The following is a 55,059-nucleotide window of genomic DNA, read 5'->3' as shown; positions in this document are numbered from 1 at the left end:
CGGTTCAGTCGAATCGGGCCGCTGAAAATTTCCGGGTTCAGAATATTGGTGGGCTGTCCATTGACAAAGTTCACCACGTTCTCAAAAGCCGCGCGGAAATACAGCTCATAGCTGTCCTGCTCCACATAACCAATGTGGGGCGTGCAAATGCAGTTCTCCAGTCGCAGCAAAGCATGGCCCTGCAAAATGGGTTCGCTCTCGAACACGTCAATTGCAGCAAGACCGGGGCGGCCACGGTTCAGCGCGCAAAGCAGGGCCTCTGGCTCGACCAGTTCAGCGCGCGAGGTGTTGACGAACAAGGCCGTGGGCTTCATGCGAGCCAGGTCTTGCGAAGTCACCGCACTGCGCGTGGCCTCATGAAGACGAAGGTGAAGCGAAATCACATCGCATTGCTCAAAAAATGCTTCCTTGCTTGGGGCCGACAGAAAGCCATCGGCTTCGGCTTTTTTGCGCGAAGCCTCGCTACCCCAGACGCAAACCTGCATGCCAAAAGCCTTGCCATAGCCAGCCACCAGCTGGCCAATACGGCCATAGCCCCAGAGACCCAGCATGCGCCCGCGCAGAACGCTGCCCAGCCCAAAATTAGGCGGCATGGATGCGGCCTTGAGGCCGGACTGTTGCCATGCACCGTGCTTAAGGTTGGCGACGTACTGTGGCAGGCGGCGCATGGACGCCATGATCAAAGCCCAAGTCAGCTCTGCCGGGGCGACCGGGGAGCCGACCCCTTCGGCAATCGCCACGCCGCGGTCGGTGCAGGCTTGCACATCGATATGCGCGCCGGCCTTGCCTGTTTGGGCAATCAGCTTCAGGCGTGGCAGCTTTTCGAGCAATTGGCGGGAGATATGGGTGCGTTCACGAATCAGGACGATCACATCGGCATCGCGCAGGCGCACCGAAAGCTGGCCCACGCCCTTGATCGTGTTGGTGTAGACCTTGGCGTTGAAGGTGTCCAGCAACCTAGCGCAATCGAGCTTGCGGACTGCATCTTGGTAATCGTCCAGAATAACTATATTCACCACTGGAATCCTTTAGTAAGTGGCTGAATTGATTGAAGAATTTCCAATGTTATCAACGCTTTACGCATAAATTTTCAACAGTCTACGCCAGTTCTTACGCCAGCTCATAACCACCATATACCCTATACACTCCAGCATCTAGCGTAGGTTTTGGCGTAGGTTTTAAAAGCTACGCCGTCAAAGGAGTGTGCATGTATTTTGATGCCCGTGCTGCCAAAGCATTGCCGGCGGGTTCCTCTATTGTTATTCAAGGATGCCCCGGTTTGCGTCTAGAGGCAACGGCGTCAGGGAAAAATTGGGTTTACAGATTCAAGTCACCCCTTGATGAGAGGATGCGGCAAGTGAAATTTGCTAGTTGGCCTGCCACAGACTTTGTGGACGCGACTAGGCTCTGGAAGGACCTGCGACAGATCCGCGAGGAGGGGAGAGATCCATCCTTGGAGCGGAAGCAAGCGCGACTCACTAAAAATTCGGCGACTCAAGCGGCAAATGATGGCATCTACACCGTCGGGAAGCTGGTCGAGGACTATCTGAGCAGCTATATCGACAAGCAGCGTGATCCGTCCAATGCCAGAGCATTGCGTTCTCGCATGACAAGGGGGGTGGAGTCGATTGCTCATCTTGAGCCGTCCAGCATAACTCGCAGCGTAGCTTTTGAAACCATTCAGGCGTTGTCCGACACTCCGACGGTGGCCACCAGCGTGAGGCGAGAGTTGGGTGGAGCGTGGGAATATGCCTATGACTCAGGAGTCTTGGCAGACGATGTTCCTAACTGGTGGACCCAGGTGCTCAGGGGGAAGCTGAAAAGCAAGGGTGCTTTGAGGGATGGAGAGCACAAGGGAACCGATAAGCGCGTTCTAACGGATGGGGAGATTGGGCGACTGTTTACAGTCGACTTTCGGCGTTTCTCGCCTGCCATTCAGGACGTCTTGACCCTGTATATGTGGACTGGTGCCCGAGGCGGCGAGATCTGCGCATTGCACGCAAGCCATATTGAAGAAGATGAGGGCGTCTTGTGGTCGACCCTGCCAAAAAGTCAGACGAAGAACAAGAAGCGGGATAGGGCAACCGACTTTCGCATTCCCCTCGTGGGTCGAGCGGCCGAAGTTGTGCGGCGTCGACTTCATGAGAATCCCAAGGGGTATCTATTCCCTGGAAAGCATGCTTCTGGGCATATCCAACAGACCAATGTGCAGACACAGGTTCATTCCAAACAGCCTTACAGCAGGACTCGCCCAGACTGGGAGCGTGAGCGCTTAACAGTGACTCACTGGTCGCCGCACGACCTGCGCCGCACTGCGCGAACACTTTTGGCCCGCCTGGGTTGCCCGGAGGATGTGGGCGAGGCCGTGCTTGGACATGTGATTCCAGGCGTTGCAGGCGTCTACAACCGGCACAAATATGATTCTGAGAAGCTGCAATGGCTCCAGACTCTGGCAGAGAGACTGGAGACCATTGTTCAGCCTGCCGAGGCATGAGGCCGGCGCGGCTTTTTTGCGCCAGTGTTTTCCGGGGGAAGAATCTGAGACGGGGGCCTTTTAAGAGCCCATTCGTCTAGCTCGACCACCAACCAAGCCACGCGTCCGGCGCTTATCTGGCGTGGCTTGGGAATGTCACCTTGTTGCACCAGGCGCTCAAAGGTTTTCACGGACAGACTCAGTACTTGGGCTGCAATTTCTTTGGCAACGAGTCGGGGGGTGATGGCTACTGTGGTCATTTAGCTCTCCAGAAATGAAGAGCCCGCTCTATGGCGGGGCTCGTGAATAGCGTTTTGCATGTCAATAATCCATATAGATCATTGGCTTACAGTTAATGTGAATAAATCTATGAATAGATTTGTGAATATGGTGAATCGCCAAAATCTGGGGTAGACGCTCGCTTGCTCATGTCGTCCTGCCTTTATTGATTTGAGCTCCAATGATCTGGCCTGCTTGATACACGCATTCGCGGGCTTCGTCAGGAACGGGGTAGAGGGTGACACCCTTGTCGGGGTTGCTCTGATACGCCGAGAGCATGCTGACGAAGATCTGCGCAGATTCGGGAGCGATAGGAGCTAGGCACAGGCGGCCATCGAATTCCACGAAAACACTGATGGCCGTGATGCGGGGCTGCTGGTCAGTCGGCATTGGTGGCTCCTAGTTCGTGGGTCAGTTCCTTTCCGTCGCCAAGCCACATCGGTACATGAAGGCAGTTGTCGCAGCGGTGGAAGTCGTTGTATCCATTACCGTCTGCGCGGTATGTGCCTGTCTTGCAATGAGAGCACTTCAAGCCAATGCGAGAGCGGTACAGCTCATCTTTGGCCGCGATGAGGCTTTCTTGGGCTGCAATGATTTCGCCATCCGTCAGAGGCTTGCGCGTCTGCGCTCGGCCCTCGTCAAGTCCTGCGAGCCATGCAGATTGCTCAGCGGCTGTGATTTGTGTCTTCTCTTGCATATTGGCTCCCAGAATGAAAAAGCCCGCTCAGTGGCGGGCAGGATCAGTGATGTTTGCGGAAAGCCTTGTTGAGGTGAAGTCCCTCAACGGCATGACCGCGTTTGAGTAACGCTCTGCAAATAAGCGCCTGCTCGTTGTGGCTTGCGCTGGCTTGTCGCACCAGGCCGAGATAGCTGTTTCCGCTGGCGTAGACCTCATCGGCAGGCATGACCTCAATGCGGGATAAGGCTTGCTGCAGGGTTCGTGGGCGGGTAGTGCGGTGCCATGGATAGATCGTTTGCCCCACATAATCAATGCCGCGGCTGATTGGTTGCAGCACGGTCTTGCTCGGATTCAACTGCAGGCCAAGGCTTGGCAGGAATGCATTGATGCAGGCCAGCGCGCCATTCAGCCACTGCGGTGACTCGTGCAGCAGCACCATGTCATCGACATAGCGGGTGTAGTGCCTGGCCTTGATGCTGTGCTTGATGTGCTGGTCTACCTCGTTAAGTAGAACGTTTGCAAAGAACTGGCTGCTCAAATTGCCGATGGGCAGGCCGCAGTAAGGCTTCGCATTGGCAAGGCGCTTGTGCACTGGCACGGCGGCAAGAGTCTCGACGCTGCCGCGCTGCTCAAAGTCAATGCGCGGGTCGTTGAAAAGAATGACCTTGGCCAAGCCCCGCCACCAGCGCTCCGGGATCTGCTTGATCAGCAGAGGCCAGACGATGCGCTTGTCGATGGAGACAAAGAAATTGGCCAGATCGATCTTCAGGTAATGCCCGGGCACTGACCAGTTCTGTGTCTGGCTTCGCACCTTGGTTTCGAGACGCTTGGCCGCATAAAGGGTGCCGCGCCCAGGGATGCCTGCGCAGGAGTCCGCGATAAATCGGCGATGAAACCGATCGGCAATCTGGTTGTAGAGCAGATGGTGCACGATGCGGTCTCGGAGTTGGGCGGCCCAGACTTCGCGCGGCCGTGGTCGGCTGATCGCAAAGCAGATGGATGGACCGGGCCGGTAGCTGCCATCCTGCAGCTCTTCATGCAACTGCATGAGGTTGTGTTCCAGCGCCTGCTCGAAAAGCAGGGCGCTGGCCGTGGTGCGTTTGTGCTGGCGGCAGTCAAAATAGGCCTGCACCAGCTTCTCGAGCGAATAGCCAGTATCCATAGAGTTACTCGGTGGAATATGCGGACGGGACGAACACGGAACTCGTTGTTCCGGTTGTTGTTGTTCGTGTTTCCGTTCTCAAAATCGACGGCCCAGGTGTGCCGAGCTGATCACGTCGGCCCGCCGAAACTTCAGCGGGCAAACTGCGCGGGATCACTGCAGATGCGTCTGCCGATATCCTTGCTGCGCTTTTCGGTGGGCTTGTGGCCCAGCGGCTCGACCAGATTCCAAGGCGCTTTGGCCGGTCTGCCTTGACAAACCGGCAGCGTGCGCGCGTTCCGAGTACTTTTGCCAGCCGGTGGCTTGCTTGCCGATGCTGTCCGTGATGGCGATGGCACGGCTGTACTGATTGATCGAAATCAGCCGCAGATCCACAGCCAGGCGCAGAGAGAGATTGACAGTCTCAATCTCCATGCGCATGCGCTGCAGAACTGCGGTTCTATCCTCACTGGTGTTGGCCTCGTAGGTGCGCATGACCAGCGCCATGCACCGGCGCCGCAACTCGGCGCCAAAGTCGGCCTTAAAGTTCCTGGGCATGTTGGCCACCAGTTGGGTGACCAGCTTGCTCAGGTCGTAGGTGGATTTATAGATTTCGGTATCAGTGTGGAGTGCCATGCCGTGGCGGGCTACGCCCGCAAAGTGTTAAATCGCTGAAGCGGGAAAGCTGCGGACGGGACGAACACGGAACTCGTTGTCCCGGTAGCTGTAGTACGTGTCTCCGTACTCAAAAACGACGGCCCAGGCCCAGTTTCCACCTTCTGGGGTGCGCGACCAGTACCAACCGTCCGTATCGAAGTGCTCGCGGGCATTGATATAGGCCAGCATCAGGTCTTCTTTGTCAGGCGCGCGCCAGTCGCTGAAGCCGTTCAGTTCATCGCCTTCGGCCACCACCAGCTCCACCCGGCTGAATGGGATGTCGGCGTGGTCGAAGTCAGTGCCGCCGGGGATGATGATGTGGTGCACCTGGCCGTCGATGAGGCGACTGCCGATATAGATGCCGCCTTGCTCTGGCCAGTGCTGGTTGATTGCGGGTGTGGTGCTCATTGGGTGCTCCGTGGTGGGGTTGAGAAGAAAGGGGTGAAGGGATCAGTAGATGAATCTGCGGACGGGACGAACACGGAACCCGATGCTCCGGTAGTCGTTGAACGTGATCCCGCGCTCAAAATCGACGGCCCAGGCGGTGCTCTGCCCGTAGTGAGTGCTGCTCCAGTACCAGTTCTCGCTGCCGAACAGGTGTGGAACCGTGGCGCAGGCCAGCTGCAGCTCGCGTCGGGCGGGAAGGTAGAAATCCTTGTGCTCGTCAGCGGCGTGGCTGGTGGCCAGCTTTGCGGCTGGACATTCATTGACCAGGCGGCGGGTGTTGTCCTGGCCATCCCACTGAGACAGGTCTCGCTCGCCATCCAGACCCCACTTGGCGCGGCCGGCGTCCTTGGCGTCGCCACAGTCGGCAACGATCAGGCCGTAGACCGTGTCGTCATCGCCGCGCATGTCGCCAGCGTAGAAACCGCCCTGGCTGGGCCAGTAGTCGCCGATATGGGGTTTGCCGTCGGGTTGACCAGCAACTGCAGGCGTTTCGGCGCGGCCAATGCTTTGCATCAGGCGCTCCATGCCGGTAAGTGCATCAGCGGATGCGTTGGGCGGCAGGATGATGACGTTCTGGGTATGGATCTGCACAGGGGTTCTCCTTGGGGCGAAAAAAAGCCCGCTCAGTGGCGGGCTTTGGTGAAGTAGATGGTGTTAGCGGTCAGGTTTTCGCAGCGCCTTCGGAATGGATAGATCTGGCGCATAGACCTCGACGGTCGTGAAATGACAGCCGCATGCCGTGGATAGGCACTTGCGCACACGGTGGTAATAGATGGGGTTGCCGTCGCCTGCGCGGGTTTCTTGCACCTTGGTGGAGGACCCGCACTCTGGGCACTTGGGTTTGCTGCTCATGGCCCATTATTCATTGGCAGAGGACAAGGTGCTGTTGCCATTGGCGATTTGGATGGCAGCGGGATACACAGGTTGTAGTGAGCCAGCCAGTGCAGGCCACAAGTGCTGTGAAATGGGTAGGGGCACGCATCGTTAGGCTTGAGCCCTGCAGCGTAAGCCTCGCGTGCCTCGCGCTCGACGGTGGACTTCAACAGGGTGAACTTCCCCTTCACCGATTCGCAGTGATCCTTGTCAAGCACGGGCAGCTTCCTTGCTGCGCGGCGGCACCATGGCGCAGCTGACGATGCTGGCATGCACTTCACTGCGCGGCGGTCTGCAGTTGAGGGTGTGCACGCGAGCGCGCTCCAGCTCGATGACCATGGCGGCGCCTGGCACCAGAGCCTGCTGATACTCCGTCCAGAAGCGCTTGGCGCTGTGGCCGCTCCATGTCACTCGCCATGGCTCAGTGTGATGGCTGCCGATACGGTCATAAACCAGTAACTGCAGCTGGAATGCGCCGCAAGCGGCTGGGCTGGCCTGTGGTGGTGTGCGACTGAGAAAAACGGTACCGGTGTGGCGCATGATGGCCTCCTTTCATCTGGCAAGCACCCGCCTGGCAGGTGCTTGGCGGATGCCCCTCAATTGAGGGGCGGCTGGTCAGTGGAATGGATAGCCGGGTGGCTCGTAGCGCAGGCGGCGCAAGGCTTCATCGATATGCAAGGCGCGGCGAGTGTCCTCGGGTGCAAAGATTGTCAGAACGAGTGCGCCGGTTGCCGGCGTCTTGCGTACCTGATGGGGCGCATCGGCCTCAATCACCGTCTGCAGCTGGAAGTGCTTGCGCAGTGCCTCGGCATGGAGAGTCTTGCCAGACCCTTGCGGGCCGTAGACAACGACTGAGTTCTTGTCGTTGCCCATGCTTACTTCTTCCCGTAGGTGCCAATCAACACGGGCACCGTGTTTTCAACGGCTGCGCGAATGTCATTGGCAAATTCGGTGGCCATTTCCTCGATCACAGACTCCCAAGCCATAGGGCGCAGCACCAGCATGGGCTTGCCATCGGTCAGCACGCTCAGGCGCAGCACGAATTCGCGCTCTTTGAGGTCGGGGTAGGGCTTGCACGTGAAGAGGAAGTGGCTGGGCAGCGTTTCTTCGCTGCTGGCCTTCACGCTCTCGAAGGCCGAGCGGGTTGCGCTAAGCGATTGCTCTTCATGGTGGATTTTGTTGAGGCCTTCAATCGTGATGCTGCGCACGGCCTGAATGGCTTTGCGAATATCAATTTCTTGGCCATCTGCCTGGGCCTTGAGGATGGGGGCCCAGTCTTCCAGCCATTCAGCAGTGTCCTTCTGGTTGCGCTGGCGCTCGATCACCGACTTGAGCGAGGCAAATGCCGCCGTGGCCTTGGGGGCCAGCGCGGCGGTATTGGCGCAGTGGCCGGGTGCCGTTGGGGTGCCAAGGTCCAGCACTGCCAGGCCCCGCATCTGATCGGCGTCGACAAAGATGGTGCAGCCATCCTGCTTGTGCTGCTCGACATAGGCGACGAAGTCGTTGATGAAAGGTGTAGTCATCAGGCCTGCAGCGCGGCGGCGCGTAGGCATGAACTGCTCCAGATCTTCGACCTTGAAGTCATGAGGGATGGCGGCAGCAGTGACGTACTCGCCATCCATAGGGCGCGCCAGTTGCAATGCAGTGTTGACCTGTTCAATGCGGGTGTCGCGTTGATCGTTGATGTACTGGGGCGGAGCGAAGGGTAGGGCTTCAATGCCGCTCAAAACGTGAGTTGTTTCAGAAGCTTGCTGCTCGGCTGTGGACTGTTCGGTGTTGTTCATTGCTGGTTTCAGTTGAGGTCAAAAGAAAGCCCGCGAGGCGTCATGCCTGGCGGGCTGGTGTGGTTGCGAAGGTGCGCTCAGGCCTTGACTGGAACGCCGGGGATATTCATCTGGTTGGCGGGCATCAGCGACATCACGCCGTTCTTGCCCACGTGCATGACGGTTTTGCGCGTGGCTTCTTCGCCGCGCTTGCCGTCAGAGGTCGGGCGCTGGAATTTCAGCGTGTGCTCCACCGTCACCTGGCTGGTACCGGGGATGCGCTTGATGTTGAACTTCAGCGCGACTTCGCCCACCTTGTCGTTGTCGACCACGCCCGCGGCGACTTCGCCCAGAGCCACGGACAGCATGCGGTCAAACTGGCCGCCGTCCAGGTCGGTGATGAACTCGCTCACATCGGTCTGTGCAGCGCTCGTGTTGGGGACTTGATGCATGGCTTCTCTCTCCAGTGTTGTGGCTTGCGCCGGGTTGAAATCGTTTAGGCGGTTGCTCGCTGTGCTGCGGCCGCTGCGTGAAGGAGCTGAAATGCCTCATCCAGCTTCTGGATGGCGCGGCTCAGTTGTGCTGCTTCGTGCTTTGCGTCGTGCAGCGCGTGGTGCTTGATGCCCTCAAAGGGCAGCATCTTGAGGACTGGCATCAGGCCGGTGACTGTGCGCATATCGCGGTCGTTCCAGAAGCTCCAGGGCCGCTCGCGGTGCCAGTCGTCATACAGGCTTGCCAAGATCACGTTGTCAAAGCTGCAGCCATTGCCCCAGACCAGCACCTGCTTGGGGTCGGTGATGGATTCAACCCAGTCGCTGAACCCATCTAAGGCGTCTTCGACAAAGGATGTGCACACCGTGGGCTTGTATGCAGCCTGCTGTGCTTCAGTTGACTGCTGCTCCCACCAGGCCACGGTGCTCTGAGAAATGTGGCGCACAGCGCCTTGCTCATCCTGCTTGAGCACCACGTAGAAATTGCCACCCTCGACCGGCGTGCCAGAGCTCGTCAGCGCCACAGCGCCAATGCTCAGCACCAGGGCGTTGGGTTGAGTGCTTAGAGTTTCGAGGTCAACCACGATGTGCGCGGCTTGCTCAGTAGGCAGATTAGGAAAATGTTGGGGCAGCATTTGCTCTCCTGTTGATGGCGCGCACCGCACGCTGTTTCTCGGTTTGAAAGTAGTTCTCTATGGAAAGCATCGATTCGCTTGCGCTAGATGCTTTGCTTTCCATAGCGCGCAGCAACTGGCTGCGCTGGCGGTCGTGGCGCTGCAGCTGATGCAGCACGGTGTCTATCGAATGCATCGGCAGCTGATCCCATGACCAAGGTGGCCCAGCTCGTTGATGCCGTGGTCGATTGCTTCAGCGGCTGTTTCTGCGCGGTGCTCGATGGAGAGGGGGCCGCAGGTCAGGATGAAGGTGCGCATGGCGATGCTCCTAAAACAGTGGCAGGGTCAGGTGGTTGGTCGTGCCGGCGCGCACGCGGCGAATCTGCATCAGGGCCGGGCGCTTGCGCTGGGGCTTGGGTGTGGCGGCTTCCTGTGCGGCCTGCGCTGCGATGCGCTCACGGGCTTTGGCAAAGGTGTCTGCCAGATTGGTGCTGTATGAGGCGCGGTACTCAAAGGCCGGGCTGGTGCACGGCACGCTGGGCAGGGTGATACGGGCTGCTTGCATGGTGTTCTCCGGTAGTGATCCATGAAAAAGCCCGCACTGCGCATTTGCAGGGCGGGCTTAATGCCTTGTCACAATTGCTACCGCAGCTATTGGCTGCAGACATACAACTCAATAAGGGAAGCAAATGCTTGACGTAACGATGGTGAACGGTAAAGCCGGTGATCAGGCTGCCGACTGGATGCTGGCGGCGGTGCGTGAATTGGATGAGCGTTTTCGTGAAGGCTATGCGGAGCGCAACCCCTCACTGGTAGCTGCCATGGTGCAGGCTGCATCAGCGGATCAGCACTTCCAAGGGATCAATGTCCTTGCCTTGGCAGTTCAGGACTTGGCCGAGGCGATGCGCTCGACAAAGTGAATGCCGGACGGCCCGCAGTTATTGCCGTGGTTAGCAAAGCGCTCGTTCTTGCACGATGTACCGATGATCTGTCCGTTAATGGGATTGATGGGGTTTTCAGGGCGATAGCAGCGGTCTGCAAATCTGTTGGTGCCGTCATCTTGATGGTTCTGGCAATTGATGCAGAGATTGGTTGTTGCAGCTTTGGGATGCATTAGGTTCATGGACGTCTCCGGAGATGCCAAGAAAAAGCCCACGCAGCTGTCACTGGGTGGGCTTTAGGGAAGGTAGATGGCACAGCTTTTTTGCCTGATGAGGGTCAAGCAAAAAATGCGCACTTGGGTTAATAAAAGGTGCTGCGCCATCTGGTGTGACCACTTTCGCCAACGACGCGGAGGCCGCGCCGAAGACCATGAATCGCCGCTTGCTCTGGCTAATTCCAAAGATCAAACGACCTCGCTAGAGTGGTCACACCGGATGGCCCCGCTAAAGCCCTGCGGGGGTAGGCTCAAGATCAAGGCTCCTGTCGGCCGTTCATCGCATTTCAAAGCTCCCGAAGGTCTGCTATTCAGAGAGGCTCACTCAGCGATAGCTGCGTGAGCTTGGGGGTGTTGAATTACGCGGCTACGAGTTCCAGTTGGTCTTCGCACCACCACTGCTCGGTTGCCTCGCCTTGGGCCGTTTTGTAATGCACCAGATATTGATTCGCGCGCTCAACGCCATCGCCTCGGGCGCGCACCTGGCCTTGTTCTCCGCTGATGCTGATCTGAACCAGTTGACCGAGATTGAACTTGAAAGTGGGTTGCTTGATGGGCACTGCTAACTCCTTTTTTTCTAGAGAGACGGCGCTCCAGATTCGCCATGAAAAAAGCCCACTCAGCGCTTGCTGATGGGCTTGGGGTGAAAAGTGCCGATGCCTTGCGGCGTGCCGGGGGAAGTTAATAGAAGGAGGGCGGAGACGCTCCCCGGCGCGGCGGAAACGAAAAAGCCCGCGAGACGCTGTCTGGCGGGCTGTGGTGGATTAGTTTTTAAAGCTCTTTGGGAGCTTTTATTCGTTCACCATCTTCAAAAATTACTTCAGATGGAGTGAATGAGGTTTTGTATTTTCCCTCTTCTGCTTCCCAGAGCATGCGATGTTCTCGCATGAATTGGTTGTAGTCGCGTACTCCAGTCCATGTGTAAGTCTGGCCGGGCATGATTTTTTCAGCGACAGAAAAACTCACATCACCAATCTGCTTATCGAAGATATCGGTGAAAACTACGCGGCCTGATATGCCCGCCATGTTTTTCTGTGAGTTGTTTTGGATGGCGACAATGAAGACCTGCTGATCGCTGTATCGACGTGCGTTGTAGTCTTTTGGTCGTTGATCCAGCTTCACAAGTGCAACAGTAGCTGCAGATGCGATCTTCTTGTGCGCTTCTAAAGCTTCCTTGTGAATCTTTTCCTTCAAGGCAAGCTCTTCAGCAGCTTTGATTTTTTGCTCTTCTTCCCATTTCTTTTGACTGGTAATTGCATCACCGATGGTCATACCTAGCGGGATGGCGTTGCCTTTGCTGAAAATTTCAGACATTTTGGCGCGCATTACAAAAGAGGTAAAAGCTTGGCGATCTTCCTCAGAGAGTTTTTTGACAGAAGGGGCCAGCTCTTTATCCCATTGACTCATGTCAGTAGGAATGATGGTTTCTTGAGGCTTTGAACAGCCAGAAAGTGCGACGACGACAGCTAATGCAATAAATGTGGTTTTAAACATGCTTTCTCCTCCAATGGATAAGCATAACCAACTATTAGCTTGGGCAATTTGGTAATTTCTTGATCGTATTTCTCTGAATAGTTGCACAAGGTGCTATCAGCCCGATAGCACCTTGCACTCCAACCGTTACCGCGCCACGGTTGGTGATAGGCGCTGCACCGAAGTGCAGACCACCGCTGTGAGCCTCAGCACACGCCGTTCAGGGCATGCCCAGCGTGCTCAGCTCAGGGAGCAGTGATTTACCCGTCTTTGCGCAAGCGCCTGCAGCGGGTGGGAGCAGATTTCCGATGGCATCGCGGCGCTTCTCAGCGGGGCGAGCTGGACACATTTATCCGGCAGGGCGAGAGTGGTGATTGCTGAAGGCTGATCAGATGGGGCATTCAGCGATGACAGCCCCGGTGGGTGAGTATTTGATGCGCATGATCCAGCCGCTTCCCAGTCTGTTTTCCAGTAGCTGTTTTCTGATCTGGCTGGCTTGTGCTTGGCAGATTGCATCAATGTTCGTGGGCAGCAGGTGCGTCGAAACACTGACGCTGTTGCCCTTGAATAATGAAACATCAATCTTGCAGCGGTGGTCTGGTAGCTTCAAGACATTGCAAGCCTCGTAGATGACGCGCTCGCTGCGTTTCTGTTTAGCGGCCTCGTGCTGCGCTTTGAGTTGCTTGTTTTGCTCGTCCCACTGCTTCAGGCGCGCTGAGATTTCGGCATCTTCCTTGGCGTTTCGCTGGAGGGCTGCTTCTTCCTTAGAGGCCTGTATCTGCGCAGTTGCAGCCTGGCCTTCCTTGGTGTCCTTGGGATTGCCAAGTGGTTTGCCATCCAGCGTGTATGCCGCCTTTGCGTCATGCGGGCAGTTACCAAGCTGTTTGATGATGCTCACGCCATTCGGCATGACGCACTTGACTTGAGCTTGCGCGCCAATGGGTATGGCCGCTGCGGCGGCTGCTAGTAGGTATCTCCTCATCCTGCTGATCTTAGCGGACAAGGAGATTTGAGTTGCGGCTTGGGTAGCCTGCAGTAATCACCACTCTCTTTTTAAAGACCGGGCTGGTTCCCGGTCTATACCGTGCGGCCCATTGCAATTCGTTTGCAATGGATGCATTACACCAATTAGTGTATTCAATGTCAACACCGTTTGGTGTATTTTTAAAAATCTTCGCCTTTCCACACTTTGACCACTCGCGCAAAAACTTCTAGGTCCATGCCCTCAACGATGTCGAAGGGGTCGTAAAGAGGGTTGTAGCTTTTGGCTCGAATGATGAGTCCATGCACGCTAGGTATGCGTTGCAGCTGCTTGACAAAGCCTTCATCCCCAACGCGAAAGAAGTAAATCCCGTCTTGATCAATTGTGTTAATTCCTCTGTCGACAAGAAGTGGGTCGCCCGGGTTGAAAAGTGGCTGCATGGATGGGCCAAAACCAGTGACTATTGCTAGGTTGGATGGGCTGGTGATCCGATGAACGTTCAAATGCAGCCAGCGCTCCGATACGCGCCATTCCTTGATGACGCCCGGTTGGTCTGCCAGAAAGATGCCTTTGCCCATGCTTCCGCCAGTTTCGTACTGAGGAATGGTGAAGTCTGACATTGAGTACATGGCGCGAGGTTCCGCAGCAATTGGGCTGGTGACAGTCTCTGACGTTCCGTCTAGTGGATGATCAAGCCACCCGGCAGTGCGGTACGGGTCGAACGCCTGTTCCATGCGGCGAGCAACCTTCTCCCCAAAGGACTTCCGCCCAGCAAGCATGTCAAGCAGCTGTCGTGGGGGCATGCTGAATCGATTGGCAGCAACTGTAAGGGTCAACTCGTCAACGATACGTTGGGCAACAAGGCGGCGAATGTCTGCAATTTCCATATTTTGATTTGACCAGCTTGTAACCGTTTGGTGAATTCCCCGAATGGTGATTGAGTGAATACACTGTCTGGTGTATATTTCTCGACCATGAGGACCCTTAAGGAATACCTGTCTGGCTTAAATGTTTCGGAGCGAGAAGCTTTTGCTGTCCGCTGCGGTACCACTTATGGCCATCTGCGCAACGTCACCTATGGGCAAAAGCCCGCAGGCGAGAAGCTGTGCATCCTGATCGAACGCGAAAGTGGCGGTGAAGTCCGCTGCGAATCGTTGCGCAGTGACGTCCCTTGGGATGTTCTGCGTCAGTCACATGCAGTGGCTGTGCAAGTAGGTTTGTCTGGTGAGGCGTCATGAGAGCAAGTGTCTCTGTATCCCTCCAAGAAAAACACGGCGAATTCGAAGCCGACGGCAACACCCCCTCTGAAACAGACGTCATCGACGCAGCCTTCCTGATCGCGAATCACCACAAGGGTGGCGTGCGCGACTTGGCTGCTCGCATGGGGGTGAGCGCCAATGTTCTGCAGCACAAGCTCAACCCCAACAACACCACCCATCACCTGACCCTGCGCGAGTCCATCGCGCTGCAGGTGATGGCGAACAACCCCGCCATCCTGCACGCCATGGCTGCCCAGCTGGGCTACACCTGCACGCCTGCTATTCCCGATCAGTCCGGTGGTGACCCGGTGGAGGCTTTCATGGCCATGCAGCGTGAGCAAGGCGAATTCACCGCTGCTGCAGCCGATGCACTGCATGGCGCAGCCCAGCCCAACCGCAATGAGCTGAGGCGCGTCAAGCACCAGGCCAATGAGCTGATGGCTGCCGTTGGTCATCTGGTCGCCACGGTCGCGGCCCGCACACCCAAGGGCTGAGTTTGTTTTCAACGCACACCACCTATCAACACCAGCGTTGCCGGGCACTGTCAGCCCGCGTGGCCTGTGGGGTTGACTCCTCACTGTTTCGCTCTGGTGGTGGTGTGCGTTCTTTCCTTGCCACGGCATTGACAGTCAGCACATCCGGGGGTGACAGCCTGGGTGCAAGCACTACAAAAGGCATAGCAATGATTCACCATACAACGGGCCGCGTCGCGTCGCGCCGTGCCTCCCCGTTCCCCGCCCCCCTTCACGGCAAAAAAGGGAAACACAAGCGGTCAGTTAGCGAGCGCTCCTCTCAAAGTGAAAATGTAGGACAAGTCCTACAGCCAGACAGCGGGTCCTCCCCCTGTTCCCTCAAAGCGGGTAATTCGCACCTCGTCAAGTGTGTAGTCAGTGAGGCTGGGAGTTACTGACATGGCCTCGAACTATGACGACGTTCTGGGGCAACTGCAGGTCTTCGGCCTGGATGTTGACTCTCTGGAGATTGGCCGGTTGCGTCGCTGCCGCACCGAAGAGGGCGGGCGGGAGAAGCGCGGCTGGTATCTGCTGCATGAAATCCGCCTGGATAACGGCAACGACCTGATCGTGGGCAGCTTCGGCATCTGGCGCGGTGCTGAGAACAATGCCCAGAAGGTAGAGATTCGCAAGAGCGATGTCAGCCGCGAGCAGATTGAGGCTTTGCGCAAGCGTCTGGCTGATGACAAGCGCCGTGCTGAAGCCGAGCGCAAGGCCGAGGCCGAGCGAGCAGCTGCAAAAGCGAGTGCCACATGGAAAAAGTGCAAGCCCACGGGCGATAGCGAATACCTGCAGCGCAAAGGCGTTGCGGGCTACGGCGTGCGCTACTCGCCCAGCGGTGCCATGGTCATTCCGCTGCTGGACACCTCGGGCAACATCCACGGTCTGCAGATCATTCGTGGCAAGAACCGCAAGCCCGGCACGCAGGAAAAGGAATACTGGCCTGTTGGCTTGATCAAGAAGGGCCGCTTTCATCTGATCGGCATGCCCCAGGCGGGCGGCGTGCTGCTGGTGGCCGAGGGCTATGCCACTGCGGCCAGCATTCACGCAGCAACCGGCCTGCCGGTGGCCGTGGCTTTTGATGCCAACAATCTGGTGCCGGTGGCCGAAGCCCTGCGTGCTCGCTACAAAGGCGTGCGCATTTTGGCCTGCGCCGATGACGACAATACGCAGAAGTGCCATGCCGAAAACAAGGCAGAGACAGAGCGCACCGGTAAGCGCGTGGAGTGCAAGAGCCGCGTCTGGGTGGCTGATGGCCCCAAGTGCCCCGCCTGTGGCGAAGACCACAAGGCAGGTAACGCCGGCATCAGCATGGCCAGCACTTGCGCGATGCAGGTGGGCGGCTCATGGCTGGCGCCAGCCTTTGCTGATCCTGCGGCCGTGCGCAATGCATGGCTGACCAAGGGCGAGAAGGCCAACGACTTCAACGACCTGCACCTGGCCGAAGGCCTGCATGTGGTGCGCTCTCAGATCGAGACCCGCCTGCTGGAATTGAACTGGCGCTCGCGCAGCGCGGCCAAGGCCTTGCCCAGCACACAGGGGGGCGGGGTGGCCGGCACGCTGGCACCTCTCAGGCCGATTGATAGCCTGGATGAGCTGCTCGAGCGTTACGCGCTGGTGTACGGCCAGGGTGGCGCGGTGTTTGACCACGATGAGCACCGCCTGATCACGCTGACTGATATGGGTCATATCTGCCTGAGTCGTGACTTGTTCCGCACCTGGGGCGAGCACCCAGAGCGCCAGATCGTACGCCCTGAGCAGGTGGGCTTTGATCCTGCTGAAACCGACAAGAGCATCACCTGCAATCTGTGGGATGGCTGGCCCACCAAGCCCAAAGCAGGCAGCTGCGAAAAGCTAATGGACCTGCTGTGGCACATGTGCTCTGCTGAGTCCGAGAAAGATGACCTGTTCATGTGGGTGCTCAGATGGCTTGCCTACCCGCTGCAGCATCCCGGCGCCAAGATGAAATCGACCATCGTCATGCACGGCCCACAGGGCACGGGCAAGAACATGTTCTTCGAGGCGTACATGGACATCTTCGGCAAATACGGCTGGACGATCGACCAAAGCGCTATCGAGGACAAGTTCAACGACTGGGCCAGCCGCAAGCTGTTCCTGATTGCCGACGAAGTGGTGGCGCGCTCTGACCTGTATCACGTCAAGAACAAGCTCAAGGCCTTCATCACCGGGGACAAGATTCGCATCAATCCCAAGAACATGGCGGCCTACTACGAGGCCAACCACGTGAACATGGTCTTCCTCTCAAACGAGGCCCTGCCCGTGGTGCTGGAAGAGGATGACCGTCGCCATGCCGTGATCTGGACACCCGAGAAGCTCACGCCAGAGTTTTACAAAGCGGTCAAGGCTGAGATTGACGCCGGTGGCGCTGCAGCGCTGTATGACTTCCTGCTGCAGCTGGATCTTGGCGACTTCAGCAACGCCACGAATCCGCCCATGACTGATGCCAAGCGCGAGCTGATTGACCTCAGCCTCGACAGCCCCAGCAAGTTTGCGAAAGCGTTTGAGAGTGGTGATCTGCCGGGCTTCCCTGCCAAGGCTGCACCAGCCTTGCTGACGCCATGCCTGATGTCGGACATGTACGAGCTCTACAAGTGCTGGTGCGCCAGCACGAACGAGCGAGCTCTGACCTTGCCACGCTTTTCCAACGCCATGACGCGCAAGCACAAGGGCGAGGTGCTGCGCAAGCGCTACCGCCTGGACGTTCACCAGGTCAGGGGGCCTGTCAGCGTTTGCTATCTGCCCGGTGGTCATGAGTTGCCAGCTGGTCAAGCCGAGGTGGATTGGTTGGGCGACCGCATCGACATCTTCAAGCGCGCGCTGCGAGACCTGAAGGGCGGTGTTGCATGAGCGCCGTGACCATTCGCCCCGATCTGTGCGCTATGTGCGGCAACGTGTGCGGCATGGTGTGCGCTATTAAGTCATTGATTTTAAAGGGTTGTGTGCTATGTGTGCCATCCACCTATACGGGGGTGCAGGCGGGCGCATGCACACACATGCATGCAGGCGTGTGCATGTGTGTGCGTTTGCATGGCGCACATAGCGCACATGGCGCACACCTCATACACATCAAGCACTTACGTGAATGTCACGGCGCACACATTGCCGCACACCATGGCGCACACCACTCCACCACCCCATTTTTGAAAGAAGAAGAGATGGATGAAGAAAAGAAGAGGGTGATTGGCTGCACGCCTGAGAACGCTGCGCAGATTAAGCGCGTAGTGCAAGGCTGGCCCCAGCTGCATGGCCTGGTGAAGCAGCTGCAGGCTGCTGAGTTGTTCCCTGGCATGCGCGCCCTGCAAATCACGCTCACAGGCAGCGCAGAGTTTGTGGGGCAGGGGTTGGATGCACTGGACCCTGAAAAGCGCGCTCAGGCCGTTTTGGCAAATCAGCAGGAGGTGGGTAATGGAAATTAAGCTCAGTGCGCAGGTGATTGGTCAGGCTGAATTGCTGGCCCAGTTGCATGGACTCACCGGTGCGAAGGCGGCGGCGTCCTATGCGAAAGCACTCAATGACACGGCATTTGAGGTGCGCCGCGCCATGCAGGATGAAATGCGGGCAGTCTTTGATCGTCCTACGGACTACATCCTGCGCAGCCCCAAGTTTGTACAAGCCACGCCTAGCAATCTGTCGATCTACATTGCACCAACCAATGGCCGTGCGGATCGCTTGTCGTCGACCGGTGGCAAGTCAGGGATTGATCCACAAAGAATTCTGGATGCGCAGGCTTGGGGTGGGCGCCGCGCTGACAAGCGTATTGAGTCAGCGCTGCGTCGGGCAGGCATTCTGCCGAATGGATACCAGACCGCGATCCCGGCCCAGCCCTTCCCTGGTTCGGATGATGGCAAGGGCAACCTCAAGGGCAGCTTTGTGGGGCAGCTGGTGAGCTACCTGCAGGCGTCTTCCGAGCAGGGTTACCGGGCCAATATGACGGACAAGCGCAAGGCTGCAGTGCAAAAAGGCAGCAAGCGTGCGGCCGGTCGCCGCTACTTTGTCGCCTACGGCAAGCTGCGTAGCGGGGCGCGCACTACCGTAAAGGGTGACTTTGATGGGCGCACTTCGCACCTGGCCCCGGGCATCTGGGCGGCCAGCGGTACCGGAGGCGTTGATGTCCGTCCGGTGGTGATGTTTGTGAAGGCTGGCCGATACCAGCCGCGCTTTGATATGGATAAGGTGGCCAAGCGAGCAGATGTCGAGAACTACCTGGCTCGGCGCATTCGCTATCGCATTCGGGAGGCCGCAGGCGTATGAGCGAAAAAACCATTCCAGAGATCATGTCCCTGAGTCAGTTCAACAAGCACATGGGTTTCAAGGGGCGCTACGTGTACCAGTTGCGCGATGAGGGACGGCTGGTGCTGGCCACTGATGGTAAGTCGGTGCTGGTGGCCGAGTCACTTGCCCGCATTCAGGAAACCAAGGACCCCAGCCGTGCGGCGGTTGCTGATCGCCATGCGAAGGCTCGCGGCTATGAAATTGGGGCTTCTGAAGAAGCAGAAAAAATTGACTCTAGCGCTGATGAGACAAGCGCTTCTAGCTATGATTTTCAAGGCGGAAAAGCCAAGAAAGAGCACTATGCTGCCCTGCGTGAAGAGGCTGCATATCACAAGGAAATTGGCAACCTGATGGATGCTGACGAGGCCATGGGCGCATTTGCTGATGCAGGTGCCAAGGTGGCTGCGGTGCTGGATGCGGTGCCTGCCACGGTGGGCCCGATGCTGGCCGGGCTAGATCAGGAAAAGGTCATTCTTGCGCTGACAGAGCAAATGGACATTGCCCGCTCAGAGTTGTCGGGCGCCATGAACAAGCTGGCAGAAGAAATTGCCAAGCGCCGGGTGGGAGGCGCTGAGCAATGAGAGCCATCAGCAACAAGCTGGCCAAGCCGGAGAGGGCGCTGCACGCCATGGCCCGTGCACTGGCACCGCGCAAGCGCCGCACAGTTAGCCATTGGGCTGACAACAATCGTGACTTGTCCACCAAGGGAAGCAGCATCACCGGGCGCTGGCGCACCAGTCGTAACCCGCCGCTGCAGGAACCTATGGACGTTTGCAGTGCAAAGACTGGCGTGCGTGAAGTGACGCTGATGTTCCCCATCCAATTCGGCAAGACCGAAGTGGAGGTGAATGTCCTTGGCTATGTGATGACTGAGAACCCGGGCCCAGTGATGGTCTGCTTGCCGGGTGAGGTCAGCATGGACAAGTGGGTCAACCAGAAGCTCAACCCTCTGATTGAAGAGACGGAGTCTGTGCGCAAGGCTCTGCGTAGTGTCAGCAGCCGAGATGCCAGCAACACCAAGACTTTCAAGGATTTTGTGGGCGGCCAGCTCTATATCGAGCATGCGGGCAGCCCGTCGCGCCTGAAGTCCACCACCGTGCGCTTTCTGCTGGTGGACGAGCTGGATGAGTTCGCTGGCAACCTCAAGGGTGGCGATGACCCGTTGGCCATGCTGGAAGGTCGCACCAGTGCCTTCCCCGCCACCAGCCTGCGCGTTTATATCAGCAGCCCCCAGATTAAAGGGCAAAGCCGTATTGAGGAAAAGTTTCTCGCGGGTGATCAGCGCCGCTTCCATGTCCCTTGCCCGCATTGCGAACACATGCAGCATCTGCAGTGGTCTGGCCTGCAGTGGTCGCCAGACTTAAGCCGGGCCTGGTATGTGTGCCAGGACTGTGGCAGCCACATCGATGAGCACCACAAGACGGCCATGATTACGGCTGGGCGTTGGGTGGCGGGCAATCCCAATGCGCTGCCGGGCCTGCGCAGCTACACCATCAACTGCCTGTATTACCAGTTTGGTCTGGGCCCGACCTGGGCAGAGCTGGCGCGCATGTGGGTTGAGGCGCAGAACGATCCTGCCAAGCTCAAGACGTTCATCAACGATCGCTTGGCCGAGTCATGGGAAGACGCCAGCATGCGCGCTGTGCGGCACAACGCCATTCAGGAAAGATCAGAGCCGTACCTGTTGCGTACTGCGCCACGGGGGGTGCTGTGGGTTACGGCTGGGGTGGATAGTCAGGATGACCGACTTGCTGTGCACCTGACGGGCTGGGGGCGCGGCATGTCTTTCTGGGCGCTGGACTATGTGGAGCTACCAGGGGACCCCGCTGCTGGCGCGGTGTTTGTGGCGCTGTCGGAGTTGCTGAACAAGCCCATCCAGTCAGAGGCGGGCTACAGCCTTTCCATTGAGGCTGCCGCCATTGACATGGGCGGACACCGTGGTGAAGAGGTCAAGCACTGGGTGCGCCAGGCGCTGGTGCGCCGGCCCATGGTTATTCAGGGTGCGATCCCCAACAACGCGCCAGTGCTGGGCAAGCCCCGCCTGCTGGATGTGACTAATGGTGGCCGCACCGACCGTAAGGGGGTACGTGCCTACTACGTTGGCACGGTGGCAGCCAAAAACTGGCTGTTCGGTCGCCTGAGCGTGGATGCGGAGCGCGATTCTGAAGAGCGCCAGACCCACTTCAGCAGCGAGCTTGATGCCTTCTACTTCAAGGGGCTGGTCAGCGAAACCTACAACCCGGCCAAAAACCGCTACGAAAAGCGGCGCGGCACTCGCAATGAGCCGCTTGACACATGGGTCTACAGTTTTGCAGCTGCGCACCACCCCGAGCTGCGACTGCACCGCAAGCGCTCGGTCGACTATGAAATGCGTGAGCAGTACCTGAAATCGCTGATCGGTGAGGTCAGCGTGGCCGATGTAGAGCCCAAGCAGACGGTCATCGTCCCAGTGCGGGCGCGGCCGCAAGTGAATACACCCAACCCTTTTGCCTCTGATGATTGGAGTACCCGCCTATGAATAACAACACGATGACAGCTGGTCAGGCGGAAGATTCTGTGCTGCAGCTGCAGTACGACTTGGTTGAGATTGCCACAGCAGAGCTGGGCATGCATGAGGTTGATGCATCACGGGTGGCTGTGGCTTTGGTGGCCGGCTTGCGCAAGCGATACGGCGGTGAGCGGCTGGGGCGCCGTGGCCTCTACATTCCTGCTCCCAGCAAGCAAGAGCGTAACGAAGCTATTCGACGGGACTTCGACGGCACCAATGCGGAGGCGGTGATGAGGCTCTACGGAATTCGGCGCAGTACGTTCTACAGGGTGATTGGCAAGGCCCGCGGCATTGGCGTCTGTAGCCCGGCAGCCCCGAAATAGTCCCATCTCTTCCCATGACTTGGGACGCGAAGCCCCTTAGCTTCGCTTCATTCTTTGCTGAGGACCCCATGGCTCTGACCCAACAAGACCTTGAAGCGCTGGACGAAACTATCGCCAGTGGCACGCTGACCTGTACCTTCAATGGGCGCATGGTCACCTATCAGACAACTGCTGCGTTACTTCAGGCGCGTGCCCATGTGGCCAGTGTGCTAAAGGCGCAGAAGGGAAGTCGGACACCGACCTTCGGCGGCACTTCTTATGCGCTTGCTGACTTCAGCACGGATTGAGAGGTTGTCATGTTCAATCCCATCGACAGCATTACCGCCTGGATCAACCCCGTTGCGGCAGTGAAGCGTGCGCAGGCTCGCCAGACCTTGGCCCACTATGAGGCTGCCAAACCCGGGCGCTTGCGCAAGGATCGCAACAAGAACCCCGCCCCCAACCAGCTGGTGGAGCGCAGTGCGGTGGCCTTGCGCAACCATGCGCGCTACCTTGAACGAAACCACGACATTACCCGTGGAGTGCTGCGCACTCTGGTCAACAACGTGGTGGGACCAAGTGGCATTGGCATTGAGCCGCAGCCGCGCCGTGCCGATGGAAGCATTCACACCGAATATGCGACTGCTTTGCGCGCCCTGCACCGCAAGTGGTGCCGTCGACCCGAGGTGACCGGCAAGATGCATTGGGCCCAGGCCGAGCGCATGTTGGCTTACACCTGGCTGCGTGACGGCGAAGGTTTTGCGCAGCAGGTGGTGGGGCCGGTGGCAGGGCTGCAGCACGCCACGGCAGTTCCCTTCAGCCTGGAGTTGCTGGAGCCGGATTTCATTCCCATGAATTTTTCCGACCTCAGTCGCAACATTCGCCAAGGCGTGCAGCTCAATGCCTGGGGGCGCGCTACGGCATATCACTGCTTTAAGCGTGACCCGCGCGAGGCCGGTGCTTGGGTTACCCCATCAGACCTCAAGATTGTGCCGGCCGCCAATATGCTGCATGTCTCCACCATGGACCGCTTGCACCAGGTGCGGGGCATCAGTGAATTCGCCAGCGTGCTTACACGCGTCGAGGATCTCAAGGACTACGAAGAAAGCGAGCGCATTGCGGCCAAGGTGGCAGCCAGCATGGGTGCGTACGTCAAGCGAATCCCAGGGCCAGATGGGTATGAGCCGCCTGATGGAAAGGCACAGGAAGAGCGCCATTTGCGCATGCAGCCGGGCATGATCTTTGATGGGCTGAAGGTGGGTGAAGAGATCGGCATGATCGATACCAACCGCCCCAATCCCAATCTGGTGGCATGGCGCAGTGGGCAACTGCGTGCTTACGCGGCGGGTGTGGGTGCAAGTTTCAGCAGCATTAGCCGCGACTACAACGGCACCTACAGCGCCTTGCGGCAGGAGCTCGTGGAGCAGTGGGTGCACTATGCCGTGCTGACCGATGACTTCGCAGGTCAATTCAGCCTGCCGGTCTACGAGACGCTGGTGCGAGTAGCCCATCTGTCTGGTGTGCTGCCCATTCCCAAGGATGTGCAGGCGGGAACCGAGACCGAATGCTTGCTGGTCGGCCAGCAGATGCCCTGGATTGATCCGCTTAAGGAAGCCACTGCATACGAAAAATTGACTCAGTCTGGCTTTACCAGCGAGGTGGAAGTCATTCGTCGCCGTGGTGGCAATCCACGAGAGGTCATGGATCAAATTGCTGAATGGCGCAGGCTGGCAGGTGAGCTGGGGCTTCGATTCACCAGTGATGGTGCCAATGCCAGTGGGGCACCACCGGACCAGATCGATCCTGATGCTGGAGACGATACGCCACCTAAAAAGCCACAGCACTGATCTGAAAATAGTCCCAATCCTTCCCGTGAAATGGGACGGCCAAAACCAGAAACTGCCTGCATTCCGCCAATCCGGCGTCAACGAATGCAGGCAGTTTTTTTATGAGCACATCCCAAAAGTGGTACGCCATCCGTCGCAAGACCGCGCAGGCAGCGGCTGCGGCTGGCGTGGTTTCTGCTGCTGAAATCCTGATCTACGGCGATATCGGTGAATCCTGGTGGGATGAAACCACCAGTGCTCGCGACTTTGTAGCCGAGCTGCAGGGTCTCGATGTACAGGCCATCACTGTGCGCATCAACAGCCTGGGTGGCAGTGTTCCCGATGGATTGGCGATCTACAACGCCATGAAGCGCCACTCGGCCACTATCACCACCGAGATCGATGGCATGGCCTTCAGCATTGCCAGCCTGATCGCCTTGGGCGGTGACAAGGTCTGCATGGCTGAAAACGCTGTGTTCATGGTGCATGCGCCCTGGACTTATACCGGTGGCAACGCTGCCGAGCTGCGCGCCACGGCGGACCAGCTCGACACCTGGGCCTCTGCCATGACCACCAGCTACGCCCGCAAGACAGGTAAGGCCGAAGAGGTTGCGGCTTTGCTGGCCGATGGCAAAGACCATTTCTACACTGCCGCCGAAGCGCTGGCCATGGGCTTTGTCGACTCCATTACCGATGCGTCGCCTGCGGTTGAGGCCGCCATGCGCGATATGCCTGTTTCCCGTTTCCGCTCTCTGCCTGCAGCTGTGCTGCGCGCGGCGGGCATTCCTGCGGCTTCTGTCGCGCAATCCGCTCCTGAAGAGGACTCTATGAAGAAACCCCGCAATGCACACGCCGTAGTGCAGAACGCCATTGGCGCATCCGGCGCAGCAGACGCAGGTGGCGGAAGCGCCGCCGCTGTACCTTCTGCTGCTGCAGTCTTGGCTGCTGACCAGACTCGCCGTTCTGGCATCCGCGCCGCCTTTACTGCTTTTGCAGATCGTCCGGGCGTGAGCGCTTTGCTGCAGCAGTGCGAAGATGACCACACGGTCACCCCTGACGCTGCTGGCTTCAAGCTGCTGGCCCATCTGGGTTCGCAGGCAACACCGGTTGCGGGTGCCCATGTCTCCACCGTCGAAGACGAAACCGACAAGCGCCGCGATGCAGCTGTCAGCGCGCTGCTGGTGCGCTCGGGCTACGGCAGCAAGGAACAGGTTTCGGCCCAAGGCTCCAATCCCTATCGCGGCATGAGCCTCGTGGAAATGGCCCGTGCATCGCTGGAGTCTGCGGGCGTCAGCGCCAAGGGTAAGGATAAGCGCGAGCTGGTAGCTGCTGCTTTCACGCAGTCCACCAGCGACTTTCCCATTCTGCTCACCGATGCCATCCATCGCGTGCTGCTCAGCGCCTACTCGGTGCAGGCGCTGACCTGGCAGCGCTTTTGCAAGCGAGGCGAGGTGACCGACTTCCGCGCACACCATCGCTTCCGCGTTGGTTCGCTGGGCAACCTTCAGCCCAAGAATGAGCTGGGCGAATACAAGACCGTGGCCATTCCCGACGGTGAAAAGTCTTCCATCTCTGCTGGCACCAAGGGCTACATCATCAATCTCTCCCGCGAGATGGTGATCAATGATGACCTGGGTGCATTCACCGACCAGGCTGCAGCCATGGGCCGCAGCGCTGCCCGTACGGTGGAGGCTGATGTTTACAAGCTGCTGGCTGAAAACAATGGTCTGGGCCCGGTCATGGAAGACGGCTTGACCCTGCTGCACGCCGATCACAAAAACATTGCTGCGACGCCAGCGGCTCCATCGTCCGAAGCTTTCGAAGCGCTGCGAGTTCTGATGGCCAAGCACAAAGACGTTTCTGGCAATGACTTCCTGGACTTGCTGCCTGCGATCTGGCTTGGCCCCATCGGCCTGGACGGCGTGGCAAAGATTGTCAATCAGGCTCAGTACGAAACCAGCACGGGTAAGAACCCACTCACGCCCAACATCAGCTTGGGTACGTTCCGCGACATCGTGGGATCGCCCCGTCTGGACGGAACGCGCTATTACGCGCTGACCGACCCCAATGAATGCGCAGCAGTGGAAGTGGCTTTTCTCGATGGTGTGGACACGCCTTACATCGAGCAGGAAGACGCTTTCGATTCCGATGGTGTCCGTTACAAGGTCCGCCTGGACTACGGCGTGGGCGCACACGACCCTCGCGGCATTGCTACCAACGCTGGCAAGTGATTGCTGGGCATCGCATCAACGCTATCTAAGGAGTAGCAAAAAATGGCAAAAAACCATGTGCAGCCTGGCAAGGTGCTGGACTATGTAAATGACACCGGGGCAGACATTGCCTCGGGTGATGTGGTCAAGGCGGGTGCCCTGCTGGGCGTTGCGCTCAAGGACATCCCTGATGGTGAGACCGGCTCTGTGGCCGTGGATGGCGTTTTCGCCGTTCCCAAGGTTGCAGGCACTGCCATTGCGCAGGGCGCGGCCGTGGTGTTCAAGGCAGCCACCAAGGCTTTCACTGTTGGGGCGACTGCCGCAGGTGATGTGTCTGGTGCTGCCGCTGTGGCTTTCAACGCGGCTGCAGCGGGTGACACCGTGGTGAATATCAAGTTCACCGGCTGCCCTGGCACGGTTGCTGCCTGACGCCATGCGCGCACCGGACCCTTTTAAAAAAGCACATGACCGCGCCAACGCGGCGGTGCTGCGCCACTTGTCCAATGCCTCTGGGTGCTGGCAGGGTGGGGAGGTGTTCGGCGTGATCTGGGATACCGAAGAGGGTGATGGCTTCTCCGAAGCGGTCACCTCTGTTCGCCACACCGTTGCCATGCATGTTGCGGTTGCCGCAGGTATTTCAGAAGGTAGCACCGACCTGGCGGTCAACGGGAATCCGTGCCGGGTGACTGGCCCGGTGGTGCCCGATGCCAGTGGCTGGGCATCTTTCCCCATTGTGTTTACGGAGCCATTCCATGCTGGTCCTTGAGTCTTTGATCGCCTCACGCTTACGGGTTCTGTCGGCATTCGTGGGTTGGCAGGTTCGTGAGGGCTGTTGCGATGTCAACCGCATTTCGGTGCCTGCAGTGGATGTGCGCATGAGTGGGGCTTCGGTCGCGCAGGTGCGTAAGCCATCGGCGTCTGTGCAGCCAGAGTGGGTTGTCACGCTGGTAGTTCGCCGTGGCGACGTCGCTGCGAAGCAGCTGGATGCGGCCTTTGCTGCGGTCATTGGTGATCTGCACAACTGGCGTCCATCTGATCCCTCTGGGCGCGGATGGACCGAGTTGCAGCTTGCACGTGTGCAGCCAGCAGATTTTGCAGACGTGGCTCTGGTGGGCTACGAAATCACTTTCACCACGGTGGCCGTCTTCGACGGCCAGACCTGATCAACCCAATTACGGAGCATTGCAATGCCCATCGTCCACACCAAAAGTGATTACCTCATCCCGCGCGGTCGTGCGTACTTCGATCCCTACGATGCCAGCGAGCGTCTGACAGGTGAGATTGACCTGGGTAACTGCCCGGGCATCAGTCTGTCGATTGAGACAGAAAAGGCAGAGCACTTCAGCAGTCAGACTGGCCTCAAGGAAAAAGACGGCAGCTGGGTTGTGCAGGTGCAGCGCACCGGCAAGCTGCAGTGCGACAACTTCAGTCCCAGCAACGCTGCGCTGTGGTTGACAGGCTCGCATGAAGTCAAGGCCCAAGTGGCTGCAACCATCACGGATGAAGAGCGCACAGTGCTGCCGGGTCGCCAGTATCAGCTTGGGGCGACTGCTGCCAACCCCCTGGGTGTGCGCAATGTGTCTGACATCACCGTGTCCCCCAAGGGTGGTGGTGCTGCCTATGTCGCAGGCGAGGACTACAACGTCGATAACGAGACCGGCCGAGTGCAGATCCTGGGTAGTGGCGCGATCTCGCAAGCCACAGTAGTGCTGTTTGGCTACAAGACCGTGGCTGGCAAGTTTGACTCCATCAAGTCTGGCGCCAAGTCCGAGCTGACAGGCGCACTGCGCGTGGTATCCGACAACGCGACAGGCGGTAACCGCGACTGGTACTTGCCCAAGGTCACGCTGTCCGCAACGGGTGACCTCAGCCTCATCGCTGATGGCACCGATGTGTCGGCAATGGAGTTTGATCTCGAAGCGCTCAAGCCTGCCAACGCGCAAGCCATTTACTGCGATGGCCGTCCTGTAGCCGAGTAACCCTCTCCCTCGAATCGCAACCGCCCGGCCTTGTGTCGGTGCGGTTTGCACTGTGGCCTGCAAGGCTATAGCGCAAACCGTAGTACTTACTTACATGGCATTCAAACCCATCCAGATTGTTATCAACGCCAAGGACAATGCGTCTGCTGTTTTGGGCCGTCTGGAAAGCACAATCAAAGCAGTAGGAATTGCGGCGGCAGGTTACTTTGGCATCAACGCCTTTGTTGGCATGGTCAAGGGAGCCGCTGACTTTGAGCAGGGCATGAGTCGGGTTCAGGCGGCCACTGGAGCCAGCGCTGACGAAATGACCAAGTTGCGCGCCGCAGCTGAAGCTGCGGGCGCAGATACTAAATACACCAGCACAGAAGCTGCTGGTGCGCTTGAGAATTTGGCCAAGGCAGGCCTCAGTGCCAACGACGCTATTGCTGCTTTGCCTGCAGTGCTGCAGCTCGCGCAGGCTGGCGATATTGAGTTGGGCGCGGCGAGCGAAATCGTCACCAAAGCCGTGATGGGCATGGGCCTGGCATTTACCGACGCCGGGCGCGTTGCCGACGTATTGGCTCTGGGGGCGAACGCCACCAATACCAGTGTCACGGGATTGGCCCAGGCCCTTAGCTATGCCGCTCCCGTGGCTCAAAGCCTTGGCCTGAGTTTGGAAAGTACTGTAGCCATCATCGGCAAGTTTGCCGACGCTGGCATTGACGCCAGCCGCGCCGGTACAGCCCTCAACAGCATCCTCAGTCAGTTCGCCAACCCGGCCAGCAAATTCCGGGAAGAGCTGGCCACTGCAGGCATCACCACCAGAAACTTTGAAGAAGCCCTGCATCAGCTTGCCAAGGCAGGCCCCGCTGGCAGCAAAGCGATTAATGCCGTAGGGCAAGAGGCGGGGCCAGCTCTGCGTGCGTTGCTCAATCAAGGCATGACATCGCTGGATGATCTGACGGCCAAACTGAAGAATGCAGAGGGCAGTGCAGCCGCGACGGCCAAGGTGATGCAGGACAATCTGCATGGTTCTCTCAATGGCCTCAGCAGTGCCTGGGACACGCTCAAAAATGCACTGGCCACCCCGGTGCTGCCAGTGCTCAAAGACGGTGTTGACCAGCTGGCTGCATCCTTCAAATCCGCAGTAGCTGACGGCACCATTGGAAAATTTGGCGACTCCATTGCTGCCGCGTTTCAGGCGGGTATCAAGTGGGTCAAGGAATTTATCGGGCAAGTGGATTTCACCCAGGTAGTAGCAAAGCTAAGTGCCTTTGCAGACCGCTCGAATGAAACCTTCACCCAGATTGGCGAGTCTGCACGCAATGCCGGCAACATCGTTCAAACCACATGGGGGGTAATGACCGCTGGGGTCAACGGCTTGATGGCTGTGATCTACAAAGTGGGTGAGGCCTTTGCAGGGGTTGCGAGCAATATCCAGTCTGGTCTGGCAATGCTGTTGGAGGGGCTGAGTAAGATTACCTTTGGCGAGATGTCTCAGTCTTTTGCGCGGGCCGCAGAAGAGATGCGTTTATCTGCAGAGGCGACTTGGGCATCATCTGAAGCCTTGGCCGCCAAGGCCAGCGCCGCATTAGACGCAGCAGCTGATGGTGCGGCTCTCGCTCGTGAGGGCTTCGCGAGCTTGTCGGACAGCATGAGCGGTGCTAGTCAGGCTACATCTTCTTGGCAGAAAACAGTAGAGGCCGCTCGTGTCGAGCTGGACGCCAGTGCTAAGGCTGCAGTCAATGCGGCTGAGGCATTTCAAAAAAAGAAGGCTGCTGAAGAAGCCGGCGCAGCTGCATCTACAGCTCACCGCTTAGCAATAGAGCAGTTGCGTGGTGAATACCAAACCCTGATTGCATCCGGTCACCTTCAAGCTGCTGCTGAAAAGCTGGACGAAATCAATCGCAAGCTGCGCGAAACCCCCGCGGCCGCCAAAGATTCAGCCAAAGCCGTTGAGGATACTGCCAAAGCCGCAGAGGCTGCAGCCCTTAAGTTGCAGGCGGCCTTTACGGAGTTGGGCGTCACCAGTAGCGTAGAGGTTGCGCAGCAGGCAAAAAACCACAAGGACGCCTACGACACCATCAAGGCTGCCGCCAGCTCCACTACTGAAGACATCGCAGCATCCTTTAAAAAGGCCGCTGATGCTGCCATCGGAGCCAATAAAGGCATTGCGCCTAGCTGGGTCGCTGCAGAAGCGGCTATTCGCGGCTACACCATTGAGGTGGATGGCAGCGGTAAAAGCGTGCTCAAGCTGCGTGAAGAGCTCAACAAAACCGCAGACACCAGCGCCAAAACCAGTGGCGCAATGACCGGCCATTTTGGCGGCGTTACCAATTCCATCAACCAGTCCAGTGCTGCGCTCCTTGAGTACCAGCAGCGCATGAAAGAAACCTATGGGCGCCCAGGAGAGGGTGCGCCTAAAACCACCAGTACACGTGGCGAAAAATTAGGTGAGGGTGTTGAAGAAATCGGTTCTGGGGGCTACCAGTTCCGCAACCGAGATGGCTTCACTTCTGATGCCAAAGGCAACACCCAGCAGCAATGGGTCTGGACGCGGACAGCCATCATTGATTACCTGACCGAAGCGGGTCTAGACAAACTCTTCGCCGAAGACCTCTCCAAACAATTCCTAGACGCTGACGGCAAGGTTGGTTACCTCGCTGGCGATGCTCAAAAACGCTGGGGTGGACAGCATGGAACCTTGGCCGATGCCTTGGGAAACCTGACCGATTATTACCAATACGGCGATGGCAAACAGGAGGGGGCGCAGCGCACCGCGTGGCTCCAGGGTCGGCAGCCCGGTGCAAAACCACCAGCGCCTGCGCCAACACCAACGCCGGCCCCAGCGCCACCCAGCATGTTCGGCAGCCAGTCCGTCACGATCGATCTGCGGCTGGATGGTGCTAGCTACGGCGTCATAAAAACTGATAGCGCAGGCGCTAGCACATTGCAATCGCTACTCGCAGAACTTGAGCGAGCCAATCGCATCAGCAGCATGTAACCCGTATGTCCACTACTTCACACACTCTCGGCGCCATCGCTATTCCGAGCGGTCTTATTTGGGTTGACGAATACAACTGGGTTGCCCCTGTGCGTGTGCATGAGTACAGCATCACCGGCGCACTTATTGAGGATATCGGCACCCGTCAAGCGGGCCGACCTATCACCTTGCAAGGCTCATCTGACCATGGCTGGGTGGAGCGCGATACCTTGGAAGAGCTGTGGCAACTTGTCAACGCCACCACAGGTACGCAAGAGCTCACTATGGCTGACGGAAGAGCCTTCGCGGTACGTTTTGCGCCCGACGATCCCGTCAGTGCTATCCCCATAGTCAGAGCCGAGCTTCCTGCTGGCAGCCTGCCATACATCGTCACCCTGCGGCTGGTGACGGCCTAGCAATTAGAAGGAAAGCGACTCCCATGCCTATCAAACAAGGCGACATCCAGCTGCTGGCCAGCCGAGTCATGGACGACGTACCCGAAGGCGGTGGTGGCCCATCTTCCATCGTGATCGAGTCTGGTCAAGAAAACGCCATCGTCCCCGATATCTCCGAGATGGACCGCGCCACGGGCCGCGCCAATATGCGTCAGCTGCATGTGACGGTGCGCACCGACGACCGCGACACCTATCAGGGCAGCAACGTCATCGTGGCCAAGCCGCCCGAGGACCCCAATGTGTCGATCACGCTGTTTTCGACAGGCGGGGTTTATGACACGCGCAGTTTGGCTCAGTCTCGGCTTGAGGCCTATTTGAACAAGGGGGCTGAATGGTCGGGCTATCTCTATGAGAACCACATCAAGGGGCAGCGTGTCATTCAGATTTTTCAGCGCCCTGGCACTGAGCTGGCAGCTGTGGGCAAGACGCTGGTGCTGGTCGGCAATGAAGGGCAGAGCAACGAGTACGAGCAATACGTGCGCGTCATTCGCGCCACCAGCATCGAGCGCACCTTCACCTATGACATCGACAAAGATTTCAGGGCCATGGTGGTGACTCTGGAGATATCGGATGCGCTGCGCTACGACTTTGCCGGGTCGTCGGCGGGTCGTGCGTTTACGCGTCTGGCCAATGCCGCCCGTATTCGCGACACCCTGGTGGCCGATGCGGGCAGCTATGTGGGCGTCAGCCCTCTGCAGAAAGCCGCTGCTCTGGGTGACTTCACCATCATCGCCAAGACGATCATGACCCAGATCGTGCCATCGGCGCAGAGCGAAACGCCTATCCCGGCTGCCATTCCCTATGCCGCTGCAGGCTTGCCAGTCTCTGCTGCCGAGGTCGTAACTTTCAATACCGATCAGGCCTGGAGCACTGCCACCAGTCTGGTGCTGCCCGGTGGCTGTCTGCCGGGCTCGCTCAAGATCGTGGTGGGTGGCATCACCTTCACCGACAAGGGCGGAATTTTGGTGTCGGGTACCCAGCAGATTGGCCTGGTGGACTATGCCAATGGCGTAGTGACCTCCAGTTCGGGCAGCTATGGCGGCACCAAGACCGTCACCTATCGACCTGCTGCGTATATGCAGCGCATGCCCCAGTCCAGCGAGATCCGTATCAGCCCGGAGACCCGCAGCCAGTCCTATGTCGGTTTCATCACGCCGCTGCCTTCCCGTGGCACGCTGAGCTTCAGCTACCGGGCGCAGGGCCGCTGGTATGTGCTCTCTGACGCGGGCGACGGCGCACTGCGTGGTACTGATTCCAGCTATGGCGCGGGCACTTTCAACGCCGACACCGGCGGCTATATCATCACCCTGGGCGCGTTGCCCGACGTGGGCAGTTCCATCGTCATTCAGTGGGGCGTGCCCACGCAGGAGACCGTGCATCCCGCTGTCGATCTGCAGATCAGTCAGACCATTGCACTGCCACTGCCTGCGGGTCAGGCTCTTTATCCTGGGGCTTTCGACATCAAGTGGATGGATGGTCAGGTCCAGCGCTCGGCGCAGGCTACTGCCGCCTGGACGCTGCAGGGCGACGCCACGGGCGAGGTGCGCGTGGGGCGTTCCGAAGTGCTGTTTTCCCCGAAGCTGCTGCCCGCTGTGGGTACGGTGCTCGATGTCACCGTGGACACGGCTCCTGCCGTCGAGGTTAGCCTGGCGCATCCATCCCGTAACGGTCAGGGCCGTCTGGAGGTCTCTGCTGGCCAGGGAGCATTGGTGCCCTATACGGTCGAAGTGGAGTGGAACACGCTCACCGACCTCACAGTGCTGGGTACCTACACCCGTGAGCAGATGCAATCCATGAACGTCAATCTGGTCGATCCCACACAGATCGCCCGCGACGATGGCCATGGCAAGCTCATGCTGAGTGGGACGCAGATTGGCACGGTCGACTATGCCTCTGGTGCGGTGGAACTCTTGCCCGACGTGACGATCAAGATCCCCAAGCCAAGCTATTCGCCAACATCTCCGATTAATTGGTCGTGGTGGGGGACCGGCACCCAATATCGTCTGAACTATGACGGCATCAGCTATGTGCCTGTTCCCAGCACCTACCCCAATGACGAAAGCGGCTATGTGAAGCTGCGTTTCAGGACCACCGGCAGCGCCACGCGTCGCACGCTGCAGGTGGTATTTGCGCCCGAGTTTGATCTGGTCACCGGCGTTCAGGCTCCTGTAGTACCTGGCTCGGTGATCCTGCTGCCCTCCAGTGACCAACCCTGGAGCGATGACGGCAGGGGCCAGCTGCGCGTGCTGACGGCTGGCGGCTTTGTCAATCTCGGCACCCTGAACTACGCTACAGGCCGCGTTGCGCTCACGTCCTGGACGGCGGCAAGCACCAACAGTCTGCGCCGCGCCGGTTGCGTCACGACTCTGGGTGAGGCCATCAGCAGCGCCTATGTGTTTCGCACGGCAGCGGCACCTCTGCGCCCAGGCTCCCTCACGGTGCAGGTGCCGCGCGCATCAGGCGGCACCCAGAACGTGACCGCTGGCATTGATGGAGTGATCACAGCTCCCGGTGTCACGGGGACGGTCGACTTTGAGACTGGCTTGGTGCGCCTGGGCTTCGGTACTTTGGTCGTGGCCGTAGGCAATGAGTCCGAGCCCTGGTTTGATGAGGAGAAGGTCCAGCCGGACGGCAAGATCTTTAAACCGGCGCCCGTGGTATCCAGTGCCATGCGCTACAGCGCGGTGGCTTATACCTATCTGCCCATGAATGCCGACATCATCGGCATCGACCCGGTGCGCCTGCCCAGCGACGGCAAGGTGCCCATTTTCCGGCCTGGCTCGCTGTGTGTGGTGGGGCACACCAAGACCACGGCCCAGCTCAACGTCAGCAACGGCCAGACCATCAACCTGGCACGGACCCGTCTGTCCCGCGTGACGGTGCGGGATGCGGCAAGTAAAAACCACCTGACGGGCTACACCCCGAACCTGGAAGCAGGCACGGTCAAGTTCACCGATGTGGCGGCCATGACCATGCCCATCGTGATCGAGGACCGCATCGAAGACATGGCTGTTGCCACGGATGTGCAGATCTCCGGCGAGATCACGTTCAACCGGGCTTTGACCCACGACTACCCCAAGGACGGCACCTATGTGTCCAGCGCCTTGCAGGCCAGCGACCGTTTCGCACGGGTGAGCCTAGCGTTTGCGCAGCAGACCTGGATCGATAACGTCTGGGCCGATGCACCTGCTGGGCCGGGGATTGCCGCCAAGTACGACCAGGGTGTTTCGCCCATAGCGATCACCAATGCCGGTGGCAGCACCGAGCGCTGGGTACTTCAGTTCACCAGCACCACGCAGTTCCGGGTGATTGGCGAGCATGTGGGCGTGATTGCCACGGGTGACATCAACACCGTCTGCGCACCGCTGAACCCGGCCACGGGCAAACCTTATTTCACGATCGATCCTCTGGGCTGGGGCAGTGGCTGGGCGATTGGAAACATTCTGCGCATCAACACCGTGGGCGCTCTGTACCCGTTCTGGGTGGTGCGCACCATCCAGCCGGGGCCGGAGACCGGCATCGAGCACCACTTTTCCATCCTGGCGCGTGGCGATGTGAACCGCCCGCAGACCGCCTGATACCTGATTCGGAGAGATAAAGATGGCATCCATCGTAGACACCAGCGTCAAGCACGCTTACAGCTCCATGGCCGGAGCGCCCGCTATCAATGGCACGGCGGGTTCGCTGATTGCAGCTCTGGACGCATTCCTGGTCACAGGCTGGGGCAGCAAGGCCGTGGACTCTGCAAGCATCAGCAACGGCGTTTGCCGCCTGAACTTTGCCAGCGGCAAGAGCGCTGCGGAGATACATGCCGTGATCTCGGTCACGGGGGCTTCGCCCTCTGCCTTGAATGGCGAGCAGCGTGTCGCGGCCGTAGCCAATGGCTGGGTGGAGTTCAAGACGGCTCTGCCCGATGGTGCTGTCTCTGGCTCCATCAGTTTCAAGATGGCTCCGGCTGGCTGGGTCAAGCCCTTTGCAGGGACCAAACTCGCCGTTTACCAGAGCCAAGATCCGCAAAGCACCAAGATGTTTTTGCGTGTGGATGACACCGGTTCGGTGAGTGCGCGCGTTGTCGGCTTTGAGAGCATGACCGATGTCAGCTCTGGTGCCGGAGCGTTTCCCTCGCTTTTACAAATGCCAGGTGGCGGCTACTGGGCAAAAAGTGCGCAGGCCACAGCTGCCCCTGTCAACTGGGTGTTGTTCGCCGATTCACGCAAATTCATTCTGCACATCGCGCCCAATACCTCGGTCAGTGCGAACTACTCCGGCGGCGTCACCCGCGGTTTTGGCGATGACATCCACTTTCGACCAAGTGGGGATGCGTACGCCTGTTCGCTGAGCTTTGCGAATACTTCGGCGCTGGGTAATCAGGGTGCCGGCGGTCTTGATGGCTCTGCAGTGGCTTTGCAGGCCATGCCCCGAAACTACACCGGCTTAGGGTCTTCGGTGTTGCATGTGACGGCGCCATTTTCTGGCAACAGCAACACAGTCTCGGGAATGGACAGCGCTTTCGGCGCTTTCCCCAGTCCTGTGGATGGCTCGCTGCGGTTGACTAAAAAGTACCTGGCTGAATCCGTGCAAGCGGCACCGCGCTGTGAATTGCCCGGGTTATTCCATGTATCGCAGACCTCTGTATTCAGCACTTTCAAGACGGGCGACATTATTCCCGGCACCGGCACGTTGGCGGGGCGCAGGCTTATGGCGTTGACACCTTCTTTGGCGTATCCCGATGCTCCGACGGCAGGGAGTGCCGGGGTCAGCTTCGTTGATGTTACCGGCCCCTGGAGATAAGCATGGCCGCCCACCGATTTTGGCGCGCTACAAGCCTGCAGGCGTATGGCGCTGGCGACCTGGAGCTGACGGCTTTCTATCTGTTCGCTCAAGGAGTACGCGTGGATGCCGAGGCTATTTTGGACGCCAATCGTGCCCCGGATCTGGGCGGGACGCTGCTGTCGCTGCAAGACGCGGACCTGGCAACCTCGGCCAAGTGGTCGGCGCAGGCGGTCAAGGATCTTGCGTTGCGTTGGGACTTTGGCGCTACGCTGCCAGAAGTTTCAGGGATGCGCCTGGCTGGGACTTGCGAATCCCTCTTTCTGTTGACTGCAAAACTCCAGTGGTCGGATGACGGCCAAGCGTGGGTAGACCATGTCTCGGCTTCGGGGATTCGCTGGCCAGGGGCGTATCAGTCAGGGGATGTGTCGGCGGTTCTAGATCCACTAGAGGGCAATGTCACCAGCCGGATGGCCTTTGAAGGCAACACCCTGGACGCAACGGGGCGGGTATGGAACGGCCCGGCGGGAGACTATGTCGCTGGCGTTTCCGGCATGGCTCGACAGTTCGGGAATTATTCGCTGTCTTTGTCCTCGCCCCGGATTGCGTTCGGTGCGCAGGATTTCACGATAGAGATGCGCGTCATGCTGCCCGCCGTGACCGGTCGAGGAGAGTACAGCTGGATGCTGACCCAAGACGCGGTAGGCGCTCCCGGAACGCGGGGGTTTCAGTTCCTCTACGGGACTTTGGAAAATGCGTTTGTGGCAGGCTTTGTGGGCGGAAATGGGGTGTCCTATCGAAGCGGAAAGGTGGACATCGCAGCGGCTGGGCGGTTTCTGTTTGTCGTGTTCCAGCGCAGAGCCGACGTCATGACGGTGGCGGTCGAGGGTGTTGCCGCGCACTCAAATTTGCCCGCAGGCTATGTCGTGCCGGACCCAGGTGATGCGCCGTTGACATTGGGGCCGTTCAAGGAAGGGTCTATATTTGCGCACCCTTTTGCTCTTGATGGATTGCGCATAACGCAAGGGGTGGCGCGGTACGTCACGGACTTTGCCTATCGCCCTGGTGTTTTTGGAGACATTACGGGCCTCAATACCGTGCGGGGCAGGGCAGCTCCGCTTGACACCATGGCGCTAGGAGGCGGGCAAGTCATCACCTTCGGCCGCACGGAATGTAAGCCACCTCATCACCTGGGTGTTGAGACTGGGGCGGTGCGGGACTACGTCACCGGGGTTTTGGGTGCCGGAGTGGGTCGTGTCTATGGATCAGTTCAGCGCAAGGACACACCGGCGAACACGCCCCTCAAGCGCCGCGTCCTCCTGGTGCGCGAGCGCGACGGCCTGGTGGTGCGTGAGGTCTGGAGCGATCCAGTCACCGGCGAATACGACTTCCGCTATATCGATGAGCTGCAGACCTGGACCGTAATCGCCTATGACCACGAACACAACTTTAGGGCTGTGGTGGCCGACAGCGTCACGCCGGAGCTGATTCCATGAGCGATCTGCCTGAATTCGAGATCTCCGCAGCCCACGCCCTGGCGCGCCTGCAGGCCACGCTGGCCTTTGCAGACTCTGGCCCCGCCGGATCCATCATCAAACTATATGACGCCGCCGAGCAACTGCTGGTCACCCTGACGCTCACCAAACCCTGCGGCCAGATCACCGAAGCGGGCTATCTGCTGCTGACCCAGGCCAGCGTCGGCGGCGACATGATCCTTGCCAGCGGCCAGGCGACTACCGGCGTCTGGAGCACCAGCGACGGCAAGCTCATTGGTCGTGGCCAGGTCACGGACGAGGCTGGCCAGGGTCACTTCAAGTTGCTGGGCAGCACGGGCACCCAGCTCTATGCGGGCGGCAAAGCCATCCTGGGCGTGACGCGGATTGACTGATGGCCAGCATCGACCTTGTCTTTAAAAAGCCATTCAAGACCGGCAACCCGGTTGAGCTGGTGTTTGGCGATGACGGCGGTGCGCCGTCCATCCCCGACGCGCAGATCACCCTGGCCGCGCGTATGCCGGGTCTACGTGTCCGGGCTGCCGTGCATGTGCGCAAAGACTTGGTCGCAGCTGGCCGTATGCCCGGTGTGCGCTGCCGTGCGGTGGTGCGCTACAACACCGACACGCCCCGGCCCGTGGTGGCCGAGGCGGTCTCAGTAGCGCAGCAGGCGCAGGCCATGGCGGCGGGGTGGACTTCTGGCTGGCAAGAAACAGATGCACTGCCTGCGGGCTGGACATCAGCAGCGCAGGAGGCCATGCCTTTGAGGGCTCAGTTTGGCATTGCCTGGCAGGACGGCCAGCGGCTTGGCGTTGCAGCGCTGGGGCGGTTTAAGCAAGCGCAGGCGCTGCCCGGTGCGGCAACGCTGGCGCGTTGGCAGGAGTCTCAGAGCGTGCGCTTGGGCTTGCAGGCCAAGGCAGAAGATGCCGCGCCCGTGCGTTCTGGTTGGCTGGTGCGGTTTGAGGAAAGCCTGCGCGATCGTCGCTTGCTACTGCAGACCTCTGCCCAGGATGCCGTGGGCTTGCAGCATCTTGTCACTGCAGGTGTAGGCCCGGCGGTGCCGCTGTACACGGGGTACTTGGCACGCTACCAGCAGGCCATAAAGCCGCCAGCGGGCAAGTCGGTGCCCAAGCCACCCGAGCCGGAAAAGACCGGCTGCTACGAGCAGCTGGTGGGCGGCCCCATCCAATTGCTGTTCTGCAGGCCGTGGGCCCCATCGACCGATCTGCTGTTCATGTGCTGCAAGCCCGTCGGGCCCGAGCCGCTGCCCCAGTTTGTCATCCCCCTGCTGCCCGTCTATATGCAAGTCCACCACCTCACGGCGCATCTGCTGCCAAGGCTTGAGCCCGTAGTGCTCACTGATGTCACTATTTCTGCAGACGATGACAGCTACTGCTGGAGCCTGTCCGCCAGCGGTCCCGAGCATCTGCTCGATCAGCTCGCGCCTGTGGGCGGACTGCCGCAGCGTCTGCAGGTTGGCATTGACGGCATGCAGTTTGTGTTTGCCGTGACCAGCACGGCGCGCAGCCGCTCGTTTGACCGGCGCCGCGTGGCGGTGCAGGGCATCAGCGTCACGGCCATGCTGGGTGCACCTTATCTTCCGCAGCAAAGCTGGCTTTCCACCTCGGTGGCAACGGCGCAGCAGCTGGTGGTGGCCGCGCTGGAGTTCAGTGGTGTGGATCTGGATTGGCAAATCCCTGACTGGCAGGTGCCCGCTGGCGCCTGGAGTTTTCAGGGCACGCCGCTGCAGGCCGTGCTGCGCATGGCTGAGTCGGTAAATGCCGTGGTGCGCAGCCACCGCACGGCAGTGCAGCTCATCGTTGCGCCGCGCTACCCGGTGCTGCCGTGGGAGTGGGGCGCTGCCGTGCCTGATGTGCAAATGCCTGCGGCCATCATCGTGACGGACGAACTGCGGCCAGATCCGCGTGCCGAATACAACGCCGTCTATGTCGCTGGCGGCAGCGTGGGCGGCGTGCTGGGCCATGTGGTGCGCAGCCTCAGCGCGCGCGACAAGCTGGCCCCGCAGATTCAGGACGACCTCATCACCCATGCCGATGCAGCCCGCATGCGCGGCAGCTGGGAGCTGGCGGCCAGCGGCAACAAGCTGCAGCACAGCATCAGCATGCCCGTGCTCACTGGCGGCAGTAATCCCGGCATCTTGAACCCCGGCCAGCTGCTGGAGGTGGCAGACACCGACGGCACCTGGCGCGGCCTGGTGCGCGGCGTCAGCGTCAGTGCCTCCATGCCCCGTGTGCGCCAGCAGGTCACCGTCGAAAGGGTTGCCGCATGAGCACCAACCTCTACAAGCGCCTCAAGGCCCTGCTGCCCGAAGACCCCGTCATGACCGGGCAGATCAGCGCCGTATTTGCCGACGGCACCGCGCTGGTCGCGCTTGAAGGTGCCGCCGGTCTGCTGCGCGTGCGCAACCCGCTGGGCACGGCCAATGGTGTGCGCGTCTATGTGCAAGGCGGCGCCATCACCGGCCCCGCGCCCGCAATGCCCTATGTGCTGATCGAAGTCTGAAAGAGCGAATTCTGGAAGGAGAGGGAATGGATGACTACGGCGACGAGCTGCCGGCGGTATCGCGCCAGCAGATCAATGAACGATTCGACAAAGGGAGTGAGCGCATGGCAGCCATTGAGCGCGATCTAAAGGCGGCGACGCAGGAGCTCTATGAGCTCAAGCAGCAACTGGCGGATCTGCTGGAATTTTTTACCGCCATGAAGGGAGCCTTCAAGGTTCTCAACTGGGTGGGCAAGGTGGCCAAGCCGCTGGCCGCCATCGTCATGCTGGGCGGCGCCTGCGTGGGTTTCTGGACAGCCATCAAAGGAGGTACAAGTCGATGAACTGGAAAGAAAAACTCATTGCGACCATTGGCGGCGCTGCCGTCGTCCTGGCCGTGCCCCTGGTGCAAAAGTACGAAGGCACCGTGCTGCGCAGCTACCGCGACCCGGTGGGCATCGTCACCGCCTGCACGGGCCACACCGGCCCCGAGCTCAAGATGGGCCAGACCTACACCCGCCAGCAGTGCGAGGAAATGCTCTACAAAGACCTGGCCCAGCATGCCGATGCCCTGAACTGCATTCGCCAGCCCTTGACCGATGGCCAGCGTGCCGCCTTTGTAAGCTTCGCCTTTAACGTGGGCAACAGCGCGTTTTGCGGCAGCACACTGGTGCGCAAGGCCAATGCCGGCGACATCGATGGCGCGTGCGCCGAGCTGAGCCGCTGGACCTACGCTGCCGGCAAGCAACTACCCGGCCTGGTCAAACGTCGCGCGGCAGAGCGCCAATTGTGTGAGGCGGGGCTGGCATGACAGGCGCATCCCGTCTCTGGCCATGGCTGGCCTTGGCCCTTGCGGGGCTGTTGGCTTTGCAGACCCAGCGGCTGGCCAAGGTTGAGATTTTTCAGTCAAAACAGGCTCAAGCCCAAGCACAACAAGCGCTAGCAGCTACAGAAAAGAAAGCGGTTGCAGTGCTCGTGCATGGCACTGCCCAACAGGACAACACCCATGAATACACGCAAACACTCGCAAAACTGGAGGCTGGCCGCACTGCTGATGCTGCCCGCATTGCAGGCCTGCAGCACGACATCCGCAGTGTCGCCACCCGCAACGCCCAGCTTGCCAGTGACGCCGCTGCCTGCCGAAGTCTCGCAGATCAACACCAGCGACTCGGAGCCCTGGCGTCAGAGGGCGCGGAGTTGGTTAGCGAAGCTGAAGGACTGGTCGATCGAAGGGATGCCCAAGTAAACGTGCTTAAAGGGCAGGTCGCGCTAGACAGGGCGCTGATTGATCAACTGAAATAGCCCATCAATAGAAAAGAGCCCCGACGCCAGATGGTGCCGGGGCTCTTTTCTATTGATGGCGTAGGTTTTAGCGTAGAAACATTCAGGAGCACTCAATTTTCATAGGAGAGCATAGGTTTCCAGAATAACTATGTTCACCACTGAAATCCTTACGTAAGTGGCTGAATTAATTCGTGAAAGCTCAAAGCTTTCAATAGGCGGGAAGTGCTTTGGCGCTTAGCTCACGCTAAAGCCTGCACCGAAAAGCCGCTCCCGCATCGCTATGTTTTTGCCCCTTGCACGCTACGCAGCCCAGAGAAATTTGTCTGTATTCTGATGCCTGTGCCACAAAAGCGATGCCTGCCAGCGCCTCTATTGTCATCCAAGCTTGGTTGGTTTGAACAATCGTACAAGTGGCGCTTGCCAAAACGTGGGCGCAGCGGTGCTGTTGTGCTCAGTCTTTCAGTACGGAATTGAAGTGTGCCGGAGCTGCGTCGCTTGTTTTCCTTGCTGCACTTCGAGTCATTGGCATGGTGGAAATGTCTCAAGCCGTGCAATTCATTTGATAGCAGATTGCGCTTTAACTGCAATGAATTTATTGAGGAGAGCGCCTGAAAGTCATTGGGTGAAAGCGCAAGCAGCTCCTTTTTTCAGAGCCTACATGCACCCTGCTGACTGCTGAGCAGAGTGATCGCTTGTCTTTACCCCTACAGCGTTATGTGATTGAAAATCGTGACGATTGTTCTTTTGGGTAAATTGTCTGTAGGAGAAATTCGATATTTGGTAAAAGAGGTTCTATCTTCTTATGCGTCTTGAATGTTGATACAGATGCCTCATCACCTGCCTTTTAGCTTTTCCGCTCGCCTTGATGCTTGGATACGGCATATGAAGGCGGGGAAGCCTTGCGGCTCGCAGCAGGTGGCTTATGAGCTTGTGATCAGCAGCTGGGTAAAGGCCAATGCGGATCTTGGCGCTTCGCCAGCGTTTTTGAGGGCGTTGAGCCGCCGCCGCCTTTGCGAGGAGCATGGCTGGCGCGGGCTGAAGACGGGTGTGGCGTACTGGGATCTGGATGAGAACCAGTCCGTGCGGGTTTATCTGCACTTCGATGGATCCATCGTGGCGCAGCAGATGGATGCGCAGAATCTGCAGATTCTTTTTACCTTGCCCAGCATGCATGGCCACCCGCTGGAGATTTCCTCGCAGGGCGTTTAGCCATTCAAAAAAATGCCCGCACAAGGCGGGCAAGTTTTGGGGGCCTCTCCATCGAGTCCTGCGGCGCGAAGTCAATGCGTTTGAATACTTGGCAAAGGACATTCTTTCGTCCCAAGCTCGCCTTTAATCGCACTTGCACTGGCGCTGATCGAATTGAACTGCGGACAGGTTGCCCCGTTGGGCGCAGGCCGTAACTGTGCTTACTGGCTCTGCATTCGGTAACAAGCGGCGTTTTGCAGACCGTTTCTTTCATTGCCGCCGCTGCTGTTGTTGCTTCCTCCTTAACTCGTTTCGTTAGCCACCTCGGGCCGGTGAACAAGCACCGGGATGTGGGTGTGTGTCAGCACACGCTGGGTTTCGCTGCCCAGCAAGATACCGCTGATACCTTTTCGCCCGTGAGAGGCCATGCAAATCAGGTCGCAATGGCGCTCTTGCGCTTGCTGAACAATAGTTTGATAGACAGAGCTGCTGGCGATGCGGACAAACTCACAGGGAACACCTTCCGGCCTGGCAATCTGATCGACGAACTGAAGCGCGGTGTCGGCGTTGCTGTTCATGCTGCGCTCAAATTCTGCGCTGTTATAGGTGAGCAAGGCATCTGCGCCATAGATGATGGCGCGGTAGTCGGGCATGACATACAGGGCGGTGACCTTGGCATCATTCTCACGGGCCAGACTGATGCCGGCGCGAATGGCCGCTTCAGACAGTTTGCTGCCATCTGTAGGAATGAGCAGGTGCTTGAACATGTTCAACCTCCTGATGCCGCTGGGTGGGTGTTGTGGCTAATTTATTCCGATGTTTCTGGCGCTGCAATATGCGTGCTAGGAATGAGGTATGCGGCAATGAGTCTGGAGCGGGGCTCTGTAACGTCAAGGCCTTGATTCAGTAAAGAGCGAGCAGTATTTAGCTCACAAAAGTCCTGATGTACCTGAGCGCGGCGCTATTGCATTTTGTTTCACTCTTTACGGGCTGCTGGTAGGAGTGGGCTTTGGATTTGAGCGCTTTTAGAGGCGTGAACACCACCTTGATATGTCGTTGTTTCGCCTTGTCTCAACCGCAAATTGCGATTTACTGGGTTGGTGTTCACGCCTCTTGTTCGCTCTGAGGCGGTTGCACGCGGTTGAGAATTTCACCGGTGGTTTCGATCTCGAACTGTTTTTCATTGAGCCAGTTGATCTTCAAATGATCCGTTGTCTCGAAGTGCTTGGCGGACGGGCGCAGAGAGACGCCATGCGGCAGATCGACCTCGTCAAAATCCTGATAAACCAGAATTAAACGCAGATTGCCACTGGCATCTTTCGCCTGTATGTGTTCCGTGAGCTTGCGATAGGCACTCATGGCGACCCCTTCGTTTGCACGTGTATACGAATGTTTCCATTGGTATGAAGGGGCTGCAATACCCTGAATTAAGTATTTTGATAGGCCAGATTGCGCGTTGGGCTAAGAATGAAAAGCGCTGTATCGCTTTATTCATCAGCGCTTGCAGCTATCAAATGTAGTTGCTCAGTCGACCGGCTATTTACATTGCGTTGCCAGTGCATTGGTTGCTGGCGCTGCAGCTTGGGACTTGTGCTTCAGGCTTGCTGCGCTTGCTCATTGAGGGCCATGCGCTCCAGTGCGGCGCAGACATCGGCCATGCGGCCGGAGATGAACATGCATTCGGGCTGCTTGCGGGGTTCGCGCTGCAGGATTTTCAGCTGGCGCGTGGCTGCGGGGGCTGCTTCAGCCGGTAATGCCAGAGACAACTGGGGGCTGGCAGTGTTCGCTTTGGCTTTGTTGTTGACACGTGTGCTGGTGTTGCGGCGGCGCGAGCGGTTGGCGCGCATGACGGGGATGCTGGTGTGCGTCAGCTTGAAACCTTCGGGCTCAAAAGAGCTGGGGATGAACGGTGCGGTTTCTTCAGCGGTGTCATGTGAGTCGCTGGAGAGAGTTTGGGTGCTGGCATTGAAGTTCAGGCTTGCGGGTGGTGCGAAGGGCAGGACCTTAAGGCTCAGGCGGGTCAAAGACTGCAAAGATGCGGCGAATCCCATGTGGCAACTCCTCAATAGCCTTGCGGCAACGATAAGGGCAGGATTGCGTTTTAAGGCAAAGCTCCGCCCAGGGCGAAGCAAGACTGCTTCGCGCCTACCACCTGGGCTGGAGAGGGAAAGGGGTTCAGCGTGCTTTCATCCGGTGACGGGTACGCTGAGGAGGAGCCTGTGGGCTACATGAACATGCTATTGCGGATCAGGCCTACGGCCAGACCTTCGATGGCAAAGGGCTCTTCAGGAGCTACATGAATCACCTTGTAGTCAGGGTTTTCGGGCAGCAGCTCAATGCCTTGGGGGGTGCGCTTGAAGCGTTTGACGGTGACATCGTCGCCGAGGCGGGCGACCACAATCTGGCCGTTGCGCGCTTCGTGGGTGGCTTGCACGGCCAGCAGGTCGCCGTCCATGATGCCGGCGTCGCGCATGGACATGCCGCGCACCTTGAGCAGGTAGTCGGGCTTGGCGGCGAACAGGCTGGGCTCCACCGAATAGCTCTGGTCGATATGTTCCTGAGCCAGAATGGGGGAGCCCGCAGCCACGCGGCCGACCAGAGGCAGTACCAGCTGCGCCATGCTGGAGATCGGCAGTGCAAAGCTGTTGCCGCGCGCAGCATTGATGTTGCGCACGGTATCAGCCCGCAGTCGAATGCCGCGTGAGGTGCCGCTTACCAGATCAATCACGCCCTTGCGTGCCAGCGCCTGCAGATGTTCTTCGGCGGCATTGGCGGATTTGAAGCCGAAACTGCTGGCAATCTCGGCCCGGGTAGGGGGCGCGCCGGTGCGGGCGATGCTGGACTGGATGAGGTCCAGAATCTGCTGCTGGCGGGGAGTGAGCTTGGGGTGATCTAGCATGTCTGGCTTCCGGTCATTCATCAGGCTGGGCCTAGTGAGATTTCTGATCTGTGTGTTTATACAGTACCTGTATTTTTAACCAGTTTTTTATGGAGAGCAAGTGGCGCAAGAAAAGATTGTGATTTTGGGCACAGGCGGCACGATTGCGGGGCAGGCCCAGAGCAGTACGCAGGGTGTGGGCTACAAGGCAGGCCAGCTCAGTGTGGCGGGCTTGCTGGCCGCTGTGCCGGATTTGCCACAGCTGGCCGCTGGCCGCACGGGCGCGGTACTGGATGCCGTGCAAATTGCCCAGATCGACAGCAAGGATATGGACTGGCCGGTCTGGCGCAGCCTGCTACAGGCCGTGAAGGCGGGGCTGGAGGATGCGGCCACGCAGGCGCTGGTGATTACGCACGGCACGGATACGCTGGAAGAGACCGCCTGGCTGCTTCAGGCAGTGCTGCAGCCCACCAAGGCCGTGGTGCTGACCTGTGCCATGCGGCCTGCCACATCGCTGCAGGCAGATGGCCCGCAGAACCTGCGCGATGCAGTGGCGGTGGCTGCTGGCGATGTGCCCGGCGTGTGGGTGGTGGCGGCAGGTGAGGTGCATGCGGCGCGCGAGGCGCTCAAGGTGCACCCCTACCGTTTGAATGCGCTGCGTTCTTACGAGGGCGGGCCATGCGCCTATGTAGAAGAAAGCCGTGTGCGCTGGCTAGGGCGCGCTGCGGTGCAGTACCCGGGCTGGAGTGCGGCGAGGCTTGAGCAGTTGCTGGCTTGCGAAGAGCTGCCTTGGGTGGAGATTGTTCAGTCAGGCGCCTTGCAAAGCGCGCGTGCTGTGAATGCCTTGGTGGCGGCCGGTGTGCAGGGGCTGGTAGTTGCAGGTACGGGCAATGGCACGATTCATCAGGCCCTGGAGCAGGCGCTGCTGCAGGCAAGGGCAAAGGGCGTGAACGTCTGGCACACCACGCGTTGCCTGGAAGGCCAATTGGTCGGGTTGTCGGTGGGGCAGGGCGTGGCTGCGGTGCAGGCTGGCGGAGATGAGATTGCAGCCCACGTGATCAAGGCGCGGGATGTGGGCGCTCTGGATGCCGTTCTGCTGCCCCCCAGCAAGGCGCGTATTGCGCTGATGCTGCAGTTGGCTTGCTCTTGAATAAATAGCTAGTCACGCTTGTTGCATAAGCGCTGGAAAGCAAAAAAGCACCTGAAAAGGTGCTTTTTTGTGGGTGGTCAGGGTCGGCTTATTGGGCCAGAGCTGCGAAGGCGCGCTCGGTGATCTCTTCCACGGTGCCAGTGCCGCTGATGGCGCGGTACTTGGGGGCAGCTTCAGCGTCGGCCTTGGCCCAGTTGCTGTAGTAGTCCACCAGAGGGCGGGTCTGGTTGCTGTAGACCTCCAGGCGCTTCTTGACGGTTTCTTCCTTGTCGTCTTCGCGCTGCACCAGGTCTTCACCGGTCACGTCGTCCTTGCCTTCCACCTTGGGTGGGTTGAACTTGACATGGTAAGTGCGGCCCGAGGCGGGGTGGCTGCGGCGGCCGCTCATGCGCTCGATGATGGCTTCAAAGGGCACATCGATTTCCAGCACGTAGTCCAGCTTCACGCCAGCAGCCTTCATGGCATCAGCCTGAGGAATGGTGCGGGGGAAACCGTCAAACAGGAAGCCCTTGGCGCAGTCTTCTTGGGCAATACGCTCCTTGACCAGGTTGATGATCAGATCGTCGCTGACCAGCTGACCTGCATCCATCACTGCCTTGGCTTCCAGGCCCAGAGGAGTGCCGGCCTTGACAGCCGCACGCAGCATGTCGCCAGTGGAGATTTGAGGGATACCGTACTTTTGGCAAATGAAGGCCGCCTGAGTGCCTTTGCCGGCGCCGGGAGCACCCAACAAAATCAGTTTCATGGAAATCCTTGAGGAGAGTAAAAATTCTTGGCTAGCCCAGGCCAACGGGTGGACGTCTGTAGTCCCTGAGCTGTATTTTTTCGCGGGCAAGGATAGCATGCACAAGACCAACAGAGGCTTACATCTGACAGTCAAGACTGTCGCCAATGCGGCCTATCCAAGGCATGTATCCGCTGTAAACGCGATAGTTATAGTTGTAAGGCAGGTGTGCTTGTGGCCACATGCGCTGTTTGGACTAGATGGAAAGTATAGCTAGCAGCGCTTGCCACGACTGGGCTTGGGCTCTTTTTGAGTCATAGCTGTGCGGTTAAAGCACATATCCAGTTACCTGATAGCGAAAGCTAAAAAAGCCTGCGACACCATGGTGCGCAGGCTTTGTCTTAATTCGCTTAATTCGCAAACACAGCGCGCACGCGCTCCAGGTCTTCGGGCGTGTCTACGCCGGCGCCGGGTGCATCGGGCGTGATGTGCACGGCAATGCGGTGACCATGCCACAGGGCGCGCAGTTGCTCCAGTTGCTCCATCGCTTCGGTAGGAGCTGGCGAGAGCTGCGGGAATTCGCGCAGAAAACCGGCCTTGTAGCTGTAGATGCCGATGTGGCGCAGCGGCGTAAAGCCCGCGTGGCCAGCCTTGGGCGCAGCCGTGTCCCACCAGGCCTCATCGGCATGATCGCGCGAGAAGGGGATGGGCGCGCGGCTGAAATAGCTGGCCAGACCCTTGGCGTCGCACACCACCTTCACCACATTCGGATTGCGGTAGTCGGCCTGGCTGTCGATAGGGTGGGCGGCGGTGCCCATGCTGGCTTCGGGGCGGCTCAGCAGCAGCGTTGCCACGGCATCGATCAAAGCGGGGTCAATCAGGGGCTCATCGCCCTGCACATTAACCACCACATCGTCGCCAGTCAGGCCTAGCTGTGCGCAGGCCTCGGCCAGGCGGTCGCTGCCGCTGGGGTGGTCTTTGCGGGTGAGTATGGCTTCAATGCCGTGCTGGGCGCAGGCGGCAACAATGCTTTCATCGTCAGCCGCCACCACGCAGCGCGCGGCCCCGGCCAGCGCTGCGCGCTGGGCCACGCGCACCACCATGGGCAGGCCCGCAATATCGGCCAGCGGCTTGCCGGGCAGGCGGGTGGAAGACAGGCGGGCGGGAATGAGTACCGTGTAGCTCATGGCTTAGTACTGGCTGTCGTCCAGCTCGTCGTCGCTGAGGGTGCGGGCTTCGTTTTCCAGCAAGACGGGAATGCCGTCACGCACGGGGTAGGCCAGGCGCGCGCTGTGGCTGATCAGCTCCTGGTGCTCGCGGTCAAAGCGCAGCGGGCCCTTGGTGACGGGGCAGACCAGCAGTTCAAGAAGTTTGGCGTCCATGGGGAATTCCTGCAAAACGAGATGAGGGCGCCAGCACAGGGCTGGCGCGACAAAGAGGGCAATCAATGGGGGTCAATGATAGTCAGGCTGCGTCGCCCTGATGGCGAATATGGGCGCTGACGGCCGCAAGTTCGGCATCCAGCAAGTCCCAGAAGGCCTGCGGCAGCTGCAATTGCAGCGGCACGGCCCAGGCTTCAGGGTGGTTGCGCCAGAGCTTGACGGCATCTTTTTCGGTACAAATCAGCGGAAAGCGCTTATCCAGCTTGCGCGAGAAGCTCTCAAAATCATAGTGGTCTGGCAATGCCTGCGTTGCGGTGGGCGCAAGGCCCTTGTCCGCCAGCATGGAAAAAAAAGATTCGGGGCGGGCCACGGCGGCCACGGCTTCTGCCTGCTGGCCGGTCAGCTCGCTCAACTGAATACTCTGCCCATGGCCGTTGCAGGCCACATCAGCCAGACTGCGCTGCAAGGCAAAAGCCGGTGATGAACCTTGTGGTTGGGGTGGCTGGCCCGCATAGAGCGCAGCGGTGACCGGGCGCGGCCAGGGCTCGCGAAGCGGGCCTGCAGGCAGTAAGAATCCGTTGCCCACGCCTTCGTCGTTGAAAACGCACAACTCGACATCGCGTGCCAGTGCCAGGTGCTGCAAGCCGTCATCACTCACGATGACATTGACCTGCGAATACTTCTGGCGCAGCGCCCGCGCCGCTTCAATGCGCTTGCTGGCCACAAAGACCGGCACGCCCGTGCTGCGGGCCAGCAGGGCGGGCTCGTCCCCCACCTCGCTGGCTGGGCTGTCCGGCAACGCCTCGCGGTAGTCCTGCCCTTCCTGCACCTTGCGGCCATAGCCGCGCGAGATGATGCCCGGCTGCCAGCCATGGGTCTTGAGGTGTGCCACCACCGCCTGAGTCACCGGCGTTTTGCCCGCGCCGCCTGCAATCACATTGCCGACCACGATGACGGGCACGCCCGCACTTTGCTGCTGGTGGCGCATGCGCTGCGCATTCCAGCCCTGCAAGGCGCCGTAAAGCTTTGACACAGGCCAAAGCAGCCACGCACCCGCCCCCCGCTGACGCCAGATGGCGCGCAAACCGTGTTGACTGGATGAGGCGGGGGCAGAGGGGCTAGGCATGGCGGCTCGAATCATAAGAGCAAGGTGGGGTGACATTGCACCTAAAACGGGCGTTGTTGCGCAGGCTTTGGCGCAATCCGGGGCTCAATCCTTGCGTGTGACTCCATGCAAAAGAGCTTGTTCTGCCAATTGAGCCAATGCTGCCCGTGGTATGCGGCCTCTACGCTCGCCATCAATCAACGCAATCAGCGTTCCTAGCCAGAGTTCGGTCAGCGTTGCTGCGCTGAAATCGATGCGAAACACGCCTTCTTGCTGGCCACGCAGGAAAAATGCATCGACCTTGGGCTCCCAGGCCGCCGTCTCCTCCACCGGTTTGTCGACTTCGTTCCAGTAATAGGTCAGAAACAGCGTGAATTCGCGGTGTTCAAGGTGTTTGGCATTGAGCCGTTTGAGGGCCTCCAGCACCGGACCCTCATCAATCAGTGCCTCCTCCAGCGCATCGTCGAGTGTGCGCAGGCTTTGGTCGAGCAGGCGTTTGACTAGCAGATCCCGCGTGGGGCAGAACCGGTAAAGCGTGGCCTTGCTGATGCCGATGGCCGTGGCCAGTTCCTGCAAGGTGGCACGTGGCTGATTGACCAGTGCCAATGCCAGCGGGGGAAGTATTGCGGAATTTTCGGGAGGAACTGTTGTTTTCATCGTGGCTCCGGTTGGGTCGGATATTTATGAATCTATTTTGATTCAAGCAGCCAAGCTATTGCTCTCAGGTACGGAGTTTAAGTAGCACCTATATCACTTGAATCGTAAAAGGTCTTATTGAATCAAAATTGATTCAATAAGTATCTTCGTGCATCATCCGCGTCTTTCTAGATTTGACAAGGCGCAAAAGCCATGAAGACAAGAAGCCGGGAAATGCTCAGATGGCCAGCCCTCGCCGCGGTGGCAGCCGCAATGATGTTGGCGGGATGCATTCAAAAGGACGCGGAAGGGCCATCGCAAGAGCTGCCTGTGGTGGATGTCGTGACCATCAAGACCCGGCCGCTAACGCTTACAGATGAACTCCCTGGGCGTATCGAGCCTGTGCGCGTGGCGGAAGTGCGCGCCAGAGTGCCCGGCATTGTGCTGAGCCGTCACTTCAAGGAAGGGGCTGACGTGAAGGCCGGCGATGTGCTGTTCAACATCGACCCGGCCCCGCTGCGTGCGGCACTGGCGCGTGCGCAGGGTGAGCTGGCACGGACCGACGCGGCGTTGCTGGATGCTCAGTCCGTGGTGCGCCGCTATGAGCCGCTGGTCGCGCAGGATGCGGTGAGCCGTCAGGATTTCGATACCGCCAAGGCCACGTTGAATAGCGCCAAGGCCTTGCGTCAATCGGCTCAGGCCGATGTGGAAACGGCACGCCTGAATCTGGACTACGCCACGGTGAAAGCGCCCATCTCGGGCCGCATTGGCCGAGCACTGGTGACGGAGGGTGCCTTGGTCGGTCAAGGCGAGGCCACACCAATGGCGGTGATCCAGCAACTGGATCCGATTTATGCCGATTTCCGCCAGCCCGCAGCGCTGGCCACACGTTTGCGCGCTCAGCAGCTGAATGGTGATGCTGCAAAGCAGAGCACGCCTCTCACGCTGGTGGCGGACGGCATGGATGAAGCGCGCCAGGGGCGGATGCTTTTCTCCGATGTGACCGTGGATCGCGGAACCGGCCAGCTTTCGCTGCGCGGCGAGTTTCCCAACAAGGACGGTTTGCTGCTGCCCGGAATGTTTGTGCGTGTGACTGTGAGTCAGGGAGAGGAGCCGAGCGCCATCCTTGTTCCCCAGCGTGCGGTGCAGCGCGGCAGCGATGGAGTGGCACATGTGCTGGTCCTCGATGAGCAGGACACGGTGCACTCCCAGCCCGTCACCACGGCGGCCATGTATGGCGCTGAATGGCATATCACCAATGGTTTGAAGGCGAACGCCCGTGTTCTGGTTGGCGGTCTGTCCGCCGCTGTGCCCGGGGCCAAGGTGCAAGTGAGAGCTGAGACAAACAAAGTGGCAGACGCCGCAAAAGACACCGTTGATGCTACAAAAAATTGAGCAAAAAACGCCTGCATGCCGAATGCTGACTGAACAAAATACCCGCCCTGTACAAGGATAGACAATGTCCCGGTTCTTCATTGATCGCCCCAAGCTTGCCTGGGTCGTGGCGATCTTCATCCTGCTCGGCGGATTGCTGGCCATTCCGATGCTGCCTGTGGCGCAGTTTCCGAACGTCGCACCGCCGCAAATTTCCATCTCGGCAACCTATCCGGGGGCATCGGCCACCACGGTCATGGAGTCGGTCACCAGCGTCATCGAGGAAGAGCTCAATGGCACCAAGGGCCTGCTTTATTTCGATTCGTCCAGCGGCTCCACGGGGCTGGCTGAGATCACGGCCACGTTCGCGCCGGGCACCGATCCCGCACTGGCTCAGGTGGAAGTGCAGAACCGCATCAAGAAAGCCGAGGCGCGCTTGCCCTCGTCCGTGATGCAGATGGGCCTGCAGGTCGAGCAAGCCAGCGCCAGCTTTCTGCTGATCTATTCGCTGACCTACAAGGGCGACGATAGCGGCAAGAACGAAGTCCGACTGTCGGACTACGCGGTGCGCAATATCAACAACGAGATTCGCCGAGTGCCCGGTGTTGGCAAGGTGCAGTTCTTTGGCGCCGATGTGGCCATGCGGGTATGGATAGACCCTCAGAAATTGCTGGGCTACGGCTTGTCAGTGGCCGATGTGAACGCCGCCATTGCCGCGCAGAATGCGCAGGTGCCAGCAGGCAGCTTCGGCAGCCAGCCGGGTTCTTCAGATCAGGAACTGAGCGCGACCATCGCGGTCAAGGGCACGTTGAGCTCGCCCGAGGAGTTCGGCCAGATCGTGCTGAACGCCAAGGCCGATGGCTCGGTGGTGTATCTAGCGGATGTGGCTCGTCTCGAGGTGGGCCAGCTGGACTACAGCTTTGCCTCTCGCGAGGATGGCCACAAAGGTGTGGCTGCTGCTGTACAGCTTGCACCCGGTGCCAATGCCCTGAAGACCGCCAAGGCCGTCAAGGCGCGACTGGACGAGCTGTCGAAAAATTTCCCCAGCGACATTCAACACACCGTGCCCTATGACACCTCCCGCTTCGTCGAGGTGGCCATCAGCAAGGTGATCACGACACTGATCGAAGCCGTGGTGCTGGTGTTTTTGGTGATGTGGCTGTTCTTGCAGAACCTGCGCTATACGCTGATCCCCACCATCGTGGTGCCCGTGTGTCTGGCGGGCACGCTGGCGGTGATGTATGCGCTGGGCTTCTCGGTCAACATGATGACCATGTTCGGCATGGTGCTGGCCATCGGCATTCTGGTGGACGACGCCATCGTCGTGGTGGAAAACGTCGAGCGCATCATGGCCGAGGAAGGACTGTCGCCACTGGCGGCCACCGTGAAGGCCATGCAGCAGGTCTCAGGTGCCATTGTCGGCATCACCCTGGTGCTGGTGGCGGTGTTCCTGCCGCTGGCCTTCATGGGCGGCTCGGTGGGCGTGATCTACCGGCAGTTCTCGCTGTCGCTGGCGGTGTCCATCTTGTTCTCGGGCTTGCTGGCGCTGACCTTCACACCGGCGCTGTGTGCCACGCTGCTCAAGCCCATCCCCCAGGGGCACCATGAAGAGAAGAAAGGATTTTTCGGCTGGTTCAATCGCTACTTTGAAAAGCTGACCGAGCGTTTTTCACTGCTCAATCAGCGGCTGGTCAAGCGCGCGGGCCGCTACATGCTGATCTATGTTGCCATTGTGGGCGGGCTGGGCTTTGCCTATACACGCATGCCGGAGTCCTTCGTGCCGACCGAAGACATGGGTTACTACATCGTCAGCGTGCAGCTGCCGCCCGGTGCGACCGAGACCCGTACCACCGCCGTGGTGCGTGACATGGAGGCATTTGTGCAAAGTCGTCCTGCCACGGCGCAGACAGAGTTCCTCATGGGCTACAGCTTCTCCGGCATGGGACAGAACGCGGCGATGGCATTTGTCACCCTCAAAGACTGGTCGCTGCGCGGTGCCGGACAGGCGGCTTCAGACGAAGTTCAGGCTTTCAACCAGCGTTTTGGCAGTCTGTCGGATGGCTCGGCCATGGCTGTGGAGCCTCCGGCCATTGATGGCCTCGGTAATTCCGGTGGCTTTTCGCTGCGGTTGCAAGACCGCGCCAGTCTGGGCCGCGAGGCACTGATTGCCGCACGTGACGAGTTGCTGGCGAAAGCCAACGCTTCGCCGGTGATTGCCTACGCCATGATGGAAAACCTCGAAGACGCACCGCAGTTGCGCATGGATATAGACCGTCGCAAGGCCCAGGCTCAGGGCGTAAGCTTTGCGACCATCAGCGCGGCGCTTTCCACGGCTTACGGGTCGGCGGTGATCAACGAGTTTCCGAATGCGGGGCGTCTGCAGCGCGTGGTGGTGCAGGCCGATACGAAATCGCGCATGACACCTGAAGACCTGCTGCGCCTGTACGTGCCCAACTCTCAAAGGCAGCAGGTGCCGTTTGCCTCTTTTGCTACAGTGAACTGGGAGATGGGGCCGGTGCAGATTTCGCGCTACAACGGCTACCCGGCCTTCCGCATTGCGGGGGATGCCAAGCCTGGTCACACCACAGGTGAAGCCATGGCCGAGCTCGAACGCATCATGGGCGAGATGCCAGCCGGCATAGGCTATGAATGGACCGCACTGTCCTACCAGGAAAAGGCTGCAGGCGCGCAGGCGCCCAAGCTCTTTGCACTGGCCATTGTGGTGGTGTTCCTGCTGCTCGTGGCTTTGTACGAAAGCTGGAGCATTCCCGCCGCAGTCATGCTGATCGTGCCCATCGGTGCGCTGGGCTCGGTGCTGGCGACTTCGGCCGTCGGCCTGTCCAACGACGTGTACTTCAAGGTAGGCTTGATCACCATCATCGGCCTTGCCGCAAAGAATGCCATTTTGATTGTGGAGTTCGCCAAGGACCTGCATGAGCGCGGCCACTCGCTGGTGGACTCTGCACTGCAGGCGGCACGTTTGCGCTTTCGCCCAATTGTGATGACCTCGTTGGCCTTCATTCTGGGTGTGGTGCCGCTGGCGCTGGCCACAGGTGCAGGCGCATCCAGCCAGGCCGCCATCGGCGTCGGGGTAATCGGCGGCATGATCAGCGCCACGCTGCTGGGCGTGTTGTTTGTCCCCATCTTCTTTGTGTTTGTGCTGTCGCTATGGCGCAAGCGCAACCCCAAATCCGAAGTG

62 protein-coding genes (2 of these 62 running past the window's edge) are annotated in these 55,059 nt (G+C 59.2%); 32 read left to right on the top strand and 30 right to left on the bottom strand.

Going from position 1 to position 55,059, the window contains the following annotated elements; translation table 11 throughout:
* Positions 1-1,016, bottom strand: partial view of a D-2-hydroxyacid dehydrogenase family protein gene (locus tag RSF91_RS07935; RefSeq protein ID WP_332567912.1) — the 5' portion only. Its footprint begins 4 nt before the window's first position; only the first 1,016 of its 1,020 coding nucleotides appear in the window; it begins with the start codon at positions 1,014-1,016; the stop codon falls past the left edge of the window.
* Between the two features lie 191 nt (positions 1,017-1,207).
* On the opposite strand from RSF91_RS07935, the gene RSF91_RS07930 reads away from it, so the two are divergent.
* Positions 1,208-2,494, top strand: coding sequence for a tyrosine-type recombinase/integrase (locus RSF91_RS07930; protein WP_332567911.1), 1,287 nt, complete (start codon positions 1,208-1,210; stop codon positions 2,492-2,494).
* Here RSF91_RS07930 and RSF91_RS07925 read toward each other — a convergent pair.
* The 15 genes from RSF91_RS07925 to RSF91_RS07855 all read right to left on the bottom strand — a co-directional run bounded on the left by RSF91_RS07925 (position 2,476) and on the right by RSF91_RS07855 (position 9,982).
* Entirely contained in the window at positions 2,476-2,733 is a 258-nt protein-coding gene (locus RSF91_RS07925) for a helix-turn-helix transcriptional regulator (RefSeq protein WP_332567910.1), read from the bottom strand. The genes RSF91_RS07930 and RSF91_RS07925 overlap by 19 nt on opposite strands.
* A gap of 166 nt (positions 2,734-2,899) precedes the next feature.
* Positions 2,900-3,142 carry a hypothetical protein gene (locus RSF91_RS07920; protein ID WP_332567909.1) on the bottom strand — a complete coding sequence of 81 codons (243 nt, stop codon included), beginning with the start codon at positions 3,140-3,142 and terminating at the stop codon, positions 2,900-2,902.
* Complete coding sequence (locus tag RSF91_RS07915; protein ID WP_332567908.1) at positions 3,132-3,449, bottom strand: hypothetical protein; 318 nt, start codon at positions 3,447-3,449, stop codon at positions 3,132-3,134. Before RSF91_RS07915 ends, RSF91_RS07920 begins: the two co-directional genes overlap by 11 nt.
* 43 nt (positions 3,450-3,492) lie before the next feature.
* Positions 3,493-4,593 carry an RNA-directed DNA polymerase gene (locus RSF91_RS07910; RefSeq protein WP_332567907.1) on the bottom strand — a complete coding sequence of 367 codons (1,101 nt, stop codon included), beginning with the start codon at positions 4,591-4,593 and terminating at the stop codon, positions 3,493-3,495.
* Positions 4,594-4,746: 153 nt separating this feature from the next.
* On the bottom strand, positions 4,747-5,208 hold the full coding sequence (locus RSF91_RS07905; RefSeq protein WP_332567906.1) for a four helix bundle protein: 462 nt from the start codon (positions 5,206-5,208) through the stop codon (positions 4,747-4,749).
* A 27-nt stretch (positions 5,209-5,235) separates the two neighbouring features.
* Positions 5,236-5,637, bottom strand: coding sequence for an Lcl C-terminal domain-containing protein (locus RSF91_RS07900; protein ID WP_332567905.1), 402 nt, complete (start codon positions 5,635-5,637; stop codon positions 5,236-5,238).
* Between the two features lie 42 nt (positions 5,638-5,679).
* Entirely contained in the window at positions 5,680-6,267 is a 588-nt protein-coding gene (locus RSF91_RS07895) for a hypothetical protein (protein WP_332567904.1), read from the bottom strand.
* 492 nt (positions 6,268-6,759) lie between these two features.
* Positions 6,760-7,089: a hypothetical protein gene (locus RSF91_RS07890; protein ID WP_332567903.1), complete on the bottom strand. Its 330-nt coding sequence runs from the start codon at positions 7,087-7,089 to the stop codon at positions 6,760-6,762.
* Positions 7,090-7,164: 75 nt separating this feature from the next.
* Positions 7,165-7,422 (bottom strand): ATP-binding protein, encoded by a 258-nt coding sequence (locus tag RSF91_RS07885; RefSeq protein WP_332567902.1) that lies wholly within the window; start codon positions 7,420-7,422, stop codon positions 7,165-7,167.
* A gap of 2 nt (positions 7,423-7,424) precedes the next feature.
* Complete coding sequence (locus RSF91_RS07880; RefSeq protein WP_332567901.1) at positions 7,425-8,333, bottom strand: DUF2303 family protein; 909 nt, start codon at positions 8,331-8,333, stop codon at positions 7,425-7,427.
* A 77-nt stretch (positions 8,334-8,410) separates the two neighbouring features.
* Positions 8,411-8,764, bottom strand: coding sequence for a hypothetical protein (locus RSF91_RS07875; RefSeq protein ID WP_332567900.1), 354 nt, complete (start codon positions 8,762-8,764; stop codon positions 8,411-8,413).
* 44 nt (positions 8,765-8,808) lie between these two features.
* The gene (locus tag RSF91_RS07870; RefSeq protein ID WP_332567899.1) at positions 8,809-9,438 is read right to left on the bottom strand and encodes a 3'-5' exonuclease; all 630 of its coding nucleotides are present in this window, start codon (positions 9,436-9,438) and stop codon (positions 8,809-8,811) included.
* The gene (locus tag RSF91_RS07865) at positions 9,416-9,595 is read right to left on the bottom strand and encodes a hypothetical protein (protein WP_332567898.1); all 180 of its coding nucleotides are present in this window, start codon (positions 9,593-9,595) and stop codon (positions 9,416-9,418) included. Before RSF91_RS07865 ends, RSF91_RS07870 begins: the two co-directional genes overlap by 23 nt.
* A 5-nt stretch (positions 9,596-9,600) precedes the next feature.
* Entirely contained in the window at positions 9,601-9,735 is a 135-nt protein-coding gene (locus tag RSF91_RS07860; RefSeq protein WP_332567897.1) for a hypothetical protein, read from the bottom strand.
* Between the two features lie 10 nt (positions 9,736-9,745).
* On the bottom strand, positions 9,746-9,982 hold the full coding sequence (locus RSF91_RS07855) for a hypothetical protein (RefSeq protein ID WP_332567896.1): 237 nt from the start codon (positions 9,980-9,982) through the stop codon (positions 9,746-9,748).
* Between the two features lie 124 nt (positions 9,983-10,106).
* On the opposite strand from RSF91_RS07855, the gene RSF91_RS07850 reads away from it, so the two are divergent.
* Positions 10,107-10,337 carry a hypothetical protein gene (locus RSF91_RS07850; protein WP_332567895.1) on the top strand — a complete coding sequence of 77 codons (231 nt, stop codon included), beginning with the start codon at positions 10,107-10,109 and terminating at the stop codon, positions 10,335-10,337.
* Here the strand turns inward: RSF91_RS07850 and RSF91_RS07845 are convergent.
* From RSF91_RS07845 to RSF91_RS07825, 5 genes are all read right to left on the bottom strand, one after another.
* The gene (locus RSF91_RS07845) at positions 10,301-10,540 is read right to left on the bottom strand and encodes a hypothetical protein (protein ID WP_332567894.1); all 240 of its coding nucleotides are present in this window, start codon (positions 10,538-10,540) and stop codon (positions 10,301-10,303) included. The two genes, RSF91_RS07850 and RSF91_RS07845, sit on opposite strands and share 37 nt — an antisense overlap.
* A gap of 392 nt (positions 10,541-10,932) precedes the next feature.
* On the bottom strand, positions 10,933-11,133 hold the full coding sequence (locus tag RSF91_RS07840) for a hypothetical protein (protein ID WP_332567893.1): 201 nt from the start codon (positions 11,131-11,133) through the stop codon (positions 10,933-10,935).
* A 211-nt stretch (positions 11,134-11,344) separates the two neighbouring features.
* Positions 11,345-12,067, bottom strand: a complete 723-nt coding sequence (locus tag RSF91_RS07835; RefSeq protein ID WP_332567892.1) for a hypothetical protein — start codon at positions 12,065-12,067, stop codon at positions 11,345-11,347.
* 367 nt (positions 12,068-12,434) lie between these two features.
* Positions 12,435-13,049, bottom strand: a complete 615-nt coding sequence (locus tag RSF91_RS07830) for a hypothetical protein (RefSeq protein ID WP_332567891.1) — start codon at positions 13,047-13,049, stop codon at positions 12,435-12,437.
* Positions 13,050-13,210: 161 nt separating this feature from the next.
* Positions 13,211-13,915, bottom strand: a complete 705-nt coding sequence (locus RSF91_RS07825; protein WP_332567890.1) for a S24 family peptidase — start codon at positions 13,913-13,915, stop codon at positions 13,211-13,213.
* Between the two features lie 54 nt (positions 13,916-13,969).
* Here RSF91_RS07825 and RSF91_RS07820 point away from each other — a divergent pair, with 54 nt between their 5' ends.
* The 27 genes from RSF91_RS07820 (at position 13,970) to RSF91_RS07690 (ending at position 42,632) form a co-directional block, all read left to right on the top strand.
* Entirely contained in the window at positions 13,970-14,266 is a 297-nt protein-coding gene (locus RSF91_RS07820) for a YdaS family helix-turn-helix protein (RefSeq protein ID WP_332567889.1), read from the top strand.
* Positions 14,263-14,781 carry a phage regulatory CII family protein gene (locus RSF91_RS07815; protein WP_332567888.1) on the top strand — a complete coding sequence of 173 codons (519 nt, stop codon included), beginning with the start codon at positions 14,263-14,265 and terminating at the stop codon, positions 14,779-14,781. Before RSF91_RS07820 ends, RSF91_RS07815 begins: the two co-directional genes overlap by 4 nt.
* A gap of 417 nt (positions 14,782-15,198) precedes the next feature.
* Entirely contained in the window at positions 15,199-17,667 is a 2,469-nt protein-coding gene (locus tag RSF91_RS07810; RefSeq protein WP_332567887.1) for a DUF5906 domain-containing protein, read from the top strand.
* Positions 17,664-18,236, top strand: coding sequence for a hypothetical protein (locus RSF91_RS07805; protein WP_332567886.1), 573 nt, complete (start codon positions 17,664-17,666; stop codon positions 18,234-18,236). The genes RSF91_RS07810 and RSF91_RS07805 overlap by 4 nt, the downstream gene beginning before the upstream one ends.
* Complete coding sequence (locus tag RSF91_RS07800; protein ID WP_332567885.1) at positions 18,226-19,071, top strand: hypothetical protein; 846 nt, start codon at positions 18,226-18,228, stop codon at positions 19,069-19,071. Before RSF91_RS07805 ends, RSF91_RS07800 begins: the two co-directional genes overlap by 11 nt.
* Positions 19,068-19,673: a hypothetical protein gene (locus tag RSF91_RS07795; RefSeq protein WP_332567884.1), complete on the top strand. Its 606-nt coding sequence runs from the start codon at positions 19,068-19,070 to the stop codon at positions 19,671-19,673. The genes RSF91_RS07800 and RSF91_RS07795 overlap by 4 nt, the downstream gene beginning before the upstream one ends.
* On the top strand, positions 19,670-21,610 hold the full coding sequence (locus RSF91_RS07790; protein ID WP_332567883.1) for a phage terminase large subunit family protein: 1,941 nt from the start codon (positions 19,670-19,672) through the stop codon (positions 21,608-21,610). Before RSF91_RS07795 ends, RSF91_RS07790 begins: the two co-directional genes overlap by 4 nt.
* Entirely contained in the window at positions 21,607-21,963 is a 357-nt protein-coding gene (locus RSF91_RS07785) for a Mor transcription activator family protein (protein WP_332567882.1), read from the top strand. Before RSF91_RS07790 ends, RSF91_RS07785 begins: the two co-directional genes overlap by 4 nt.
* A 68-nt stretch (positions 21,964-22,031) precedes the next feature.
* On the top strand, positions 22,032-22,250 hold the full coding sequence (locus tag RSF91_RS07780) for a phage head-tail joining protein (RefSeq protein ID WP_332567881.1): 219 nt from the start codon (positions 22,032-22,034) through the stop codon (positions 22,248-22,250).
* 9 nt (positions 22,251-22,259) lie between these two features.
* Entirely contained in the window at positions 22,260-23,789 is a 1,530-nt protein-coding gene (locus RSF91_RS07775) for a phage portal protein (RefSeq protein WP_332567880.1), read from the top strand.
* Between the two features lie 101 nt (positions 23,790-23,890).
* The gene (locus RSF91_RS07770; RefSeq protein WP_332567879.1) at positions 23,891-25,999 is read left to right on the top strand and encodes a ClpP-like prohead protease/major capsid protein fusion protein; all 2,109 of its coding nucleotides are present in this window, start codon (positions 23,891-23,893) and stop codon (positions 25,997-25,999) included.
* 42 nt (positions 26,000-26,041) lie between these two features.
* Positions 26,042-26,407, top strand: a complete 366-nt coding sequence (locus RSF91_RS07765) for a DUF2190 family protein (RefSeq protein WP_332567878.1) — start codon at positions 26,042-26,044, stop codon at positions 26,405-26,407.
* Positions 26,408-26,411: 4 nt separating this feature from the next.
* Entirely contained in the window at positions 26,412-26,744 is a 333-nt protein-coding gene (locus RSF91_RS07760) for a hypothetical protein (protein WP_332567877.1), read from the top strand.
* Positions 26,731-27,141, top strand: a complete 411-nt coding sequence (locus RSF91_RS07755) for a hypothetical protein (protein ID WP_332567876.1) — start codon at positions 26,731-26,733, stop codon at positions 27,139-27,141. The genes RSF91_RS07760 and RSF91_RS07755 overlap by 14 nt, the downstream gene beginning before the upstream one ends.
* 24 nt (positions 27,142-27,165) lie before the next feature.
* Positions 27,166-27,957 carry a hypothetical protein gene (locus tag RSF91_RS07750; RefSeq protein ID WP_332567875.1) on the top strand — a complete coding sequence of 264 codons (792 nt, stop codon included), beginning with the start codon at positions 27,166-27,168 and terminating at the stop codon, positions 27,955-27,957.
* A 94-nt stretch (positions 27,958-28,051) separates the two neighbouring features.
* Positions 28,052-30,940: a phage tail tape measure protein gene (locus RSF91_RS07745; RefSeq protein ID WP_332567874.1), complete on the top strand. Its 2,889-nt coding sequence runs from the start codon at positions 28,052-28,054 to the stop codon at positions 30,938-30,940.
* Positions 30,941-30,945: 5 nt separating this feature from the next.
* Positions 30,946-31,335: a hypothetical protein gene (locus RSF91_RS07740; protein ID WP_332567873.1), complete on the top strand. Its 390-nt coding sequence runs from the start codon at positions 30,946-30,948 to the stop codon at positions 31,333-31,335.
* A 23-nt stretch (positions 31,336-31,358) separates the two neighbouring features.
* The gene (locus tag RSF91_RS07735) at positions 31,359-34,952 is read left to right on the top strand and encodes a hypothetical protein (RefSeq protein WP_332567872.1); all 3,594 of its coding nucleotides are present in this window, start codon (positions 31,359-31,361) and stop codon (positions 34,950-34,952) included.
* Between the two features lie 22 nt (positions 34,953-34,974).
* Positions 34,975-36,165 (top strand): hypothetical protein, encoded by a 1,191-nt coding sequence (locus RSF91_RS07730; RefSeq protein WP_332567871.1) that lies wholly within the window; start codon positions 34,975-34,977, stop codon positions 36,163-36,165.
* Between the two features lie 2 nt (positions 36,166-36,167).
* Positions 36,168-37,640, top strand: a complete 1,473-nt coding sequence (locus RSF91_RS07725) for a hypothetical protein (RefSeq protein ID WP_332567870.1) — start codon at positions 36,168-36,170, stop codon at positions 37,638-37,640.
* Positions 37,637-38,032, top strand: a complete 396-nt coding sequence (locus tag RSF91_RS07720; protein WP_332567869.1) for a hypothetical protein — start codon at positions 37,637-37,639, stop codon at positions 38,030-38,032. The genes RSF91_RS07725 and RSF91_RS07720 overlap by 4 nt, the downstream gene beginning before the upstream one ends.
* Positions 38,032-39,927 carry a hypothetical protein gene (locus RSF91_RS07715; protein ID WP_332567868.1) on the top strand — a complete coding sequence of 632 codons (1,896 nt, stop codon included), beginning with the start codon at positions 38,032-38,034 and terminating at the stop codon, positions 39,925-39,927. The genes RSF91_RS07720 and RSF91_RS07715 overlap by 1 nt, the downstream gene beginning before the upstream one ends.
* A complete protein-coding gene (locus tag RSF91_RS07710; RefSeq protein WP_332567867.1) occupies positions 39,924-40,160 on the top strand; it encodes a hypothetical protein in 237 nt (78 codons plus the stop codon). Before RSF91_RS07715 ends, RSF91_RS07710 begins: the two co-directional genes overlap by 4 nt.
* 26 nt (positions 40,161-40,186) lie before the next feature.
* Positions 40,187-40,483, top strand: a complete 297-nt coding sequence (locus RSF91_RS07705) for a hypothetical protein (protein WP_332567866.1) — start codon at positions 40,187-40,189, stop codon at positions 40,481-40,483.
* Positions 40,480-40,950: a lysozyme gene (locus RSF91_RS07700; RefSeq protein WP_332567865.1), complete on the top strand. Its 471-nt coding sequence runs from the start codon at positions 40,480-40,482 to the stop codon at positions 40,948-40,950. The genes RSF91_RS07705 and RSF91_RS07700 overlap by 4 nt, the downstream gene beginning before the upstream one ends.
* 50 nt (positions 40,951-41,000) lie before the next feature.
* A complete protein-coding gene (locus RSF91_RS07695; protein ID WP_332567864.1) occupies positions 41,001-41,441 on the top strand; it encodes a hypothetical protein in 441 nt (146 codons plus the stop codon).
* An 864-nt stretch (positions 41,442-42,305) separates the two neighbouring features.
* Positions 42,306-42,632, top strand: a complete 327-nt coding sequence (locus tag RSF91_RS07690) for a hypothetical protein (RefSeq protein ID WP_332567863.1) — start codon at positions 42,306-42,308, stop codon at positions 42,630-42,632.
* Positions 42,633-42,913: 281 nt separating this feature from the next.
* On the opposite strand, the gene RSF91_RS07685 is transcribed toward RSF91_RS07690, so the two are convergent.
* The 4 genes from RSF91_RS07685 to lexA form a co-directional block, all read right to left on the bottom strand.
* Complete coding sequence (locus RSF91_RS07685; protein ID WP_332567862.1) at positions 42,914-43,378, bottom strand: universal stress protein; 465 nt, start codon at positions 43,376-43,378, stop codon at positions 42,914-42,916.
* Between the two features lie 337 nt (positions 43,379-43,715).
* A complete protein-coding gene (locus tag RSF91_RS07680; protein WP_332567861.1) occupies positions 43,716-43,970 on the bottom strand; it encodes a hypothetical protein in 255 nt (84 codons plus the stop codon).
* A gap of 236 nt (positions 43,971-44,206) precedes the next feature.
* Positions 44,207-44,662, bottom strand: a complete 456-nt coding sequence (locus RSF91_RS07675) for a hypothetical protein (RefSeq protein WP_332567860.1) — start codon at positions 44,660-44,662, stop codon at positions 44,207-44,209.
* Between the two features lie 173 nt (positions 44,663-44,835).
* Complete coding sequence (gene lexA / locus RSF91_RS07670) at positions 44,836-45,510, bottom strand: transcriptional repressor LexA (protein ID WP_332567859.1); 675 nt, start codon at positions 45,508-45,510, stop codon at positions 44,836-44,838.
* Between the two features lie 100 nt (positions 45,511-45,610).
* On the opposite strand from lexA, the gene RSF91_RS07665 reads away from it, so the two are divergent.
* Positions 45,611-46,639 (top strand): asparaginase, encoded by a 1,029-nt coding sequence (locus RSF91_RS07665; RefSeq protein WP_332567858.1) that lies wholly within the window; start codon positions 45,611-45,613, stop codon positions 46,637-46,639.
* Positions 46,640-46,727: 88 nt separating this feature from the next.
* On the opposite strand, the gene adk is transcribed toward RSF91_RS07665, so the two are convergent.
* From adk to RSF91_RS07640, 5 genes are all read right to left on the bottom strand, one after another.
* Positions 46,728-47,384: an adenylate kinase gene (gene adk / locus RSF91_RS07660; RefSeq protein ID WP_099737180.1), complete on the bottom strand. Its 657-nt coding sequence runs from the start codon at positions 47,382-47,384 to the stop codon at positions 46,728-46,730.
* A 389-nt stretch (positions 47,385-47,773) separates the two neighbouring features.
* On the bottom strand, positions 47,774-48,550 hold the full coding sequence (gene kdsB, locus RSF91_RS07655) for a 3-deoxy-manno-octulosonate cytidylyltransferase (RefSeq protein WP_332567857.1): 777 nt from the start codon (positions 48,548-48,550) through the stop codon (positions 47,774-47,776).
* A 3-nt stretch (positions 48,551-48,553) separates the two neighbouring features.
* On the bottom strand, positions 48,554-48,745 hold the full coding sequence (locus RSF91_RS07650; protein WP_099737177.1) for a Trm112 family protein: 192 nt from the start codon (positions 48,743-48,745) through the stop codon (positions 48,554-48,556).
* 82 nt (positions 48,746-48,827) lie between these two features.
* Positions 48,828-49,871 carry a tetraacyldisaccharide 4'-kinase gene (lpxK, locus tag RSF91_RS07645; RefSeq protein ID WP_332567856.1) on the bottom strand — a complete coding sequence of 348 codons (1,044 nt, stop codon included), beginning with the start codon at positions 49,869-49,871 and terminating at the stop codon, positions 48,828-48,830.
* A gap of 84 nt (positions 49,872-49,955) precedes the next feature.
* A complete protein-coding gene (locus tag RSF91_RS07640) occupies positions 49,956-50,507 on the bottom strand; it encodes a TetR/AcrR family transcriptional regulator (RefSeq protein WP_332567855.1) in 552 nt (183 codons plus the stop codon).
* Positions 50,508-50,699: 192 nt separating this feature from the next.
* Between RSF91_RS07640 and RSF91_RS07635 the strand changes: the two genes are divergently transcribed.
* Positions 50,700-51,881, top strand: coding sequence for an efflux RND transporter periplasmic adaptor subunit (locus RSF91_RS07635; RefSeq protein ID WP_332567854.1), 1,182 nt, complete (start codon positions 50,700-50,702; stop codon positions 51,879-51,881).
* A gap of 64 nt (positions 51,882-51,945) precedes the next feature.
* On the top strand, positions 51,946-55,059 hold the 5' portion of the coding sequence (locus RSF91_RS07630) for an efflux RND transporter permease subunit (protein WP_332567853.1). It continues 33 nt past the right edge of the window; 3,114 of the gene's 3,147 nt are visible here — the first part of the coding sequence; the start codon lies at positions 51,946-51,948; the stop codon falls past the right edge of the window.

This window comes from Comamonas sp. (genome assembly GCF_036643215.1).
In the GTDB taxonomy this organism is placed as follows: domain Bacteria; phylum Pseudomonadota; class Gammaproteobacteria; order Burkholderiales; family Burkholderiaceae_C; genus Comamonas.
Note: the sequence above shows the minus strand (reverse complement) of the source record. Positions and strands in the feature narration are given on the sequence as shown.

What these genes read in the sequence shown, in the direction of transcription:
- RSF91_RS07700 (WP_332567865.1), top strand. Translation starts at nt 40,480, where the DNA reads ATGAACTGGAAAGAAAAACTCATTGCGACCATTGGCGGCGCTGCCGTC.
- lpxK (WP_332567856.1), bottom strand. Translation starts at nt 49,871, where the DNA reads ATGCCTAGCCCCTCTGCCCCCGCCTCATCCAGTCAACACGGTTTGCGC.
- RSF91_RS07880 (WP_332567901.1), bottom strand. Translation starts at nt 8,333, where the DNA reads ATGAACAACACCGAACAGTCCACAGCCGAGCAGCAAGCTTCTGAAACA.
- RSF91_RS07925 (WP_332567910.1), bottom strand. Translation starts at nt 2,733, where the DNA reads ATGACCACAGTAGCCATCACCCCCCGACTCGTTGCCAAAGAAATTGCA.
- RSF91_RS07715 (WP_332567868.1), top strand. Translation starts at nt 38,032, where the DNA reads ATGGCCAGCATCGACCTTGTCTTTAAAAAGCCATTCAAGACCGGCAAC.
- RSF91_RS07885 (WP_332567902.1), bottom strand. Translation starts at nt 7,422, where the DNA reads ATGGGCAACGACAAGAACTCAGTCGTTGTCTACGGCCCGCAAGGGTCT.
- RSF91_RS07720 (WP_332567869.1), top strand. Translation starts at nt 37,637, where the DNA reads ATGAGCGATCTGCCTGAATTCGAGATCTCCGCAGCCCACGCCCTGGCG.
- RSF91_RS07915 (WP_332567908.1), bottom strand. Translation starts at nt 3,449, where the DNA reads ATGCAAGAGAAGACACAAATCACAGCCGCTGAGCAATCTGCATGGCTC.
- RSF91_RS07705 (WP_332567866.1), top strand. Translation starts at nt 40,187, where the DNA reads ATGGATGACTACGGCGACGAGCTGCCGGCGGTATCGCGCCAGCAGATC.
- RSF91_RS07650 (WP_099737177.1), bottom strand. Translation starts at nt 48,745, where the DNA reads ATGGACGCCAAACTTCTTGAACTGCTGGTCTGCCCCGTCACCAAGGGC.
- RSF91_RS07845 (WP_332567894.1), bottom strand. Translation starts at nt 10,540, where the DNA reads ATGAACCTAATGCATCCCAAAGCTGCAACAACCAATCTCTGCATCAAT.
- RSF91_RS07745 (WP_332567874.1), top strand. Translation starts at nt 28,052, where the DNA reads ATGGCATTCAAACCCATCCAGATTGTTATCAACGCCAAGGACAATGCG.
- RSF91_RS07775 (WP_332567880.1), top strand. Translation starts at nt 22,260, where the DNA reads ATGTTCAATCCCATCGACAGCATTACCGCCTGGATCAACCCCGTTGCG.
- kdsB (WP_332567857.1), bottom strand. Translation starts at nt 48,550, where the DNA reads ATGAGCTACACGGTACTCATTCCCGCCCGCCTGTCTTCCACCCGCCTG.
- RSF91_RS07790 (WP_332567883.1), top strand. Translation starts at nt 19,670, where the DNA reads ATGAGAGCCATCAGCAACAAGCTGGCCAAGCCGGAGAGGGCGCTGCAC.
- RSF91_RS07710 (WP_332567867.1), top strand. Translation starts at nt 39,924, where the DNA reads ATGAGCACCAACCTCTACAAGCGCCTCAAGGCCCTGCTGCCCGAAGAC.
- RSF91_RS07875 (WP_332567900.1), bottom strand. Translation starts at nt 8,764, where the DNA reads ATGCATCAAGTCCCCAACACGAGCGCTGCACAGACCGATGTGAGCGAG.
- RSF91_RS07805 (WP_332567886.1), top strand. Translation starts at nt 17,664, where the DNA reads ATGAGCGCCGTGACCATTCGCCCCGATCTGTGCGCTATGTGCGGCAAC.
- RSF91_RS07825 (WP_332567890.1), bottom strand. Translation starts at nt 13,915, where the DNA reads ATGGAAATTGCAGACATTCGCCGCCTTGTTGCCCAACGTATCGTTGAC.
- RSF91_RS07850 (WP_332567895.1), top strand. Translation starts at nt 10,107, where the DNA reads ATGCTTGACGTAACGATGGTGAACGGTAAAGCCGGTGATCAGGCTGCC.
- RSF91_RS07785 (WP_332567882.1), top strand. Translation starts at nt 21,607, where the DNA reads ATGAATAACAACACGATGACAGCTGGTCAGGCGGAAGATTCTGTGCTG.
- RSF91_RS07835 (WP_332567892.1), bottom strand. Translation starts at nt 12,067, where the DNA reads ATGTTTAAAACCACATTTATTGCATTAGCTGTCGTCGTCGCACTTTCT.
- RSF91_RS07680 (WP_332567861.1), bottom strand. Translation starts at nt 43,970, where the DNA reads ATGAGTGCCTATCGCAAGCTCACGGAACACATACAGGCGAAAGATGCC.
- RSF91_RS07795 (WP_332567884.1), top strand. Translation starts at nt 19,068, where the DNA reads ATGAGCGAAAAAACCATTCCAGAGATCATGTCCCTGAGTCAGTTCAAC.
- RSF91_RS07735 (WP_332567872.1), top strand. Translation starts at nt 31,359, where the DNA reads ATGCCTATCAAACAAGGCGACATCCAGCTGCTGGCCAGCCGAGTCATG.
- lexA (WP_332567859.1), bottom strand. Translation starts at nt 45,510, where the DNA reads ATGCTAGATCACCCCAAGCTCACTCCCCGCCAGCAGCAGATTCTGGAC.
- RSF91_RS07740 (WP_332567873.1), top strand. Translation starts at nt 30,946, where the DNA reads ATGTCCACTACTTCACACACTCTCGGCGCCATCGCTATTCCGAGCGGT.
- RSF91_RS07750 (WP_332567875.1), top strand. Translation starts at nt 27,166, where the DNA reads ATGCCCATCGTCCACACCAAAAGTGATTACCTCATCCCGCGCGGTCGT.
- RSF91_RS07900 (WP_332567905.1), bottom strand. Translation starts at nt 5,637, where the DNA reads ATGAGCACCACACCCGCAATCAACCAGCACTGGCCAGAGCAAGGCGGC.
- RSF91_RS07810 (WP_332567887.1), top strand. Translation starts at nt 15,199, where the DNA reads ATGGCCTCGAACTATGACGACGTTCTGGGGCAACTGCAGGTCTTCGGC.
- RSF91_RS07675 (WP_332567860.1), bottom strand. Translation starts at nt 44,662, where the DNA reads ATGGGATTCGCCGCATCTTTGCAGTCTTTGACCCGCCTGAGCCTTAAG.
- RSF91_RS07770 (WP_332567879.1), top strand. Translation starts at nt 23,891, where the DNA reads ATGAGCACATCCCAAAAGTGGTACGCCATCCGTCGCAAGACCGCGCAG.
- RSF91_RS07780 (WP_332567881.1), top strand. Translation starts at nt 22,032, where the DNA reads ATGGCTCTGACCCAACAAGACCTTGAAGCGCTGGACGAAACTATCGCC.
- RSF91_RS07910 (WP_332567907.1), bottom strand. Translation starts at nt 4,593, where the DNA reads ATGGATACTGGCTATTCGCTCGAGAAGCTGGTGCAGGCCTATTTTGAC.
- RSF91_RS07690 (WP_332567863.1), top strand. Translation starts at nt 42,306, where the DNA reads ATGAAGGCGGGGAAGCCTTGCGGCTCGCAGCAGGTGGCTTATGAGCTT.
- RSF91_RS07905 (WP_332567906.1), bottom strand. Translation starts at nt 5,208, where the DNA reads ATGGCACTCCACACTGATACCGAAATCTATAAATCCACCTACGACCTG.
- RSF91_RS07870 (WP_332567899.1), bottom strand. Translation starts at nt 9,438, where the DNA reads ATGCTGCCCCAACATTTTCCTAATCTGCCTACTGAGCAAGCCGCGCAC.
- RSF91_RS07890 (WP_332567903.1), bottom strand. Translation starts at nt 7,089, where the DNA reads ATGCGCCACACCGGTACCGTTTTTCTCAGTCGCACACCACCACAGGCC.
- RSF91_RS07725 (WP_332567870.1), top strand. Translation starts at nt 36,168, where the DNA reads ATGGCCGCCCACCGATTTTGGCGCGCTACAAGCCTGCAGGCGTATGGC.
- adk (WP_099737180.1), bottom strand. Translation starts at nt 47,384, where the DNA reads ATGAAACTGATTTTGTTGGGTGCTCCCGGCGCCGGCAAAGGCACTCAG.
- RSF91_RS07815 (WP_332567888.1), top strand. Translation starts at nt 14,263, where the DNA reads ATGAGAGCAAGTGTCTCTGTATCCCTCCAAGAAAAACACGGCGAATTC.
- RSF91_RS07855 (WP_332567896.1), bottom strand. Translation starts at nt 9,982, where the DNA reads ATGCAAGCAGCCCGTATCACCCTGCCCAGCGTGCCGTGCACCAGCCCG.
- RSF91_RS07860 (WP_332567897.1), bottom strand. Translation starts at nt 9,735, where the DNA reads ATGCGCACCTTCATCCTGACCTGCGGCCCCCTCTCCATCGAGCACCGC.
- RSF91_RS07685 (WP_332567862.1), bottom strand. Translation starts at nt 43,378, where the DNA reads ATGTTCAAGCACCTGCTCATTCCTACAGATGGCAGCAAACTGTCTGAA.
- RSF91_RS07765 (WP_332567878.1), top strand. Translation starts at nt 26,042, where the DNA reads ATGGCAAAAAACCATGTGCAGCCTGGCAAGGTGCTGGACTATGTAAAT.
- RSF91_RS07920 (WP_332567909.1), bottom strand. Translation starts at nt 3,142, where the DNA reads ATGCCGACTGACCAGCAGCCCCGCATCACGGCCATCAGTGTTTTCGTG.
- RSF91_RS07730 (WP_332567871.1), top strand. Translation starts at nt 34,975, where the DNA reads ATGGCATCCATCGTAGACACCAGCGTCAAGCACGCTTACAGCTCCATG.
- RSF91_RS07640 (WP_332567855.1), bottom strand. Translation starts at nt 50,507, where the DNA reads ATGAAAACAACAGTTCCTCCCGAAAATTCCGCAATACTTCCCCCGCTG.
- RSF91_RS07800 (WP_332567885.1), top strand. Translation starts at nt 18,226, where the DNA reads ATGGAAATTAAGCTCAGTGCGCAGGTGATTGGTCAGGCTGAATTGCTG.
- RSF91_RS07755 (WP_332567876.1), top strand. Translation starts at nt 26,731, where the DNA reads ATGCTGGTCCTTGAGTCTTTGATCGCCTCACGCTTACGGGTTCTGTCG.
- RSF91_RS07930 (WP_332567911.1), top strand. Translation starts at nt 1,208, where the DNA reads ATGTATTTTGATGCCCGTGCTGCCAAAGCATTGCCGGCGGGTTCCTCT.
- RSF91_RS07760 (WP_332567877.1), top strand. Translation starts at nt 26,412, where the DNA reads ATGCGCGCACCGGACCCTTTTAAAAAAGCACATGACCGCGCCAACGCG.
- RSF91_RS07635 (WP_332567854.1), top strand. Translation starts at nt 50,700, where the DNA reads ATGAAGACAAGAAGCCGGGAAATGCTCAGATGGCCAGCCCTCGCCGCG.